Annotated in this window: 46 protein-coding genes, 1 tRNA gene and 4 pseudogenes (2 of these 51 only partly in view); 29 read left to right on the forward strand and 22 right to left on the reverse strand. The window is 35.4% G+C overall.

The window, feature by feature from the left end; translation table 11 throughout:
* Together STA7437_RS01230 and STA7437_RS01235 are read right to left on the reverse strand one after the other, a co-directional pair.
* Positions 1-722, reverse strand: the 5' portion of a protein-coding gene (locus tag STA7437_RS01230) for a DUF1822 family protein (protein ID WP_171815435.1). Its footprint begins 295 nt before the window's first position; only the first 722 of its 1,017 coding nucleotides appear in the window; the start codon lies at positions 720-722; the stop codon falls past the left edge of the window.
* Positions 723-750: 28 nt separating this feature from the next.
* The gene (locus STA7437_RS01235; RefSeq protein ID WP_015191550.1) at positions 751-1,689 is read right to left on the reverse strand and encodes a sigma-70 family RNA polymerase sigma factor; all 939 of its coding nucleotides are present in this window, start codon (positions 1,687-1,689) and stop codon (positions 751-753) included.
* A gap of 177 nt (positions 1,690-1,866) precedes the next feature.
* Here STA7437_RS01235 and STA7437_RS01240 point away from each other — a divergent pair, with 177 nt between their 5' ends.
* The 3 genes and pseudogenes from STA7437_RS01240 (at position 1,867) to STA7437_RS01250 (ending at position 5,395) form a co-directional block, all read left to right on the forward strand.
* Positions 1,867-3,354 (forward strand): TldD/PmbA family protein, encoded by a 1,488-nt coding sequence (locus tag STA7437_RS01240; protein ID WP_015191551.1) that lies wholly within the window; start codon positions 1,867-1,869, stop codon positions 3,352-3,354.
* Between the two features lie 142 nt (positions 3,355-3,496).
* A pseudogene (locus STA7437_RS01245) lies at positions 3,497-4,642 on the forward strand (Fic family protein).
* A gap of 327 nt (positions 4,643-4,969) precedes the next feature.
* A complete protein-coding gene (locus STA7437_RS01250; RefSeq protein WP_015191552.1) occupies positions 4,970-5,395 on the forward strand; it encodes a DUF29 family protein in 426 nt (141 codons plus the stop codon).
* A gap of 126 nt (positions 5,396-5,521) precedes the next feature.
* On the opposite strand, the gene htpG is transcribed toward STA7437_RS01250, so the two are convergent.
* Positions 5,522-7,498 carry a molecular chaperone HtpG gene (gene htpG, locus STA7437_RS01255; protein ID WP_015191553.1) on the reverse strand — a complete coding sequence of 659 codons (1,977 nt, stop codon included), beginning with the start codon at positions 7,496-7,498 and terminating at the stop codon, positions 5,522-5,524.
* A gap of 689 nt (positions 7,499-8,187) precedes the next feature.
* Between htpG and STA7437_RS01260 the strand changes: the two genes are divergently transcribed.
* Positions 8,188-9,267 (forward strand): TIGR00341 family protein, encoded by a 1,080-nt coding sequence (locus STA7437_RS01260; protein WP_015191554.1) that lies wholly within the window; start codon positions 8,188-8,190, stop codon positions 9,265-9,267.
* A gap of 54 nt (positions 9,268-9,321) precedes the next feature.
* Here the strand turns inward: STA7437_RS01260 and STA7437_RS01265 are convergent, their stop codons facing one another.
* Both STA7437_RS01265 and STA7437_RS01270 read right to left on the reverse strand, forming a co-directional pair.
* Positions 9,322-10,617, reverse strand: coding sequence for a hypothetical protein (locus STA7437_RS01265; protein ID WP_015191555.1), 1,296 nt, complete (start codon positions 10,615-10,617; stop codon positions 9,322-9,324).
* A 171-nt stretch (positions 10,618-10,788) separates the two neighbouring features.
* Positions 10,789-11,751 carry a ribonuclease Z gene (locus STA7437_RS01270; protein WP_015191556.1) on the reverse strand — a complete coding sequence of 321 codons (963 nt, stop codon included), beginning with the start codon at positions 11,749-11,751 and terminating at the stop codon, positions 10,789-10,791.
* Between the two features lie 199 nt (positions 11,752-11,950).
* On the opposite strand from STA7437_RS01270, the gene STA7437_RS01275 reads away from it, so the two are divergent.
* A complete protein-coding gene (locus tag STA7437_RS01275) occupies positions 11,951-13,102 on the forward strand; it encodes a SpoIID/LytB domain-containing protein (RefSeq protein WP_015191557.1) in 1,152 nt (383 codons plus the stop codon).
* A 125-nt stretch (positions 13,103-13,227) separates the two neighbouring features.
* Complete coding sequence (locus STA7437_RS01280; RefSeq protein ID WP_015191558.1) at positions 13,228-14,373, forward strand: glycosyltransferase; 1,146 nt, start codon at positions 13,228-13,230, stop codon at positions 14,371-14,373.
* 353 nt (positions 14,374-14,726) lie between these two features.
* Here STA7437_RS01280 and STA7437_RS01285 read toward each other — a convergent pair whose 3' ends face one another.
* Positions 14,727-16,124: an RNA-guided endonuclease InsQ/TnpB family protein gene (locus STA7437_RS01285; protein WP_015191559.1), complete on the reverse strand. Its 1,398-nt coding sequence runs from the start codon at positions 16,122-16,124 to the stop codon at positions 14,727-14,729.
* Positions 16,125-16,164: 40 nt separating this feature from the next.
* Between STA7437_RS01285 and STA7437_RS27610 the strand changes: the two are divergent.
* Positions 16,165-16,272, forward strand: a pseudogene (locus tag STA7437_RS27610) (transposase); the annotation flags it as partial.
* 279 nt (positions 16,273-16,551) lie between these two features.
* On the opposite strand, the pseudogene STA7437_RS25300 reads toward STA7437_RS27610, so the two are convergent.
* Both STA7437_RS25300 and STA7437_RS01290 read right to left on the reverse strand, forming a co-directional pair.
* Positions 16,552-16,943, reverse strand: a pseudogene (locus tag STA7437_RS25300) (transposase); the annotation flags it as partial.
* A gap of 187 nt (positions 16,944-17,130) precedes the next feature.
* Positions 17,131-18,441: a J domain-containing protein gene (locus STA7437_RS01290; protein ID WP_015191561.1), complete on the reverse strand. Its 1,311-nt coding sequence runs from the start codon at positions 18,439-18,441 to the stop codon at positions 17,131-17,133.
* 404 nt (positions 18,442-18,845) lie between these two features.
* Here STA7437_RS01290 and STA7437_RS01295 point away from each other — a divergent pair, with 404 nt between their 5' ends.
* The 4 genes from STA7437_RS01295 (at position 18,846) to STA7437_RS01310 (ending at position 23,586) form a co-directional block, all read left to right on the forward strand.
* Complete coding sequence (locus STA7437_RS01295; RefSeq protein ID WP_015191562.1) at positions 18,846-20,216, forward strand: MFS transporter; 1,371 nt, start codon at positions 18,846-18,848, stop codon at positions 20,214-20,216.
* Between the two features lie 18 nt (positions 20,217-20,234).
* Positions 20,235-21,482 carry a glycosyltransferase gene (locus STA7437_RS01300; RefSeq protein WP_015191563.1) on the forward strand — a complete coding sequence of 416 codons (1,248 nt, stop codon included), beginning with the start codon at positions 20,235-20,237 and terminating at the stop codon, positions 21,480-21,482.
* Positions 21,483-21,794: 312 nt separating this feature from the next.
* The gene (tpiA, locus tag STA7437_RS01305) at positions 21,795-22,520 is read left to right on the forward strand and encodes a triose-phosphate isomerase (protein ID WP_015191564.1); all 726 of its coding nucleotides are present in this window, start codon (positions 21,795-21,797) and stop codon (positions 22,518-22,520) included.
* A gap of 820 nt (positions 22,521-23,340) precedes the next feature.
* Positions 23,341-23,586: a helix-turn-helix transcriptional regulator gene (locus STA7437_RS01310; RefSeq protein WP_015191565.1), complete on the forward strand. Its 246-nt coding sequence runs from the start codon at positions 23,341-23,343 to the stop codon at positions 23,584-23,586.
* Positions 23,587-23,646: 60 nt separating this feature from the next.
* Here the strand turns inward: STA7437_RS01310 and STA7437_RS01315 are convergent, their stop codons facing one another.
* Complete coding sequence (locus STA7437_RS01315; protein ID WP_015191566.1) at positions 23,647-25,017, reverse strand: TldD/PmbA family protein; 1,371 nt, start codon at positions 25,015-25,017, stop codon at positions 23,647-23,649.
* A 145-nt stretch (positions 25,018-25,162) separates the two neighbouring features.
* Between STA7437_RS01315 and STA7437_RS01320 the strand changes: the two genes are divergently transcribed.
* Positions 25,163-25,777, forward strand: coding sequence for a chromophore lyase CpcT/CpeT (locus STA7437_RS01320; RefSeq protein ID WP_015191567.1), 615 nt, complete (start codon positions 25,163-25,165; stop codon positions 25,775-25,777).
* Positions 25,778-25,854: 77 nt separating this feature from the next.
* Here the strand turns inward: STA7437_RS01320 and STA7437_RS01325 are convergent, their stop codons facing one another.
* Positions 25,855-25,998: a chlorophyll a/b-binding protein gene (locus tag STA7437_RS01325; protein WP_015191568.1), complete on the reverse strand. Its 144-nt coding sequence runs from the start codon at positions 25,996-25,998 to the stop codon at positions 25,855-25,857.
* A 234-nt stretch (positions 25,999-26,232) separates the two neighbouring features.
* Between STA7437_RS01325 and STA7437_RS01330 the strand changes: the two genes are divergently transcribed.
* Positions 26,233-28,632: an endonuclease MutS2 gene (locus tag STA7437_RS01330; protein ID WP_015191569.1), complete on the forward strand. Its 2,400-nt coding sequence runs from the start codon at positions 26,233-26,235 to the stop codon at positions 28,630-28,632.
* Between the two features lie 83 nt (positions 28,633-28,715).
* On the opposite strand, the gene STA7437_RS01335 is transcribed toward STA7437_RS01330, so the two are convergent.
* Entirely contained in the window at positions 28,716-29,498 is a 783-nt protein-coding gene (locus tag STA7437_RS01335) for a hypothetical protein (protein ID WP_015191570.1), read from the reverse strand.
* A 537-nt stretch (positions 29,499-30,035) separates the two neighbouring features.
* Here STA7437_RS01335 and STA7437_RS01340 point away from each other — a divergent pair.
* From STA7437_RS01340 to STA7437_RS01350, 3 genes are read left to right on the forward strand one after another with little or no spacing between them, the layout of a single operon-like run.
* Positions 30,036-30,989 carry an energy transducer TonB gene (locus STA7437_RS01340; protein WP_015191571.1) on the forward strand — a complete coding sequence of 318 codons (954 nt, stop codon included), beginning with the start codon at positions 30,036-30,038 and terminating at the stop codon, positions 30,987-30,989.
* A gap of 35 nt (positions 30,990-31,024) precedes the next feature.
* The gene (locus tag STA7437_RS01345; protein ID WP_015191572.1) at positions 31,025-32,050 is read left to right on the forward strand and encodes a mechanosensitive ion channel family protein; all 1,026 of its coding nucleotides are present in this window, start codon (positions 31,025-31,027) and stop codon (positions 32,048-32,050) included.
* Complete coding sequence (locus tag STA7437_RS01350; protein ID WP_015191573.1) at positions 32,047-33,381, forward strand: DUF2254 domain-containing protein; 1,335 nt, start codon at positions 32,047-32,049, stop codon at positions 33,379-33,381. The genes STA7437_RS01345 and STA7437_RS01350 overlap by 4 nt, the downstream gene beginning before the upstream one ends.
* A 47-nt stretch (positions 33,382-33,428) precedes the next feature.
* Here STA7437_RS01350 and STA7437_RS01355 read toward each other — a convergent pair whose 3' ends face one another.
* The gene (locus tag STA7437_RS01355; protein WP_015191574.1) at positions 33,429-35,111 is read right to left on the reverse strand and encodes a DUF1565 domain-containing protein; all 1,683 of its coding nucleotides are present in this window, start codon (positions 35,109-35,111) and stop codon (positions 33,429-33,431) included.
* Positions 35,112-35,247: 136 nt separating this feature from the next.
* Between STA7437_RS01355 and STA7437_RS01360 the strand changes: the two genes are divergently transcribed.
* From STA7437_RS01360 to STA7437_RS01370, 4 genes and pseudogenes are all read left to right on the forward strand, one after another.
* Entirely contained in the window at positions 35,248-35,970 is a 723-nt protein-coding gene (locus tag STA7437_RS01360) for a 2-phosphosulfolactate phosphatase family protein (RefSeq protein ID WP_015191575.1), read from the forward strand.
* A 188-nt stretch (positions 35,971-36,158) separates the two neighbouring features.
* Positions 36,159-36,341 (forward strand): annotated as a pseudogene (locus tag STA7437_RS25305) (arsenical-resistance protein); the annotation flags it as partial.
* Positions 36,335-36,661 carry an arsenate reductase, glutathione/glutaredoxin type gene (gene arsC, locus STA7437_RS01365; protein WP_051036017.1) on the forward strand — a complete coding sequence of 109 codons (327 nt, stop codon included), beginning with the start codon at positions 36,335-36,337 and terminating at the stop codon, positions 36,659-36,661. The pseudogene STA7437_RS25305 and the gene arsC, both read left to right, overlap by 7 nt.
* A 16-nt stretch (positions 36,662-36,677) precedes the next feature.
* Positions 36,678-36,911 carry a restriction endonuclease subunit S domain-containing protein gene (locus STA7437_RS01370; protein ID WP_015191576.1) on the forward strand — a complete coding sequence of 78 codons (234 nt, stop codon included), beginning with the start codon at positions 36,678-36,680 and terminating at the stop codon, positions 36,909-36,911.
* Between the two features lie 57 nt (positions 36,912-36,968).
* Here STA7437_RS01370 and trxA read toward each other — a convergent pair whose 3' ends face one another.
* Together trxA and purB are read right to left on the reverse strand one after the other, a co-directional pair.
* Complete coding sequence (gene trxA, locus STA7437_RS01375) at positions 36,969-37,286, reverse strand: thioredoxin (RefSeq protein WP_015191577.1); 318 nt, start codon at positions 37,284-37,286, stop codon at positions 36,969-36,971.
* Between the two features lie 244 nt (positions 37,287-37,530).
* Positions 37,531-38,826 (reverse strand): adenylosuccinate lyase, encoded by a 1,296-nt coding sequence (purB, locus tag STA7437_RS01380; protein WP_015191578.1) that lies wholly within the window; start codon positions 38,824-38,826, stop codon positions 37,531-37,533.
* Between the two features lie 248 nt (positions 38,827-39,074).
* Here purB and STA7437_RS01385 point away from each other — a divergent pair, with 248 nt between their 5' ends.
* Both STA7437_RS01385 and STA7437_RS01390 read left to right on the forward strand, forming a co-directional pair.
* Positions 39,075-40,469 (forward strand): MBL fold metallo-hydrolase, encoded by a 1,395-nt coding sequence (locus tag STA7437_RS01385; protein WP_015191579.1) that lies wholly within the window; start codon positions 39,075-39,077, stop codon positions 40,467-40,469.
* 267 nt (positions 40,470-40,736) lie between these two features.
* Positions 40,737-41,864, forward strand: a complete 1,128-nt coding sequence (locus STA7437_RS01390) for an iron-containing alcohol dehydrogenase family protein (RefSeq protein ID WP_041619662.1) — start codon at positions 40,737-40,739, stop codon at positions 41,862-41,864.
* A gap of 192 nt (positions 41,865-42,056) precedes the next feature.
* Here the strand turns inward: STA7437_RS01390 and STA7437_RS01395 are convergent, their stop codons facing one another.
* The 4 genes from STA7437_RS01395 to STA7437_RS24580 all read right to left on the reverse strand — a co-directional run bounded on the left by STA7437_RS01395 (position 42,057) and on the right by STA7437_RS24580 (position 46,448).
* Positions 42,057-42,434: a nuclear transport factor 2 family protein gene (locus tag STA7437_RS01395; protein ID WP_015191581.1), complete on the reverse strand. Its 378-nt coding sequence runs from the start codon at positions 42,432-42,434 to the stop codon at positions 42,057-42,059.
* A 70-nt stretch (positions 42,435-42,504) separates the two neighbouring features.
* The gene (locus STA7437_RS01400; RefSeq protein ID WP_041619663.1) at positions 42,505-44,775 is read right to left on the reverse strand and encodes a response regulator; all 2,271 of its coding nucleotides are present in this window, start codon (positions 44,773-44,775) and stop codon (positions 42,505-42,507) included.
* Positions 44,776-45,437: 662 nt separating this feature from the next.
* Positions 45,438-45,959 (reverse strand): DUF937 domain-containing protein, encoded by a 522-nt coding sequence (locus STA7437_RS01405; RefSeq protein WP_015191583.1) that lies wholly within the window; start codon positions 45,957-45,959, stop codon positions 45,438-45,440.
* A 93-nt stretch (positions 45,960-46,052) separates the two neighbouring features.
* Complete coding sequence (locus STA7437_RS24580; RefSeq protein WP_150109025.1) at positions 46,053-46,448, reverse strand: hypothetical protein; 396 nt, start codon at positions 46,446-46,448, stop codon at positions 46,053-46,055.
* 437 nt (positions 46,449-46,885) lie between these two features.
* Here STA7437_RS24580 and surE point away from each other — a divergent pair, with 437 nt between their 5' ends.
* From surE to STA7437_RS01425, 3 genes are all read left to right on the forward strand, one after another.
* The gene (gene surE, locus STA7437_RS01415) at positions 46,886-47,590 is read left to right on the forward strand and encodes a 5'/3'-nucleotidase SurE (protein ID WP_015191585.1); all 705 of its coding nucleotides are present in this window, start codon (positions 46,886-46,888) and stop codon (positions 47,588-47,590) included.
* 314 nt (positions 47,591-47,904) lie between these two features.
* Positions 47,905-49,047: a Ycf66 family protein gene (locus STA7437_RS24585; RefSeq protein WP_015191586.1), complete on the forward strand. Its 1,143-nt coding sequence runs from the start codon at positions 47,905-47,907 to the stop codon at positions 49,045-49,047.
* 178 nt (positions 49,048-49,225) lie between these two features.
* Positions 49,226-49,918 carry a hypothetical protein gene (locus STA7437_RS01425; protein WP_015191587.1) on the forward strand — a complete coding sequence of 231 codons (693 nt, stop codon included), beginning with the start codon at positions 49,226-49,228 and terminating at the stop codon, positions 49,916-49,918.
* A 297-nt stretch (positions 49,919-50,215) separates the two neighbouring features.
* On the opposite strand, the gene STA7437_RS01430 is transcribed toward STA7437_RS01425, so the two are convergent.
* On the reverse strand, positions 50,216-50,413 hold the full coding sequence (locus STA7437_RS01430; protein WP_015191588.1) for a hypothetical protein: 198 nt from the start codon (positions 50,411-50,413) through the stop codon (positions 50,216-50,218).
* Positions 50,414-50,617: 204 nt separating this feature from the next.
* On the opposite strand from STA7437_RS01430, the gene STA7437_RS01435 reads away from it, so the two are divergent.
* Entirely contained in the window at positions 50,618-51,247 is a 630-nt protein-coding gene (locus STA7437_RS01435) for a YqiA/YcfP family alpha/beta fold hydrolase (protein ID WP_015191589.1), read from the forward strand.
* A 695-nt stretch (positions 51,248-51,942) separates the two neighbouring features.
* Positions 51,943-54,897: a DNA polymerase I gene (polA, locus tag STA7437_RS01440; RefSeq protein ID WP_015191590.1), complete on the forward strand. Its 2,955-nt coding sequence runs from the start codon at positions 51,943-51,945 to the stop codon at positions 54,895-54,897.
* Positions 54,898-55,281: 384 nt separating this feature from the next.
* Here polA and STA7437_RS26400 read toward each other — a convergent pair whose 3' ends face one another.
* Positions 55,282-55,422: a hypothetical protein gene (locus STA7437_RS26400; RefSeq protein WP_171815436.1), complete on the reverse strand. Its 141-nt coding sequence runs from the start codon at positions 55,420-55,422 to the stop codon at positions 55,282-55,284.
* Positions 55,423-55,499: 77 nt separating this feature from the next.
* Here STA7437_RS26400 and STA7437_RS01445 point away from each other — a divergent pair, with 77 nt between their 5' ends.
* Both STA7437_RS01445 and murQ read left to right on the forward strand, forming a co-directional pair.
* Complete coding sequence (locus tag STA7437_RS01445) at positions 55,500-55,889, forward strand: DUF3110 domain-containing protein (RefSeq protein ID WP_015191592.1); 390 nt, start codon at positions 55,500-55,502, stop codon at positions 55,887-55,889.
* A gap of 83 nt (positions 55,890-55,972) precedes the next feature.
* Positions 55,973-56,881, forward strand: coding sequence for an N-acetylmuramic acid 6-phosphate etherase (gene murQ / locus STA7437_RS01450; RefSeq protein ID WP_015191593.1), 909 nt, complete (start codon positions 55,973-55,975; stop codon positions 56,879-56,881).
* 196 nt (positions 56,882-57,077) lie between these two features.
* Here murQ and STA7437_RS01455 read toward each other — a convergent pair.
* Positions 57,078-57,158, reverse strand: a tRNA-Leu gene (locus STA7437_RS01455).
* 59 nt (positions 57,159-57,217) lie between these two features.
* Positions 57,218-57,671: the end of a glycoside hydrolase family 10 protein gene (locus STA7437_RS01460; protein WP_015191594.1), read on the reverse strand. 1,028 nt of this gene lie beyond the right edge of the window; 454 of the gene's 1,482 nt are visible here — the last part of the coding sequence; its start codon lies off the right edge, out of view; it ends in the stop codon at positions 57,218-57,220.

Consider the following 57,671-nt stretch of genomic DNA (forward strand, 5'->3'; position numbering starts at 1 on the left):
AATGGACTCAACTCTAAAATTTTAAAACGACTAACTCCCGATAAAAGAGGTTCTTTTGGTGGTTGGAGTTGATCGATACTTCTAAATGCCATAACTTTTGTTGGTATTAATAACTCTTCCAACGGTTGCCAACCAGTTTCCAATCTTCCTTCTAACCATTTACCCAAATTAATTGGTTGATTTGTTTCAGTTTTAGGCTTCGCTACTATAGTTGAAGAAGATAATTTAGATAGCGTTCCTGAATGATTAACTCGTCTAAGTTGGCTCAAATGGTATGGTAGACAATCAATAGATTTTAATTGATTGAGAGTTATTCTATTATTTTGAACTTCAGTTACAAATCCTAGTAAAGTAGCCTGTCTAAGAGATTCGTGAAATTGTATGATAATGTAACCGCTTCTGTCGGAACTAACTTCAGCCGGAATTTCTACCCATTGCTGATTTGGTAAGACAAAACGGCACTCTATCTTACCATAATTAACTAAATCTAAATCAGCTATATTCATTAAACTTTGGAGCAAAGGATTCCAACTATCGCTGGTTTCTAAACTAGTTTCCCAGCCCAAATAATTTAAATAGTTGTGTACGGCATAAACCGCCAAAGTATTTAAATAAACTTGCTTGGTTTTTTGAGAATTTGATTGATAACTACTAAACTGCTTTGCATAAGTATGAGCAGTTACAGACAAAGAAATTTGAATTTTCAACGAATCTGTCATCATCTTTAACATTTTCTAAATCCAATTTAATTCAACTTTGAAATTCTTGTTTTAATAGAGGGGCAAGTTTTTGGCAAGAACGTTGATAAAAACGACTTAAAGTAGAAACTGTCAACTGAAAATTTTCTGCTATTTCTTCCCAACTATATCCATTAAATCTAGCTAAAGCGATCGCTCTAAAATTTGCATCGGGTCGATTTCTAATATGTATTTGGCTAAAAACTTGATTAACATCTTCTTCAATGTATCTATAAAGCAATTCGGATAATAATGGTGTTATTTCTGGCTGATTAATAGTTTCTAAATCTTTTAAATTTGGTAATTCTATACTTTGAGAATCATTAAATTTACGACGACATTCAATAATCGCTTTTTCTAAACGAAAATTGACCCAATTCATAAATTTGCCTTTGCCTCTTTCTGGGTCATAAAGCTCTATATGTAAACAAACGTACGTAAAAGTAATAACTACTGCCTCTTCATAAAGTAATTGATAAAATTTGGGAGCAAAAGTTTCTTGATAAGGTCGGCATAATTTACCTGATAACTGAATTGCCCTAATTAGTTCAGTTAAAGCATAACTTCTTAACTCGCTTTGAGGAGGAGCTTTTTGAGCTTCTAACCCTAATTGTTTAAGTCTTTCATCAGTTAAAATTGCTTTAAATGTTTGTTTTTGTAAGTTATTTTTCCAGTTACTAACATTAATTTTATCTAATTTTCCTTGCCATCCGTCTTGAGTTATACTTTGAAAAATCTGCTGTTTAGCTTGGTCATAAATTTCTTGATAGATACCCCATATATTTCCATTAAACTGCCGACAAATAGGACGAGAACGCAAAATTAATTCGACTATTCTAGCAATTAATAATTGCTGTTGAGAGAATAGTTTCTTTGAATTTTGTAATTCAAACAGAAGTTGTTTAAGTAGCTCGTCACTACTAGAAAATTGATCACTCTCAAAACTTATCATTTGAGAAAACTTTGCCCACCTTTAAAAAATTGATTAGCTAAATCAGAAACACTTCTTATTTTTCACTCTGCTGAACTGAGGCAAATTTATGCTTTTTTTACAAAATTTTACAATTAGGCAGTAAATGAGAAATTGCTACCATAAAAAAAATGAATCAATAACTAACTAAAGTCTGAAATGGTACAAACTCCTCAAAAAAAAACAACCAAAGAATTAGCAACATTAGCAATAGATTTAATTCGCCAATCTGGTTGTGAATATGGTGAGATTAGAATTTGTAGTTATCGTCATCAAAGCTTGACAGCAAGAGATCTTTCATTAAGTCATCTTGCGGACGATGTTAGTTCGGGGTTTGGAGTACGAGTTTTGTTAAATGGTTCATGGGGATTTGCTGCGTCTCCTCGTCAAAATCCTGAAGAAATTACGAGAATTGTTGATTTAGCTGTAGAAATTGCTCGTGGAAGTCGTTTAACTCAACAAGAACCAGTTCGATTAGTTCCAGTGGCAGCTTATCAAGACCAATATACCACCCCGATCGCTCTCGATCCTTTTGAGATTTCGATTGCAGAAAAAGCAGAGTTATTATTAACTATTAACGATCGCCTTTTAAAGTATAGTGAGAGTGGCATCAAAAAAGCTTATTCTTTCCTGCGTTTTACCAAAGAAGATAAAATTTTTGCCTCGACAGAGGGTTCTTTAATCGAACAAACTATTTATCGTAGTTATCCTGGTTTTGGTTGTACTGCGATCGCTGCTGGTGATGCCCAAGGGCGTAATTACGAACGTCCTCCCCTCAACATTGGTTACGAACATATAGACAAAGAAGATTTATTAAACAATATAGATCGAGTTGCCCAAGAAGCGGTCGCCAAAGTTCATGCCCCAGAATTAACTACCGATACTCGTACCACTCTGATTTTAAAACCAACTAATCTCTTTCTAACTATTCATGAATCGGTAGGACATCCAACTGAATTAGACCGTGTTTACGGTTATGAAGCGAATTTTGCTGGAACTAGCTTTGCTACTACGGATCAATTAGGAAAGCTTCAATATGCTGCGCCTTGGGTCAATTTTATTGCCGACCGCACCCAACCAAACGGACGCGCTACAATGGCTTATGATGATGAAGGTGTACCTGCACAACAATGGTACGTAGTCAAAGATGGCATTCTCAATGATTATTTAACTGACAGAGAAACTGCCTACAGATTAGGACGTGGTAGTAGTAATGGTAGTGCTTATGCAGATAATTGGTCTAGCGTACCAATAGTGAGAATTCCCAATTTAGGCTTAGAACCAGGAAAACCAGGAGATAGTCACACTGCTACTTTAGCAGAAATGATTGCCGATACCGAATCAGGAATTTTAATTGATGGCATTGGCAGTTATTCCATCGATCAACAACGGCGTAACTTTCAATTTGGTGGTGATGCTTTCTGGAAAATCGAACAAGGCAAAATCGTTGGGATGTTAAAAAATGTCACTTACCACAGCATGACTACTGACTTTTGGAATAGTATTGACGCGATCGCGCCAGCTTCAGAATGGCAACAATGTGGCACTAATATGTGTGGTAAAGGCGAACCGATGCAAATTGCCCAAATGACTCATGGATGCGTTCCTGTCAGAGTCAAAGATATTCACGTCGGCAGAAGTTCTTAGATTGTTGCTCCTTTGAGGGCTGGCTCTAATTCATAATTGACAAATCTTATTTCAAAAAATAGCATATATGTAAAATAAGATTTAATATTCTCAATCTTATTTCATAGCAGTGAAATAAAATAACTAGCCATCTAATCTTATGATGCGATCTGGTCAATTAGTAAAACAGCTTGAAGGCTACACCGCTTTTATTCCTGCACCATTACCACCAAACCCTCCAATTAAAATGGATGTAGAACTTACCCGTTTACTTTCTCAAGCGGATCGTTCACTAGGAAGATTAGATTGAGCTACATCTATTTTGCCCAATCCCGATTTGTTTGTTGCTATGTACGTTCGTCAAGAAGCCGTACTTAGTTCTCAAATAGAAGGTACTCAAAGCACACTTGAAGATGTACTACAATATGAAATCGATGCTAAAGGACAAGAACGCCCTAAAGATGTCGAAGAAGTAGTTAACTATGTTCATGCATTGCAATATGGCTTAGAACGTCTTCAAGAGTTACCTTTGTGTCTACGCTTGATTAGAGAAATTCATGCTAAATTACTCGATGGGGTTAGAGGAAGCGATCGCACTCCAGGAGAATTTCGTAAAACTCAGAATTGGATAGGTTCTCCAGGTTGCACTTTAGCTACAGCAACGTTTATTCCACCACCTGTTTTGGAAATGCACAAGGCTCTTGATAATCTAGAAAAATTTTTACATGATCGCAATTCTTTTCCTGCTTTAATTCACTGTGGTTTAGCCCATGCCCAATTTGAAACAATTCATCCCTTTTTAGATGGAAATGGGCGTGTTGGAAGGTTATTAATTACCTTTTTACTTTGCCAAAGAGAGATTTTACAAAAACCTTTACTATATCTTAGTCATTATCTTAAGTTTCATCGTGCCGAATACTATGACAGATTAATGGCAGTACGCACTGATGGTAATTGGGAAGGATGGTTAAAGTTTTTTCTCAAAGGAATTTGGGAAGTTAGTGAATCAGCAACTACTACAGCTCGATCTATTCTTACTCTACGGGAACAACATCGAGAATTAATTGGTAAACAAATTAACAATAGTGGCTATGGATTGCGTTTGCTAGACTTATTATTTGAAAAACCAATGATTAATATTCCTTTGGTAGAAGAGTATTTAGAATGCTCCTATGGAACTGCTAATAAAACTGTTAAACAATTGGAACAATTAGGTTTACTTAATGAAATTACAGGTTGGCAGCGTAATCGTCTTTATCGATACGATCCTTATTTAGCTCTTTTTGCCAATGACCATCGATTAAATTAATAGAATGCTAATTCTTTCAAAGAGAAAAATTTTTTTATGAGATCGCTTTTATCTAGTTAATTCAGATTATTATTTTCGGACTTTGACCGAGTAAAACGATAGTAAAACCCATTTATTGATTGCTACCAACCCAATAACGCAAAATGATTTGATACCAATTCTCGCGCTAAATCCATAACAGATTTATTATTATAATTAACTTCTAAAAACATTTTTATCTTTGTTTAGAATCAAAATTTAGTCTTGCTATTTGTGACTTTTTTCTACTTTTTTACTTAGGCTAAAATTAAATTAAATTAAATAAAGTTTTATATCGCCCAAAAAACCATGTACGAATTATTTGAATTGCGCAAATGTATTGAAGCACAAGACTATCAAAAAGCCTTACAGATTGTTGATGAACTCGAAGAAATGTCTCTGGAAGATAAACTCAATAAAATATCTAGCTATTTACTTATTTTACTAACACACTTAATTAAAGAACAAGCTGAAGGTAAATTGACAAATTCTTGGCGATACTCAATTAATAATTCTGTTTTTCAAATTAATAAAATAAATAAACGTCGGAAAGCGGGTGGCTACTATGCCAAAAAAACAGAAGTAGTTGAGATGATTGAAGAAGTTTTCGATCTTGCTGTAGAAAAAGCCTCTCTAGAAGCTTTTGGTGGTAGTTATAATCCAGAACAACTACAAAAGTTAATCGACCGCGATTCTATTACAGCAAAAGCAATTAGTTTGATCGAGGTATCATAAGCGATCGCTATAGATTTACATACAGTATTTTAGATTGAGTTAGAGTTAATAATAATCAATAAAGATAAAAATAGCCCACAACTTATAGCTATGGGCATTAAATAATTTAGTTAAAAGCAAACAAGCTTATTTTTGGGTTAATTTGGTTAAAACTTGATTGGAACGTTCTACAAAAGCTTTCATTCCTTCTGCATCAAAAGCTTTTTGCGCCATTAATGCCAAATCATAAACGTGTTGACACATCAGATTAACCATTTCTGCCGTGGGAGATTCTCCACTACCTTGAATAATTGCACCTTGATTGAGTTCAAGGATATTTTGAATCAAAGGATGGCTAGTATTGATTAACAAGACATGATCTTCAGGAAAACCCATACTACGATCTTGCATCAAAGCAGTCATTTCTTGAAGTCTCCGCATCGCTTCGGGTAATAATACCATTGCTGGTGGTGTACCTTGAGGATCATCGGATTTAATTGCTTGAGTTTTGATATTAACTCTGGGTTTATTGAGTGCCTTCTCAAAGATTTCTTTGATTACTTCGTTACGAGTTTTGTTGGTTTTGGGGTCGACAATTTCCTGTGCTTTATCATCTTCAACTAGAGTTTGATCTAGTTCGGAGTCAACACGGGAGAATTGAACGTCAGAATATTCTCTTTCTAAGAAAGGAATAAAGTAATTAGTATCGATAAAGGAATCTAAGAAAAGAACTTCTAAACCTTGTTTTTTGTAAAGTTCTACATAAGTTCCTTGAGTTGAAGGATCGCTACAGTAGAAGACGCGCTTTTCTTGTTTGGCTTGGTTGCGGTCAAGATATTCTTTAAGAGTGGTGTAGGGTTGAGTAGAAGTAGTTTTACTTTCTTCTGTACTTACTTCTTCCCAAGCATCACCAGATTCTTTTTGTACTTCTACTTGGGGAGTATCTGCGGTAGCTGGAGTAGGTTGATAGGTAGTGCGGTAAATGATTAAATCTTCGACTTGTTGTTTGAATTTCTCATTTTTGAGAGAACCATATTTAACAAAAGTTCCTACATCTTCCCAACAACGAATATATTCATCGCGGTTTTCATTGTAAAGAGATTTTAAGCGATCGCCGATCTTTTTGGCAATAAAGTCAGCAATACGTCGAACAGTGCGATCATTAGTTAAGGCACTCCGAGAAACATTGAGAGGAATATCGGGACTATCAATTACACCCCGCAGAGGCATTAAAAATTCAGGAATAATTTCTTCACAATGATCGCTAACAAAGACTTGGTTGCAGAAGAGTTTAATTTGTCCTTTGGAAAAATCTACATCAGGTTTTAGTTTAGGGAAATAGAGAATGCCGTTGAGAAGGAAAGGATAATCAGTATTAAGATGAACCCAGAGTAAAGGATCTTCTTGGAAAGGATAAAGATAACGATAAAACTCTAAATAATCCTCTTTACTTAAATTTTGAGGTGATTCTTTCCACAGTGCTTGCTGTTTATTGATTTGTTCCCCGTCTAGTTTAATTTTTACGGGTATGAAATCACAGTAAGTCTTGATTAACTGTCTAACTCTAGCTGGTTCGGCGTATTCTTTTTCTTCTTCTTGCAGAGTTAAAGTAATCGTAGTTCCAACTGTTGTACGTTCACCTTGAGATAACTCAAATTCTGGAGAACCATCACAACTCCAATGTACTGCTTCCGCACCTTCTTTGTAGGAAAGAGTATCAATTTCTACTTTTTGAGCCACCATGAAGGAAGAGTAAAAACCTAAACCAAAGTGACCAATTAGATCGTTAGCACTTTTTTCATATTTGGTAATAAAATCTTCGGCACTAGAAAAAGCAACTTGATTAATATATTTTTTTACCTCATCGGCAGTCATGCCAATGCCATTATCAGAAACAGAAAGAGTTCGTTTGCTTTGGTCTAATCTAATAGTAATTTCTGGTTCTTCAATTTCGCCTTGGACTTCTCCTGCTAAGGATGCCATTTTCAGCTTAGAGATAGCATCAACAGAGTTTGAGATTAATTCCCGTAAAAAGATTTCATGATCGGTATAGAGAGACTTTTTAATAATGGGGAAGATATTCTCGGTATGGATCGTAATATTGCCTTTTTCCAATACTGCCATAGGTTTTATCTGTCTAAGGTTTTATTTATTGATTTTGACTCATCATTTTTTGAAAACGACTTTGGGATTATACGCCAAAACTGATGTGGATTTCCCTACCTGCCATACTTTTCAGAAACGATTATACGAAAATATCGCTGTTTTCAATTGATGAAGTTCAGTTTACCATCTTGGTTTATGTTTGATTGCCTAGCAATTGCTGATGAACCATTGTCTTGGTGTATTTGCCTAAGTCAAAAAAATAGTAAAATCTTTTTTTATTTATAGTTAATCGCTAAATAACTGAATTAATTATCAAAAAAAAGACAACTTATTGATTTTGTTGCTTACTACTTCAACTATCATTGGTAGCGTGATCGCAATTACTTTACTACTCAAAAAAGTTTTTAGCACAATACTCATCATTTAATTGTTTTGTAATTTTTGACAATTTAAGTTTCTAAACATAATTAATTGAACATTTTTTTGTCTATTTTAAATAGCTATATCTCCTACCTGTTAACTATTTTTGGTTTCCTTTTTCCAGGATTAACTATGTAATTTCTTTTGTGTAATTGTTTATAAACATATTTAATTTTAGGTAATCACTCTTTTGATAGAAAACATATCTATCTAATGATAGATTTTGAGAATAATTATTAGGTTGTTTACTTGATTAATTGATTAATGATTTATTTTTAGGATTAAATATGCTATTTAAAATTAATTTTAACTATTTCCAGCAAATAAAACTGTTAGTCAAATCAAAATTTTCTCCTCAAATAGCCAGTATCAAAAAGTTTTGGTATACCGAGAGTGGTGAGTGGCATTGGCTTAAAGAAAAACCGATGCCTATTGCTAGTTTAAATCGTTCTATATGGCGAATTTCTGTCCCTTCTTTTAGTTTTCATTTTATGTTGGGACTGTCTAGTGTGATTGCCACATTAGGTTTATTAGCGGATAGTGTAGCCGTTATTATTGGGGCGATGATTATTGCTCCTTTAATGGGCCCAATTTTAGGAATTGCTTATTCAGCTACAGTTGGTAATCGACGATTGTTAAGGCGTTCAATGTTAACTTTGTCTACAGGAATAATTCTGACTATTATTACTGCTTGGTTAACTACTTTAATTGTCGGTTTAAGAACAGTTAGTCCCGAAATTCTCTCTCGAACAAATCCTACTTTACTAGATCTCAGTATTGCTTTAGCTGCTGGTTCTGCTGGTGCTTTTGCTAATTCTCGACGCAGAATTGCTGATGCTTTACCAGGAGTGGCAATTGCAGTTGCTTTAGTTCCTCCTTTAAGTGTAGTGGGAATTGGTTTAGCTTTTGCTCAAAAGACTTTGTCTTTAGGAGCATTTTTACTGTTTGTTACCAACCTAGTTGGGATTATTTTTAGTGGTAGTTTAGTATTTTTATTTCAATCTTATGGCAATCTTAAAAGAGCTAAAAAGGGATTATTTTTTTCAATCTTTGTGTTGAGTATATTAGGATTACCTCTTAGTTTTTCTTTAAGAGAATTATTGGTTAAAGAAAGCGTTCGTAGTAAGGTTAGTCAATTAGTTAGAAATCAAACTTTAACTTTTGCTAATTCTGATATCAATTCGCTGCAAGTCGAGTCCTTTTCCAATCGCATCAATATTCAAATGCAAATTGCAGCCGATGAAGATTCAATTACTCAAAATCAAATTGAATTAGTTAGAGATTTTTTAGCGCAAGAACTTCAAAAGCCTGTGGAATTAAAAGTAGTTATAGTTCCTGTTAATATTTTACAAGCACCAGTCCAATAAATTACAGCAGTTTTTGTGTATGTGTTCTATTGAACTGAAAAACGCAGTAAATTTTTAAGAATCAGATTCTAATCTTTTTTGCCATTCTTGATCAATTTTGTCACTGTTCAGCAGATTTTGATCTAATAAATCCGTTTCTGTAGTATAGGTAATATCGCGATCGCTAATAATTTCTTGTTTGGCAAATTGACGAGCAAATAGCATTTTTTGTTGTAATTTTTGCTGGGCTGCTAATAAAAATTCTGCTCTTTGTTGACGTACTTGATTACGTTTTTCAATCTTTTGATTACGTCCTTGAATCCAAAAATAACGAATCAAAGGAATAGTTAAAAAAGCAATACCATAACCTAACAATAACCAGTAAATCGAACCAGCAAAAGCGACTACTCCTCCTAATTGTGCTGCAATAGTACCATCTCGCAGTAGAGAACCCAATACCAAAGCCAACACTAAATTAACTGTACCCAAGCCAATTGAAAGCATTACCTGTCCGCTAGAAGCTTGAGTAAAACGCCATAACTGTTCCTTCAAATAAGCCGAAATAGGTTGGGGTTTTCTTTCAGTAGCTGTAACTTGCAATTCGGGAAAGTAATAAATAATTTCCCCTTGAGGAGACACTTCAGGATAACCATTAAAACGACTTAAAACTGGTAACATATAGTCCTCATCAGCATCAACTCGATCTAAATAAGGAGCAATTTGTTCGGCTATCACTGCACCACCGTGATTACGAATTACCTGTCCGATGGCAGCATAACGTTTCTCTTCTAAATCTGCATTAGGATTACCATCACCAAAGATAAAAGAAAATACTGCTTCCAAAAAATTCATTTGGTAATTAGCAGTACTTTTTCTGCGCTGACGACGACGATAATTATAATCAGGGTCAAAAAACCAGAACAAATCTGGACCAATCCAAAAGCGAGGTAGGAAAAAATAGCCACCACCATAACTATCTCTTCCTCCACCATCATTATCATCGCGACTAGAACTAATCGAAATGATTACTACTGCGATCGCAACTAACATCAACAAAATTGAAGCGATCAAAACAATCCCAAAGGAAATACGAATTATATAAAATAAAACACGCCAAACTCGTTCCCACCACTGCTGTAATCTTAATTTCCAATACTTATTCCGTAAAATAGTCCGAAAATTGCGAGGAAATAAATAAGCTATTTCTCCTGACTCAGCTACTTGAAGATGTCCCCCTGCATCACTAGCCAAAGCCAATAATCCTTGTTGCGCTAAATTAACATCTAAACCAGCTAAAGATGCCACATCACCTACCGTAACACGGTAATTAAGTTGTTCGACTGACTTAACAATCTGTGGATTGGGAGTCATAAAAATTATCTATTCAGAATTAAGATATTTTGAGCGATCAATAGAGCTTTCGTTTCGATCTTATCTTTTTTTCACCAAGCAGGTAGGAACACTAATAACTGGTAACTGTTAACTGGTAACTGGTAACTGATAACTGGTAACTGATAACTGATAACTGGTAACTGGTCACTGTCAACTAACTAACTTCAAACTTTTCGATTCAGATCTTCTTCTAGGAACTTCGTAAGTAAAGAAATCATACGCCAATTTAGTATTGGGAAAAATTGCTCTAGCTTCCTGCTTCAAATCATCTAACTGTAAATTATTACCAGGAGCATAGCGAGGACTAAAATGAGTCATAATTAACTGCTTTACTCCTGCCAAAAGAGCAACCTGTGCAGCCATAGTAGAAGTAGAATGTAATCTTTCAAAAGCCATTTCTGCATCTTGATGAGCAAAAGTAGCTTCATGAATTAAAACATCTGCATCGGTTGCCAACTCTACTGCTGCGTCACAAAATACTGTATCAGTACAATAAACTACTTTGCGCCCGATTTCAGGTTCACCACAAAGTTCTTTGCCATTAATCTGACGACCATCAGCAAGCGTAACTGTTTCTCCTTGTTTAAGTTTCCCATAAATAGGCCCTGGAGGAATCTCAAGTGCTTTGGCTTTTTCTACATCAAATCTACCAGGACGATCTTTTTCTGCAATGCGATAACCATAAGCTGGCACACGATGTTTTAACAAAGTACAACTCACACTAAATTCTTCATCTTCATAAACCAAACCAGGTTGAATGATATGTACCTGTAAACGCGAACCAAAATTGATATAAGAATATTTACTACAAGCTTTTAAATAATCTTCTAAGCCAGCAGGACCAAAAATTTCTATATTTTGAGCATTTCCTGCTAATCCACAACTAGCAATTAAACCCATTAAACCAAAAATATGATCGCCGTGCATATGAGTAATAAAAATGCGTCGAATTTGAGAAGTTTTGATCTCGCTGCGTAACAGTTGATGTTGCGTTCCTTCACCACAGTCAAATAACCAGACTTCTGCTCTTTGGGGTAAGCGTAAAGCCACACTAGATACATTGCGCGCTCTGGTAGGTACTCCAGAACTTGTTCCCAAAAAAGTAATTTCCACAGTATTTTTTTTCTTTACTTTATCCCAATCTAATAAAACATCTTAGCAGCATTTTATTTTTGCTTGATTTATCGAATATTTTCGGTTGACGTTTTAAGTTTAGATAGTCAACACTGGTGAATTGATTTGATAGATAGAGTAAGATTTTGTTTAAATTTATCTCAAACCAGATTTTATCGTAGGGAGAAATAACTATTCTATGAGTCGGCAAAATTACTCAACCCTAATCAAATGCTTGCTCAAGCAATCTATCTTAAATCAGAAACACCATTGGTGGTTATCTGCTGTAATTTGGATTTGTTTAATCTTTCCTAGTCAAGCACTCGAATTGAGAGTGGCAATCAAAAAAAATGTCGCTGATCTTAAAGTAGGTAGTTCTACTAGTGCCATTGTTAAAGATGGTGCAGGAAAACCAATTGGTGAACTAAATCCAATGGCTGCCTTGGCTGCTCAACCTCAAGGAAATGGAATTGGACTAGATCGTCTGAATGCAGGTGAAATCATTATCGAACCAAGTCAAAAAGATGGTTTAGTTTGGATAGGCGATCGCTGGTATCGGGGACGAACTCATCTAGTGCGTCAGGGAGATACTCTTACCGCTATTAATTATGTCGATTTAGAAGACTATTTATATAGTGTTGTCGGTGCTGAAGCCGTCGCTACTTGGCCTTTAGAGGCTCTTAAAGCTCAAGCTGTAGCTGCTCGTTCCTATGCTCTTTACAAAAGTTCTACTGAAAGAAGTAGTCTTTACGACCTTGATACTACAATCGGTACTCAGGTTTATAAAGGATTGGATACCGAATACACCACTACTCATCAGGCTGTCAACGGTACAGCAGGACAAGTAATGACCTACAATGGCAAAGTAATTTTAGCAGCTTTCCATTCTTCTTCTGGTGGTCATACCGAAAACGTTGAAGATGTTTGGACTTCTCCTCTTCCTTATCTACGCGCAGTAGTTGACTACGATCAGCAATCTCCAGTTTTTCAGTGGGATAAAGTTGTCTCAGCCCAACAAATGAATAATTTAATTGCAGGAGTGGGTACAATTAAAACTATGGTTCCCGAAGAAACTACCCCTCATGGAAGAGTTGTTAATATGAAAGTAGTAGGCGATCGCGGAACAACCGTAGTTACTGGTGCCGAATTGCGTAAAGTTTTAGATTTACGTAGTACTTTGTTCCGTGTTACAGGTGACGGTGCTAACTTCCGAATTTATGGCAGAGGCTTCGGTCATGGTTTAGGATTGAGTCAATGGGGAGCTTATTATCTTGCCAAACAAGGTGTTAAATATGCTCAAATCCTTTCCCACTATTATCAACAGGCTAATTTATCTCAAATCAACCGTTAGTTTGGTTGCTTTTTAGCTCAAATTAAAATCATCCTTGCTCAATGTCATTCATAATTCAAGATAATATATCTTAATCATAATTATCAACCCTGAGCAGGTCTACTGAAAAGTTGAATTCGTTAACTATGTTAACTAAGTTGAATAGTGATGCTAAACAGTCATCTCGAATATTGTTATTTTCCCAAAGAGGATTAAGGTATCAAGCTGCGAATTGTTGCTTGTACGAATTTGAAGATTTGATTGCTGATTTTGACCGAGTAGATTTGTTTGTTCCCAGTAACGAATATGCTTTTTCTCGTAAACTGCACCGAATTATCAAATATGTCACCAAATCTGACTCTTGTGCTACAAAAATTAGTCCTTTTCCCAATCAATCTACTTTAGATCAAGAATACGATCTACTATTTGCGGTTTTAGATAATCCCTGGCAAATCTATTTACTTGATTCAATCAAAAACTGGCGGGACAAATGTAAATACGTAGCTTGTTATATCGGTGAACTTTGGCAACCCGAACTTGATAATTGGCGATTGTTACAAGAACCATTTCAATATTGCGATCGCATTTTTCTGGGTGTTGAACATACAGTAAAACCATTATCTCAACTAGTCAATATTCCTTGTAGTTATCTAGCACCAGGAGTAGACACGGTTTTATTTTCTCCCTATCCCTTTTTACCATACCGTAGTCTTGATGTTTGTTATGTCGGTCGTCGCGTACCCACAATTCATCAAACGCTTTTAGAGTTAACTACCAAGAAAAACTTTTTTTATTATTACGATACTGCCAAAAAATTACAGCTAGAAGTTGAAAATCATCAAGATCATCGTCGTTTACTCGCTAATCTTTTAAAAAGAAGTCGATATACTATTTGTACTTATGCAAAGTTTAATCGTCCTGAAGAAACAGGTGGTAATCAAGAAATCGGCTATCGTTTTTTTGAAAGTGCAGCAGCAGGAACAGTGATGTTGGGTATTCCGCCTAAAACTGCTACCTTTGAAAAATATTTTGGTTGGTCTGATAGCATCATTGAAATCGATCTCAATACCCGTGATATTGATAACATTATTACTGAATTAGATACACAGCCAGAAAGATTAATTCGTATTAGTCGAGATAGTGTAACCAATTCTTTACAAAAACACGATTGGGTTTATCGTTGGCGAGAAATATTAACTGCTTTTGGACTCGAACTTACTCCTGCAATGTTAGACCGAGAAAAATATCTTCAACAACTAGTTGATAGTATTCAAGCACAAGCCTTGGTTTAAATTGATTAGTTATAGCACCTACTAAAAACCTAAACATTCTTAGTCATATTTAGGCTTGAGGCTCGGTGAATCCTCAAATATACGATTTGATTGTCTACTGGCATGGCAGAGAGACAAGCTCATCTCATCAATATCACTACTAACAAGAATCTCCGAGGGTTTTTGTCCAATCAAAAAGTTCTGAACGTCTAACTCTGTTAGATTTAAGATATCGTGCAACACGATTCCAACTCGTCCAAGGATACCTAGTTTGATCCTCTGGTTGTAGTTGCTGCGGACATATTCACGCCAAATTAAAACTTAAGGACAGAGAGTGGACTTTTGACATCTCCTAGTTTTGAAAAACTAGGATTCTAAGCGTTGCTCCGAGATAGTCTTAAGACCATCTCGGAGCGCTTACGATATAATTTTTTTAAGTTACTAAATAAATCATACCGCTTCGGAACTATCAACGATTCCCTACCGACCTCGACTAAACTTATGCCTAGCTGTATCGCTACCTTTTTAATTATATTAATTGCACCTAACGCATCCGCACATATAATTCCGAATTTACTTCTATAATTACCTCTTGTAATTCTTCTAACTGAAAATCGATATTGTTCGGGTTTTTCACCAAATTTGAATAAACAATCTTCAGCTAAATAATCACTTTTAGACGTATAAGCTTCTTCGGTTTCAATAAACTTTATCCCAATAGCTTCCGCTAACTCCTTAATTCTTTTTTTTAATCTTGCTGTTGGAATAGCCACAAAATTCTGGTTATTAATTTTTCCTAAATTGGAATTTTGCTTAATCTCTTTTCCCCATCCAAATACTATATTTCCGATTTTATTCACTAAGCAATAATTAATAATAAATCTAGCTGCTTTGTTAACAACATCTCGCCTTTGACAATTACGTTTATGTGTTAAATTAGCTAAAAAACTATCCCAAGAGAAATTAGATTTGCCTTTTTTATATTTAGCTACTAATTTATTGTATTTTTGATTGATTGATTTAATCTTTTTGCCACATAGAATAAAACTTTTTCCTAATGTCGAAACACCAGTTAACCAATTATTTACTCCTGGGTCTAAACCAATTGCCTGGGAATAATCTAAGTCATTAGCTTGTTTTTTATCTGATTTATAAACATATTCAGCCCAAAGTTTTCCATTACTTGGCGTAATTCTAACTTCTACTAATTGTTCTGGTTTAAAGTCAACTCCACTAGGAATAATTAACTTTTTAATTTCTAAATTTGGTCTTGCTTCATTACTAATTGCTAATGAACAATAACCTTCATATTTATTGTATGTAACAGCTTGACTGGGAAATGTTACCTGGTTTAGACCTCCAGATTTACGATAATTAGGAAGTTTAGGTTTAATGTCGATTTCTTTTTGCCAATATTTTTTAAGCAGTTGATTATAACTTTGAATTGATTCAACAACGGATTTAATACATTGTTGAGCTTGTTGCCCACCAAGTCCAATATAGTTGTGATTAAACTTAAAATCCTTACAAAGTTGAGCATAGCTAACAGAAACATACCTATCCTTAAATTCAGAACGATAGAAATCATTCTTATCAAAAAATTCTCTTCTAGGACATCGAGCAAAATGAGCCTGTCGAACAGAAAATAAAGTGGAGTTTGACAAATTATTAGACAGATGACAAGCCCAAATTAGATAGGATTCAGTTTCATCAGAAACATTACCCGAAAGAAGAATTTTTTGAGTTTGATAGTTAGGTTTTAAGTCCTCCATAAATACTCTAGATTAATTTGTTGTATTTTAGTATACAAAGTTAAGTAAATTGCCGTGTTTATGGAGTCCAAGCTACTTTGTGGCATCAACGGGACAAGTAAGTACAGAGACAGTAAAGAGGTACATACAAAATCAGCGTTCAGCTTAGGGAGACAGGGGGTTAAAACCCCTAACTTATTTTCATCCTATGGCTAAAGCCGATAGGCTCTCAATTGGAAGATTTTATGGTAGTATAGCAATACTGGGTTAGGTTAGGACAAAGTAAGCTAGTATTAGGATTAAAGCGATCGCTAAAAAAGAAGAAGAAAATGCCTGCTCCCTATAGCTACGATTTGAGAAAAAAAGCGGTAAATGCAGTAAAAAGAGGAGAGAAGAAAATAGTTATTTGTTAAGTTATTTGACCTCTTTTACCGTAAAATTATTTCTCTAATGTATCATAGATTCCATAAGCGTTTACTGATACAATACCACGATCTATTTTTCCAATACTTACCCAAGTATTGTCGAGCCACATAATCTGTTTTTGTTCCCTTCTTTGTATCTCCTGTTTCATCAATTACTACTGTAATTGCTTGTTGTTTTAATGCTTCAAGAGTTTGATTTAATCTTCGGGCTTTTAATTCTTCTACTGACCAAGGTGAATTAGCAATAAAATGATGTAATGATTGAGGTGAAGATATTCCGACAAATGAACGCTATTTCTGGTAAGGATTTCTTTTTAATTGGTGAGATAATTCCTTGATGTAAATATTTGAAGCATTCGTAACTTCTGACTTCAACAAATAAATCATTATAAGCCTGACAATATCGATCAATGATAGAAACTGTGGGTTAAGCATCTCTCTTTAAATGTTTGAGAATCTGTAATTCTATATCGATTGTCTCATCTAGCTTGTAGCTATCTGGAGTTTTGGTTTTCTTATTTTAATTCTCGGAGAGTGACATAAGAAGGATAACTGCCAGTTTGAAACAGCCCTATATCATAAAACACGTAGGAAATTATATTTTAAGTTGCTCTTACTAGAGTAGTAAAAGCAAAATAAACTAATGAACCACTGATAATTAACATTGAAGGAACAATTAAAGCAGCTTTTGCTTCGGAAATATTCCAAATTTGGGTACATCCAGCATAAAAAGTTAGAATACTATAACAAAAACCATAAATCAACAGAATTATTATTAATAAATTTAAGGATAGAGGTACAATAAAACCAAGTATTAAAGTCATTAAACCAAGCGGAATCAAAGCAGCCCCAACAATAAATATATCTCCTTCTATACCACCACTACCTCGACAAAAATTCCGCATTAAATTGGCAATTATAATTAAACTAAAAAAAGGAATTGAACCGAGCAGTAATAGTTCTAACCAAGGAAAATTAGTTTCTGCCCAAATCATATAAATACCATTGAGAAAAAATAAATTTGTTAAGGCAGCATAAATAATTCCTACTTCCATTGCTTGCTGTTTTTCCAAACGCGCAAAAGCAGGTAATAATCCTCCTCCTGGATTAAATAAATAAATTACTAAGCTTGTTAAAACATTACTTAATAAATTACCAGACCAGCCAAATAAATCGTTAATTTGCCAATTTTTTGGATTTAAAGCTTGAATATTCTTTTTAGTTAAACGATAAGCACTATGATTGCCTTGAAGACGAAATAGTTCTGCTGCCGTATGCAAATCTTCAACTGCTGGTATACTATCTTTTAAATCTCGATAGGCTATACCCCGATAATAATAAGCTTGAGCATAACTTTTTTCATGATAAATTGCTTGAGTATAAGAAGCGATCGCTGATTGAGTATAACCGAGACGATATCTCGCTCTTCCTTGATAGTAATGAGCTTTACCAACAGTCATATCGATTTCTAAAACACGGGAACAATCTTCAAGTACGCCTTGATTGTCTCCAAGTTTATACCGCATTTCGCAACGCTTGAGATACGCCTCTACAAAATTAGTATCAAGCTCGATCGCTTTAGTATAATAATCTATAGCTCTTTGATATTCTCTTTGTTGAGATTTTTGTACGCCTTTAAAATAGTAGTCTTGAGAAGTTGAAGCAGAATTTTTGATTCTACTGGTTTGATTGGTAAAAGCACGCTCACGATCATAGCGACGGCGTTTAGTTGTATCGGAAAGAACATTGTATGCTTGAGAAATCAGTTTAAATTTTTCTGCTGCTACCAAGTCATTAGGATTAAGATCAGGATGATATTGGCGTGCAAGACGACGAAAAGATGCTTTAATATCTTGAATAGACGCATCAGAAGAAACTTGAAGAATAAAGTAGTAATCTTCAGTTTTTGCCATTGATTTACCCTATTTTGATAACTAAACCTCCAAAAACAACCTCAATCTCTTCCATAAAAGTAACAGATTGGGCAACTATTGTAACTTTACTTCATCTTAATTGAAGGGGTTTGCTCTACAAAAATTATTACTATAATTTCTTACTTTTAGAGGTTTTTTAGTTAAATTGGTGGTTCTATCGTTACAATAATCTTTATTTTCTAAACAATTGTACCGAGTTATAAGTTTGAGCAACTATAGTGATGAAGTTTGTTTTTTTTCTTGTTTAAGTTGAGGAGGCCGATCAAACAATAATTTTTTTTTGAGAAGTGATTTTGAATAATTCTAATTAACTGCTTAAAATCTGAGCGGAAATTATTTAATTGTTAACCAGCTAATTAAAACTTGGTCTTTTATTTATTTGTATGCAAACTTTTTTAATTATTTGGATTGGACAAGTTGTTTCTTTATTCGGTTCTAAATTGACAGAATTTGCGTTAGGATTTTGGATTTTAGAACAAACTTATCAAGAAACTGGAACAATCTCTCAATTTGCTCTCACAATTCTTTTGATTTATTTGCCAAAAGTAATCATTTCTCCTGTGGCAGGAGTGTTGATAGACCGTTGGAATCGACGCTATGCAATGATTTTAAGCGATTCTGTATCAGGAATAATTACTTTAGTAGTAATGTTGCTGGTTTTCACGGGAAAACTACAAGTTTGGCATATTTATGTAGCAGTCACAATTAATTCTGCGTTTGGCGCATTTCAATTACCTGCTTATCTAGCTGCGATCGCTCAACTTGTTCCTAAAGAAAATTTCAGTCGTGCTAATGGCATGGTACAAGCTTCTAGTGGGGCAGCTAAAATTGCTGCTCCTTTTGTTGCTGGTTTGTTAATGAAAATGTTTGGCATTGAAGCGGTGCTATTTATTGATCTAACTACTTTTGTCGTAGCTTTAATTACATTATTAGGCGTTAGGTTTCCTAATCATAAACGAGCTAGTCATAGAAAGACCAAGATTATCGAACAAATTGTCAACGAAACTTTATCAGCTTGGAATTACATTGTCGCCCGAACAAGCTTACTTAAGCTACTCAGTTTTATTGCGATTAGCTACTTTACAACAGGAATGTTAGAAGTAGTTTTGTGGCCTTTATTATATAAACCAGACTCAACCACTGAATTAGGTTCGGTTCTTTCAATTGGTGGTTTTGGAATGTTGTTGGGTAGTATTTTAATGACGGTTTGGAATGGCCCTAAATATTTGGTCAAAACTATTATTATTTTTGTTGGTATTCAAGGAATAATTATTTTATTAAGTGGTTTAAAAATTTCAATAATAGTAGTAGGAATTGGTGTTTTTTGCTATTTATTTTCCTTACCGATTATTGTTAGTTGTAATCAAACCATTTGGCAACGTAAAATTCCCCCACGCTTGCAAGGAAGAATTTTTGCTCTACAACAAACTATTGAAAGATCTCTGGCTATTTGTGCTTACCTTTTAGCTGGACCTTTAGTAGACCGAGTACTAAATCCTTTAATGAATGAAAATGGCTTTTTAGCTCATAGTATTGGCAAAATTATTGGTACAGGATTAGGACAAGGAATTGCTTTACTATTAATTTTACTCGGGTTAGTTAATCTAGTTGCTGCTGCGATCGCTTGGCGACAACCACGCTTACAAAAATTAGAAAAGGAACTACCAGACTTGGGGAAGTCAAATTTTAAATTTGAACAATTTGATTTAACAGAACACCATAATTCTGAATATCATTTGCACAAATCAAATTAATTTTTTTTGTTCATTGCCATGAAAATTGCTATTATTACCTCTGGTTTTCTTCCTGTAATTGATGGAGTAACTGTTAGTGGCTGGAATCGCATCCAAAAATTAAGTGAATGGGGACATCAGGTATTATTATTTTGTCCCGATTATAGTGCGATCGCTTCAATTTATCCTAATTGGCAAGATTTTACAGGTAATATTTTACCTGGAGTCAGAGTAGTCAACTTAAAAAGTACTCCTTTTTTTGTCGAATTTGAACGTAATGTAGCTTTCTATTCCTATTCAAAATTACAGGATGAACTAGAAAAATTTAAACCAGACATTATTCATGTTGATGAACCAGAACGTTTATTTGTTGGTTTCTGGAGGATAGCAGGTAAAGATTATGCTAAAAAACATTACATTCCCTGTATTAGTTTTTTCAGAACCAACTTTCTTGAATATTTAGAAGACTTTTTTCCTTTGCCAACGGCCTTACTCAACTTTCTTAAATATATAGTTAGAAAATTAATTCTTTTTGTTTACAACTCCTACGATTTAACTCTGGTAACAAGTAAAATTACTGAGCCAAAAATTAAAGACATTGGCATTAAAAATATTTGCTATAGCAATTTGCTTGGTTTTGATTCTTCTAAATATAATCTTCAATTACGTCAAACAAATTTTTTTAAAACTAACTATAATCTTCCTGAACTAGACAATAAAATAAAACTAGTATTTTTAGGAAGATTAACACCTGATAAAGGTTGGAGTTTTACTCTTAAAACATTCCCAAAACTTTTTCAAACTATTGATAAAAATAAAATTGCTATTCTGATTATTGGTGATGGAGAAATGAAGACAGAAATTTGTCAGACAATCAGTCAATTTACTCCTCACTTTTATTGTTTTGGTAGAGTCGTTCCAGAAGAAATTCCTTTACTGTTAGTCAATAGTGATTTTCACGTTACAACTTCAGAAAAAGAAACCAGAGGACTAACTGTTCTTGAAGCTTTTGCTGCTAATATTCCAGTTTTAGCTCCTCGTGCTGGCGGAGTAGTAGAAAATATTCAAGATGGAATTAATGGATTTTTATTTACTCCCCAAGACCAAGATGATTTTATTCATAAGTTAAAAATATTAGTAGAAAATCAATCTTTACGTCAGCAAATGGGAATTCAAGGCAGAAAATCAGTGATTGGTAAATATAGCTGGGAACAGGCTGTAACAAATTTATTAAATATTTGGGAAGAGCAAATTATTCGCTATCAAAATATTATTGTTGATGGTTGACGATTATTAGTAAAGTAAAAAGCGCTTCGGCGTCAGAAACGTGAAACGAAGGATCAAAGGGCGGAATGCCCCGCTTGCAAGCCCCGATGGATTCCCCACACTTGAATTAAATTCAAGTGTACCGAGCGGTAAAAAACTGATAACTGGTGTACAGACGTTCCATGGAACGTCTCTACTGGTAACTGTCATAACCTAGCTTTAACCTACATAAAGCCTTAAACTTAATTTTGCAGAGTACAAAACAAAAGATTGCCAAACTATGACAATCTCCAAAATATCTGCATTTGATGTTGAACGTAAAATAGATAAGTCGTGCGAAAAATCATTCTTGCTGGGAACTGGAAAATGTACAAGACTCAAGCAGAGTCTGTTGAATTTGTGCAAAAATTTAAACCTGAAATAGAAGATACTGCTGAAGGAAGAGAAATTGTTTTATGCACTCCCTTTACCTCTCTAACGGCAATGTCCAAAATTTTACACGGCAGTAAAATTCGTTTAGGTGCGCAAAATATTCATTGGGAAGATCAAGGAGCGTACACTGGAGAAATTGCAGGTAATATGCTCACAGAAATTGGAGTTAATTATGTAATTATTGGTCATAGCGAACGCCGTCAATATTTTGGAGAAACAGATGAGACTGTTAATTTACGTCTCAAAGCTGCACAACGTCATGGAATGATACCAATTCTTTGTGTTGGTGAAACCAAACAACAACGAGATGCAAGACAAACTGAAAATGTTATTATCAATCAACTTCAACAAGATTTAGTTGATATCGATCAAAATAACTTAGTCATAGCTTATGAACCTATTTGGGCGATTGGTACAGGAGATACTTGCGAGTCTGTTGAAGCTAATCGAGTGATTGGGATTATTCGTAAGCAACTAACTAATCAAAATGTTCCGATTCAGTACGGTGGTTCTGTTAAACCAAATAATATTGATGAAATTATGGCACAACCAGAAATTGATGGTGTACTCGTAGGAGGTGCTAGTTTAGAAGCTGATAGTTTTGCTCGGATTGTTAATTATCAGTAGTTAAAGCTTGATGGCAACCTTTTTGGTTGCCTGGAAAAAGCAATTGTGCCAGGAGTCAAAGCTAATAGTTAAGAAAAAGTTTTGTCTCAATGAAATAATTGTATCTATTTTTTTTATTATCAAAACTTAATTGTTATTTTTTCTATTGCTGATTATTTTTGCTCAAAGTTCTCTAACTAACTTAATAAGGTTAGTTTTTTTTTGCTAATTAACTAAGTTTTATATTTATCAAAAAAAACAATTATTTTTTAGTTTAAAAATAGTAAATTAAATTCTAAAGTTTCATCAAAATAAAAAAAATATCTTTTTGGTATTTAATTATTTTTCAAAAAATAAAAAAATAAATTGTTTTAGTTTATTTTTTTGTTTTATATCTATTATTTACAATATTCCTTGTGTTTAGAGTGGTTTTTAAAAGTAGATTCTTTAACATAAATTATTATTTTTGTTTTTTAAAAATCTTAGCACTTTTGAGCTTATAGTTGATTTAATTATTAGGACATGAATAAAAAACAATTAACTGAACAAAACTTGATCTATTCACTTTGAGAAAAAAAAATAAATTAAAACTAATAATCTTTAATTCTTGTTTTTATAAAATCTTTACTCAATATTTACATAAATGTTAATTTTTATAATTGACAGAGTTTCTTAAGCAAGTTAACTTCTTATATAAAGCTAATTTTTATGAATCAAAAACTTACTTATTGTCTCACGAAAACAATTTGCTTTTTATAGCATTGGTAATCTAAGAGTTTACCTATTTTACACTTATTTTTTCTACCAAAAAGACTGTTCTATTTAAGCTATTAAACATATCATGACAAGACCAAAACAAGGTCAATTAGAATCAACCAAATCTCCTTTTCGACAACTAAGACTAGCAGCAAGACTATCTCAAGAGAAATTAGCTAGCCAAATTGGTGTAGCTGTTTCTACTATTCGTCGCTGGGAAAAAGGACAAGCAGAACCGACAATGACTGTGGCACAAATGAAAGCATTTTGCCAAGCAGTCAACAAAAACTTAGACGAGTTGCCAAATTCTTTTTTACCACCATCAGATTAGTTATTTTCTGATATTTGTAAACGGAATTGATTAAAGCAAACTTTTATCTAAGATTTTGAATTAAATACTATCGGTAACACTACTAAAATGAAAATTTGTTATTTTACAGCCAGGTATGACGTTGCTTCCGCAGCGTTGTACCTTACCGACAGCTTCTAAATTAGCAAGCATCTCTGGTAGGCTTTGATTAAAACGCAAATTTTTAACGGGATAGACTAGTTGACCATTTTCAATCAAGAAAGTACCGTCTCTAGTCATACCCGTAACTTCTAAAGTTTTGGGATTAACAGAACGAACGTACCAGGCACGACTAACTAAGATGCCTTGTTTCGTTTGTGCAATTAAATCTGAGAGGCTTTGTGACGAACCTTTCATGACAAGAGGATAAAAAGCTCCTGTTGCTGTTTGTTGTTGTTGCTGCGCCCAATAACGACTATAGGAAAGAGTTTGAGGTATGCCATCTTTAATGATTTCTAGATAATTATTACTTAAGCCATCACCAAAAAAAGTACTTCCTTGTAATAAAGGGTGAGCAGAGTTACGCTGTACTTGAAGTAGAGGGCTAAAAATTCTTTCTCCTACTCGATTACCAAATTGACCTTTTTGATCGCTCCGCGCCTCCGCTCTGCCGAGATCGCGACAAGACATAAAAGAACGGCCTTCATCTGCTGCCCTAGCATCTAAATTCCAAATCACCCAAGGTAATAAACTCCCCATAGCTGCGGGTTCAAAAATTACTGTATAGTTTCCTGGTTTGATGGGACGAGGTTGCCGAGATGCGATCGCTTTTTGGATGACTTCTTCAGTTATACTTTCAAGTGGTAATTGTTCGATACTCCAGGCGGTACGATTATTCCAACTAGAACCATCTTCTTGACGAGCGGTAAAACTAAAATCGGCTTCAGTAGTGCGATCGCAAACTCTTAATCCTGCCGAATTACCAATCGCTTGTAAGGAGACTGCGCTACTAAGAGTACCTGAACCATTTACCCCTGCATTTTTGGCACGCAGACATATTTGTTGTAGCATTTCGCCTTTGGCAAGAGGAGATAAACTAGCTGTGGCAAGATCAAACGCAGGAGTTCTTGATTCATAATTCTGGGGAGGAAGTAGTGGCATCCATTCGGGATCTGCTGGTGCAAAACGAGCTAATTCTTCTGAACGACGTACAGTTTGTTTGATTGCCTCTGGATCAAGTTCGGTGGTAGAGGCAGAAGCACTACTTTTGCCAAAATAACTAATAATAGATAGTTTGAAGCGATTTTTGCGAATATTTTGACTAATTTGATTTTCGCAAAAGCGACTTAAAGCAGATTCGCTATTGCTGAGGCTAACAAACACCCCTTCAGCCTGAGATTGTTTGATGGTAGATTCGATTAATGCTAAAGCTTCTTCTTGAGTGATGAGAGTGTTGGTTGTAGCTAAAGTCATAATTAATTATTCAGTAAATAGTAATTAGCTTAAATGAGATCTAGTCAAGCTAATGGTTAATGGTTGATTGTTTTTCCCTAATAATTAGTAATTTAGTTCTTAGTATCAATCTAAACTAGATAAATAACTATCTTGAATTTATCAAATGACTTTTTCTGCTCAACTAATCGCTTTAGGACAATATCTTGCTGGAGAATTTGACAATCATCCTCAAGCTTTAGCTCAACCTGCGTGGTATGTTCATTTGCGTTTGTGGATACGACCAGTACCTTTATTTACTGAAGATAGTATTACTTTATTTGCCGAACAAGCTAGCGTAGTCAATCTTAACCAACCTTATCGCCCTCGTCTTCTACGTCTTAGGGAAAACGAAGCTTCTCCTCAACAACTGCGAGTAGAGTATTATATGTTCAAAGATATCGAATCGGTTAAGGATGCAGGGACAAATCCTCAGCTTTTGCAGCAAATAACTTTAGAACAAATTGAATTTTTACCAAATTGCACTCTCAACGTAGAATTTCAGCACAATTCAGCAAATAAATATCATTTTAAAACTTCTCCCCAGAGTGACTGTCCTTGTAGTTTTAATTATCAAGGTAAAAACTTCCAAGTATTTTTGGGTTTTGAAGTGACTCCTGAAACTTTATTAACTTACGACAAAGGTATCGATCCTCAAACAGGTAAAGGAATTTGGGGTGCTTTACTTGGTGCTTACCAATTTACTAAAATCCAAGACTTTGCTGATGAATTATTAATTTAATAAAAACAAAGTAGGGAGAATTTATGAATCCTCCCTACTTATTCAAAAGATATTATCAATAAAACAATATGCTCAAATTACATTAAACCTAATTGAGCCAAAATTCCTTTACCAGTCATTAATTCAGTTGCGATCGTGATTATAAATCCTAACATCGCTAAACGACCATTCCAGTTTTCAGCAAAAGAAGTAAAACCAAATTTATTTTCTTGCTTTTCCATGATTATGAACCTTATGATTGCAGAAGTGTAAATTAGTCAAGTATTTGTGATTTATTGTAACTATCACCGTCAAAAATTGCAACATTTCTTTATACTGTGATTGAGGAGCTTTTTTTGTATTATTTAATATAGGACAAAAATAATTCAGCAAAACTCACGCTTAACTTAGCCTCTTAACTTTGAGCATAATTAAATTAATCATCCATCAGAACGTAGTAGCTAAATTTATCAACCTTGATTAAGACAGAAACTTTAGAGTTATTAGAATGGCATCGTTTGTGTCAACATCTTTCTACTTTTGCAGCTACCAAATTAGGAACAGTGGCAGCTAGGGGATTACAATTACCAACTACCAAAACAGAAAGTCTTCAATTATTAGCCCAGACTAAGGAAGTTTATAGTTTAGAACAGCAGTTAGATTCTAGCTGGTCGTTTAAAGGGATTGAAGATATTGGAGAATCCTTAGAAAGAGCGAAAATCGGCGGACTTTTATCTGCTCAAGAATTACTAGATTTGGCTACCACTTTGGCAGGAGTCCGAAGATTACGCAGAACTATTGATGCTAAGACAGAAGATTTACCAACTTTAACTCAATTAGTCACCGAACTACGGACTTATCCAGAACTAGAACAAGAAATCCATCATTGTATCGACGATCGCGGTGAAGTAACTGACCGAGCTAATCCCAAATTAGCAGAGATTCGTAGTCAAATAAAAAGATTACGCGACAAAATCTATAAAATTCTCCAAAATATAGTTCAAAAACAGGGAGGAGCAGTTCAAGAAGCGGTAATTACCCAACGCGATGGTCGTTTTGTGATTCCTGTTAAAGCACCGCAAAAAGATTCTATTCCTGGCATCGTCCACGATATTTCTAGTACTGGTTCTACTTTATATGTTGAACCCAATGCAGTAGTTCAGTTAGGGAATCAACTCAGACAAGCAGAAAGACAAGAAAAAAGAGAAGAAGAAGCGGTTTTAAGAGCTTTAACCGAAAAAGTCGCAGCAGTACAAGAAGACTTAGAACAATTACTTGCGATCGCAACAGTCTTGGATTTGGCGACGGCAAGGGCGCGTTATAGTTGGTGGTTGGGGGCAAATCCTCCTCGGTTTGTTGATGTTAATCAAGGAGAAACTGTAACCTTACGTCAGTTGAGACATCCTTTGTTAGTCTGGCAACAACAGCACGAACAAGGTACAGAGGTTGTCCCGATTGATGTGCAAATTCAGCCTCAGATTCGGGTAGTAGCCATTACAGGACCTAATACAGGAGGTAAAACAGTCACCCTCAAGACGATAGGTTTAGCTGCCCTGATGGCCAAAGCGGGTTTGTTTATTCCTGCCAAAGAACCTGTAGAAATACCTTGGTTTGAGCAAGTTTTAGCTGATATTGGAGACGAACAATCTTTACAACAAAGTTTATCCACTTTTTCGGGTCATATTCGTCGAATTAGTCGCATTATTGAAACGTCAAGCCTACAAGATTCCCTGATTTTATTTGATGAAATTGGGGCAGGTACAGATCCCGCCGAAGGTAGTGCTTTAGCGATCGCAATTCTGAAATATTTAGCAGAAAAAGCTTTGTTAACTATAGCAACTACTCATTATGGAGAATTAAAAGCTCTTAAATATCAAGATGAGCGATTTGAAAATGCTTCAGTAGAATTTAACGATCAAACTTTAAAACCTACTTATCGTTTATTGTGGGGAATTCCTGGACGTTCTAATGCCCTAACGATTGCCCATCGACTAGGATTAAAATCAGAAATTATTGAGGATGCCCAACAGCGAGTTGGAGTTAGTGCTTCCCAAGAGCTTAATTTGGTAATTTCTGCTTTAGAAGCCGAAAGAAGAGAACAAGAAAACAAAGCCAAAGAAGCTACTAAATTATTAGAACAAACCGAACGTTTTTATACGGAAGTATCAGCCAAAGCCTCTTCTCTCCAAGAAAGAGAAAGAGAATTAAAAATATCTCAAGAAAAAGCAGTTCAACAAGCAATTCTCGCAGCTAAAGGTGAAATTGCTCAAGTAATTCGGCGTTTACAACAAGGAGAACAAACTGCCCAAAAAGCCCAAAAAGCTACAGAGGAACTCAATCAAATTGCCGAAAGGGAATTAGCCAAAACTAAACAACCCAAACGAACCAAACCAGGTTACAAACCGAAAGTAGGAGAAAGAATTAAAATTCCTAGCCTCGGACAAACAGGAGAAGTATTAAGTATTGACGAGGAGGAAAAACAATTAACTGTTCGTTTTGGGTTGATGAAAATGACAGTAGCCGTTGACGAGATCGAATCCTTAGATGGACAAAAAGTTGAAACAGCAGTTAAAGCTAAAACTGCATCATCAACTAAAACCAAACCAGCAGCGGCCAAACCACCCGTAGCAGTGAGAACTTCCAAAAATACCATTGATTTAAGAGGTAGTAGAGTTGCCAACGCGGAAGCAGATTTAGAAAATGCGATCGCTTCTGCTACAGAATCAGGAGTACTATGGATTATTCATGGTAAAGGTACAGGGCGTTTACGGGAAGGAATTCATGAATTTCTCAAACGACATCCTCAAATAGAGAGGTTTGAACTAGCACCACAAAATGAAGGAGGTTCAGGAGTTACAGTTGTCTATTTAAAATAAATTTTTAGCAGTTTGCCTCAAAGTAAACAAAGTTCAAGTAAATTCCGCCTGTTTAGGGTAGAGTAACTTGAACTATTGGTTGATTAAAGTTGACTAGTAACAGAATTAACACAAATTCCATTAACTATTTGAGTAGTTTTTTCAATGTTGAAAATAACCTGCAAACCATTAGTAGTATTAATTATAGCTTCAGCCACATTGTCGCTATTGTAGCTAAAATCATAACCATTACTTACCGCATATTTGCCAATAACTTCAGGAGAAGTTCCAATAAATTCTTGCCAACCAGAAAAAGAAGGACGAAGATCGTTTTTGTCGTTAGTACAAATTTGACTAAGTTGTTCGGTATTAGTGTCCTCATTATTTTCATTTAGATTCAAATTATTTGACCACGAATTTTGAGCTATTGTAGATGAAGACTGAATTTCTGGTTCAAAGATAATTTCATTATTATTCTGCATCACTGACGAATAATAACCATCACTATTAATGCCCACCAAATAAACAGTATGACCATCTACCGCTTGATAATAATCACCACCAAACACTAATGTAGCAGGCAACAAAATTTGATAACGAGGATTAAGCTTCGACTGTCTGTAATAAAAAAAATTATCTTCTAAACGACAAATATTGATATAAAAATTTTGGGTTTCAAAAGAATAGATTTCTTGATAATCACGTCCTATTTTTTGACAAATAGGTCGATTACTAACTAATAATAAAGAATCCTGCTTTTGATTCAAAGAGTCAGAAAAAGTATTTGTTGTTTTTGGCGTAACTTTACTAACTGCTCTTTGCCATTGCATTCCTGTAATCGTTATAGCAATAGCAATAGCCCAAGTTATATTGTACAACTTGCTCATTTTTTCAGGTGGGGTTGACTTTTGACCACGATAGAAAATCACTGCTATGTTTGTTAACTCCTCATCTTATCTAGTAGGGCAGCGGTGTATTTGTGATTGAAATCAGACTAGCGATTTGAGAAAGCTAAAAAAAACTCTAAAAATAAGCTAGTCTTGGTTTAATTAGCGTCTTAATTTTCTAGTTTAAAATTTAGTAGTAAAAAGTCAGAAAAATTAATACTTAAATTTTGTTTAAAGTTATACGCTCAAAATTTATCTTAAGTGTGTACATCTCGATAATTAACCGTTAACAACACTTTTTGATTCAACAAATACTAAAGACATCAAGACAAATTCCGCTTAAATTAGATAATTTTTCTTAATTCATCCTATAAGTCAGTAGGCAAATTTATCGTTATTAACGGAATATTTTCGGTTAGAGCAATACTAATCAAGATTAGGATCAAACAAAAACTGTCACGACGATTCATGAACCTCTCCATGTCAGAGAAGTTTGTTAAAGTATAGTACGAGCAATATTACTGAGTTTTCTTCATCATGACTGGCAAACCAACGAGTCGAGCCTATGACCTAATTCGCTCTGATTCTTTATGGCCATATTTGTTGATTTCTTTGTTAATTCATGGGTTAGCAGTAGTGGGTATTACTCATTTAGAGCGATCGCATCTAGTCTCCCTAAAACCACAACCTATTACTAAGCAACAACAGGAAAATACACCGCTTGAATTTATCGTTGTTCCTCCTGAAAAACCCAAGGATAAACCTCCAGAAACTCAACGTCGGGCAGTAAATAATTCTGTGGCAAAAGGCAAAGTCACCTCACAATTGCCTCCCTCGACTGATCAGAAAGGAAATACAGCGATCGATTCAAGTTCTCAATCTTCGTCAAAAGTTGCTTCCTCCCCAGCAGAAACAAAACCTCCTGAAACTGTCAAACCCCAACCACAACCAGTCAAACCAACCACAACCCCAACTTCAAAAGAACAACCATCACCCCAAAAAACTGAAGCAAATTCTGATGTAGCAACTCGTTTACCTCCTCAACCCAAACCTGTACCTCCTACCCCGCAACCAACTGATTCGGGTGCAGCAAGTTTACTTGGGCAAACTTATCAAAAATCTTTTCAAGATGATTTTGGGAGTTCTTTTTTCAATCTTCAAGCCAATGCTAGCGAAGAAGCACCCTATGCTCAATTAGAGGCTCAACAAGACGATCTTGCTCCATATTTTGATGAAATTAGGCGACGAGTAAAACGAAACTGGCAACCTTTCTCTCCAGGACAACAGCAGTATACAGTGCTTAACTTTGCTATTCAACGCAACGGTCAAATTACAGGACTAAAAGTAGTACAAACCTCTGGCAACGAACAAGTAGATCAAGATGCCCTCAAAGCAGTACAACAATCTGCTCCTTTTGACGCCTTGCCTCAAAGTTTTAAACGCGATCGCTTGGAGATTCAATTTAGTTTTAATATTTACATTCATAATTGATTAAAAATTTTCATTAAAAATTGCTATAAAGTCTGATGAGTTACCAAGAATCAATTGCAGCAGCATGGGCAAAAATTGAAGGATTAATTGATGGTTTTATTGTTTTACTGCCTAATCTTGTTTTAGCAGTGATTGTTTTCATCGCGTTTTTTTTTCTTGCCAGATGGCTAAAGATGCTTGTTAAACGCCTCACCCGCAGACATCGACAAGCGAGAAATTTGGGAATGGTTTTGGGAAGGTTAGCCCAAGGAACTGTTATCCTGATCGGTTTATTTGTCGCTTTATCGATTATTATTCCAACATTTAGAGCAGGAGATTTAATTCAACTGCTTGGTATTAGTGGTGTTGCCATTGGTTTTGCTTTCCGTGACATTTTGCAGAATTTTCTAGCAGGAATTTTAATTCTTTTAACCGAGCCTTTTAAGATTGACGATCAGATCGTTTTTAAAGAATATGAAGGAACGGTAGAAAATATCCAAACTCGTGCAACGATAATTAGAACCTATGATGGTCGTCGAATTGTCATTCCTAATTCAGAACTGTTTACTAATTCAGTTACCGTGAACACGGCTTTTGAGAGTCGTCGAATGGAATACGATGTCGGGATTGGCTACGGTGATAATATTGATGAGGCAAAACGATTAATTCTAGAAGCACTTGACAGTATAGATACTGTTCTGAGAGAGCCTGCGCCTGACGTACTAGTTATAGATTTGGCGGAAAGTACAGTTAATATTCGCACCCGATGGTGGATTAAACCACCACGACGTGCAGACGATCTTGAAGCACGCGATCAAGTTTTGGCAGCTATTAAAAATAAACTGACGGCTAACGGGATCGATCTACCTTTCCCAACCCAACAGATTTTATTCCACGATCAAACCGAAGAGACAGATGGCGATCGCTCTCGGCAAAGAGAAGGTTGGCCTGCTGACAACAAAGGAGTACCAAAGCCTCGTAGCATCAGCGATTCTCTGCTCAAACTCGCTCAAACACGGTCTTCGAGCAACGGTAATAGTGGCAAGGAAAAGCAAGTAAACTCAAACGATGTGCGACCATGAAAAACGTTAAACTCGGTAAGCTTTGGTATTCGCTCCACTCTAGTTATTGGTTTTTGCCAACCATTTTTGCCATTATCGCGATCGCATTGGCATTTACTATGTTGTGGCTTGATCGTGACGGCAATTATGGGCCTTTAGAAAAATGGGGTTGGATTTATACTGGTGGCGCGAATGGAGCGCGTGAGGTACTATCATCGGTGTCGAGTTCTACTATTGGCATTGCTGCTACTGCCTTTTCCATTACAATTGTGGCACTTCAGTTGGCAGCGTCTAATTTTGGGCCTAGGTTATTGCGTAACTTTATGCAGGATACCGGCAATCAAATTGTTTTGGGTACTTTTATCAGTACCTTTATTTATTCGTTATTGGTACTGCGAACTATTCGTGGAGATGGAGATGATTATGACTCCTTTGTACCGCAACTTTCTGTTACTGTGGGATTGCTTCTTGCTCTGGCTTCAATTGGGGTATTAATCTATTTTATTCATCATGCTTCTACTATCATTCAAGTGTCGCACGTCATTGTAGAAACGAGTACCGATTTAGACAGCGCAATTGATCGCCTGTTTCCAGAAAAAATTGGACAAAGTGCATCCGAGTTGAAACGACCAGTAGAAGAAATTCCCATCGATTTTGACTCCAATGTTTATCGGGTAAGAGCGCAGAGTAGTGGTTATTTGCAAGCGATCGATGATGAAGAACTAATCAAGCTTGCTTGTCAGTATAATTTACTATTACGCCTTAACTATCGTCCAGGTCAGTTTATCGTCAAAGGTAGTGAGATAATTTTGGTCTATCCTAGAGAAAAAGTTAATCGCAAGTTGCTTCAAGAGCTTAACGATGCTTTTATTTTGGGAAAAGAGCGAACCGAGCAACAAGATGTAGAGTTTCCCATTGAACAGTTAGTTGAAATTGCTCTACGTGCCATCTCTCCTGGTATTAACGATCCGTTTACTGCCATTCGTTGTATTGACCGTCTCAGTGCTGGATTATCGCGCCTTGCTCAAAGAGATTTTCCTTCTCCTTACCGTTATGATGACCATCAAAAACTTCGTGTGATTGCCGAACGAGTAACCTTTGCTGGGTTAGTTGGTACTGCTTTCAACCAGATTCGACAGTATGGCAAAAGTGATGTCGCCGTAATGATTCGTTTATTAGAAGCGATCGCAACAATTGCTCGTTACACGTCAATTCCTCAAGAACGCGAAATTCTTTTGCGTCATGCCGAGATGATTAAACGCAATAGTCAACAAGCTATATCTGAAGAATTAGACAAACAAGATCTTGAAGAGCGTTACCTAACGATTCAAAAAGAGCTTTTAGCAAAATGAATTCAACCATCTTGGTTCTTTCTAGACTATTGGCAATTAAGAGCTAATTATTGTAAAAGATAGCTTTTTAAGCCTAAATTTTGCAGCGACTCAAACGCACCTTCAGCTTTATCTTTATTACTAAATGCTCCTACTTGTAACATTGATTTACCTAAATAAACAGTAGTAAAAGCATCAGGAAAAAGCGATCGCACTTGAGACTGTTGACTACTATGATTAGCTTCTACTAAAACTCGATATTTAGCGGTTATGGGAGATGGTGAAGTAACTTGTTCATGTTCTGAACCGAATACGTCTGATAAAGTATTGACCTGATTACGAGGAAGATTAGTAATTGTGGAGGGTTGAGGAGGAAAATTGCTTTCTGAAATCGAATGATTAGTTGATGCAGTAAAAACCAGTTCCTTGTTAGGATTTGAGTCGGCAACAGAATTAGTATCTGAAGCTGAAGTAGGTAAAGCAGGAGGAGACGACACTATTGGAGAAGAATTAGAAGTAGGCGGTGGAGAATCAGGTACAGGTACAGGTTTGGGAGATGGTAGAGTTTCGTTACTGGTGAGACGAACTAAATTAGTATGAATTGGTGAAGAAGAAGGAAGTATTTGAGCAGTTTGATTTGATGTAGTAGTAGCAACCGATTGCTGAGGAGAAATAGCATTTAAAACTAAATCAGTTGATGGTTTGGTTGCTGTTGCCGTAACTTCTTGTAATCTATTCTGGGTAATAGTTCCACGAAAATCAATTTCGCCTTCTGTCTTTCCTTTTATTTCTGTTCCTACGGCTAAAAGAGGATTGTTAGTAGCATTTTGTAAATCTAGCTTGCCATTATTGCGAAACAGATTATTGCCTGGTTGAGCGGTAGTACCTAAATCTGCTTGAGCATTTGCGATCGCTACCAAGCCATATTCTTGAGAATTTTCGATCTTGTTATCGTGTAAAACCGCTTGAGAATTTCCTTCTAAAATTACCCCAATTCGATTGCCACTAAAACTATTTCCAATTAAAACAGGTGCAGCATTTTGAACCACACTGACTGCAAAACCCGTTGATTCAAACGTATTATTTTTAACTTGAGGTTTAGAAGTACCGTAAACCAATAAACCATTTCCCGCATTATTATGAAAATAGTTATTAGTAATTATTGGCGCACTATTACCATTAACAGATAAACCCGTATTTCCGTTACGAATAAAACTACTATTACTAACAGTTGGACTAGCTGATTCAATCCATAAACCATGTCCTCTAGAATGAGGATTTATAACTGTTACTCCTGTAATTTCTTTAGAGTTTTTAATTGCCGCGATCGTTACATATTGTCCTGCTGCGGTTGGACTAATAAAATAACCACTACCCTCAATAATTACATTGCTTCCTTGTCCTCCAGAAGCACCTCGTAAAGTAACATTAGTTTTAATAATTAAGGGAAATTTTTCCCCTGTTTCTTCATTATATGTTCCTGGTGCAAGAGCGATCGTAGTGTTAGGTAAAGCTTGTTGTAATGCTTGAGTAATAGTTTTTAATGGTGACGGCTGAGTACCTTCTCCACGATCATTTCCAGTCTGAGGATCGACATAAATAATATTTGTTTCCGAACTAACTTGTAGTTGAGAATTAACTGATTGAGCAAAAACAAGATTACCTAAAGGGAAAGAAAAGGCACAAGCTAACCATAAACTAAAAAAATAGGTTTTCCTGATAATATTAAGATTGCGTGGTTGGTAACTCATAGCCAATTTCCTTAAAAATTAGATCGTTTTTTTGCCTGATCTAAAGACTCAAACTAATTAGTTCAAGTTGCCTTTTAATCCTTGAAAAATAACGTATAATTGCGAAAGTTTAAATTAAATTATTAAGTGTAATTAAGTGAAACTGTTTGTTTATCATACTCCCGAACTAACTCCTACAGATTGTCTGCCTGATTGTGCAGTTGTGGTTGACGTTCTTCGTGCTACAACTACTATTGCTACCGCTTTAAACGCAGGCGCAGAAGCAGTACAAGCTTTTAAAGATCTAGACGAATTGATGAATAAATCGGCAGCATGGTTACCAGAAAAACGTCTGCGTGCTGGGGAAAGAGGTGGTCAAAAGGTAGAAAATTGCGATTTAGGCAATTCTCCCCTCGATTGCACTCCCAAACTAGTAGGCGGAAAAAGATTATTTATCAGCACTACTAATGGTACTCGCGCTCTTCAAAGAGTTGAACAAGCTCCTACTGTTATTACTGCTGCCATTGTCAATCGTCAAGCTGCGGTTAATTATTTGTTAAAAAATCAGCCAGAAACAGTTTGGATTGTTGGTTCGGGATGGGAAGGTAGTTATTCTTTAGAAGATACTGCTTGTGCAGGTGCGATCGCAATGTCTTTGCTCAACCAATCTTCAGATCTGGTTGGTAATGATGAAGTAATTGCTGCGATCGCACTTTATACCCAATGGCAAGATAATTTGTTAAAAATGTTTCATCAATGTAGTCACGGACAACGTTTATTAAAATTAGATGGTGACGAAGATTTGAAATATTGTGCCACTATTGATCTTTTAGATGTACTTCCAATTCAAAAAGAACCTGGTGTTTTTATTATCAATTGATGACAAATCGTGTCTATTTATAAAATCTTAGTTTTTGAGATATTTTTTTCAAGACTAGACACAATTGACATTAAAATTACTAAAAACCAGTCAAAGATCATGACTTTGTACCCACCTCTTGCTCAAAAAGGTGGGTGTAAACCCAAAATTGGCTATTAACTCAAGTCAGTTGAATTAATAGTAATAAACTTCGCTCCTTAGTGATGTTATTTGGTTTGAATTCTGGTGCAGCTTTAGCTACCGTTGTCGGAGTTTTAATCGAAGTACCAGTGATGTTGATGTTGGTAGAAGTTTGTAAACGCACTGCGAGTTGGTTTCCTAGAGAACCAGAAAAAGCTACTTTACGCGATCCTCGTTGTTTTAATTGTTAGAACAAAAAAAGGGAAAAGTTAGCGTGACTTCTTCAGGACTAGAATCAAGTCAAGTTAATCCTACGGCAATAGAAGTAATGTCAGAAATTGGGATTGATATCAGCGATCAAACTTCTGATCCTCTTAGTGATTTTCAAGCAGAAGATTATGACGCTGTCGTATCTCTTTGTGGTTGTGGTGTTAATTTACCACCAGAATGGGTAACCAGAGAAATTTTTCAAGATTGGCAATTAGACGATCCTGACGGACAACCAATTGAAACCTTTCGGCCTTCGCGAGGTAACGAGCGTTTAGCGGTGGGAGGATGTCAAAGGAGTTAGAATTGATTTTAAAACAATGATTTTGAACGAACGTCAATACGGCATTACTAAAACCAAAATCAAAGAATTTGAACAGGCTCAAGCTAAACTTATCAATAGTCCTGTTCCAGAAAATCGCAATGAGCAATTGCGTCACAAAGCTTATCTGGATACTATTAATAATCAACTTGAGGTATTGAGGCGGGAAATACAAGAATACGAAGAACTCAAAAAAGGTGATATCAAGATAAGAAATAGAAACAGGGCGTAAAATTAATTCACGCCACAGCCTCATAGAAACAACGGTTTGCCCTTACAGTACGTTAACCTACAACAAACTTTCTAAATAGGGAACTAATTGATTAGCTTGTACCACTCCTTCAATTTTTTCGACTGGTTGACCATTTTTAAACAGTACTAAAGTAGGTAGTGCCTGAATTTGATAATGGGATGCAAGTGCTGGATATTTATCTGTATCGATTTTCACTACTTGCAAGCGATCGCGTAAATGTCCGCCGACTTGTTCTAAAATCGGACTCATCATTTGACAAGGACCACACCAAGTAGCGTAAAAATCAACTAAAACAGGAACTTGAGAATTTTCAATTAATTCCTGAAAACTAGAAAATTTCTTTTTGACTGCCATGCTTTATAAACTGAATCCTCAGTTGATGACTTACAGCTTTATCATAACTAGAGTCATTAATCATTGGTTATTGCTTAATCAATAACTAATAACAAAGCGCGTCAGTAAGATGGTGTGTATTTAAATTTGATCATCCGTATTTTCTCCTGCCTTCTGGAGGGGCTGTGACTCGAATCGAATTCGAGTCCGAGAACAACCCCCGTCCTCCTGCCGTCTAATTTCTCTGAATCAAAAAATAAAAAGACTAAATTCCAAGTCGTTGATAAATCTCGTCTAGATTGCGAAGATGATGTTGAGGGTCAAAACAAGCACTAATTTCTTCAGCAGATAAGAATTGATTGACTGTCTCATCTTGACTAATTAACTTACGAAAATCTCCATCAATAGTATTCCAAGCTGTATGGGCGCATCCTTGCACAACTCGATAAGCTTCTTCTCGACTCATTCCTTTTTCTACTAAAGCGAGTAAGACTCTTTGGGAGAAAATTACCCCTCCATAAACATTCATATTTCGTTTCATATTGTCAGGATAAACCAGTAAATTTTTAACTAAACTAGTAGTTTCCTTGAGCATGAAATGAATTAAGATACAGCTATCAGGTAAGATTACTCGTTCTACTGCACTATGGGAAATATCTCGTTCGTGCCAAAGAGCAACATTTTCTAAAGCTGCCATAGCATTGCCTCGGATAATTCTTGCCATCCCTGTTAAACGTTCTGAACGAATGGGGTTACGTTTATGGGGCATTGCCGAAGAACCTTTTTGTTTTTTGGTAAAAAATTCTTCTACTTCTAAAACATCTGTCCGTTGTAAGTTGCGAATTTCGACAGCAAAACGTTCGATTGAAGCTCCTAGTAAAGCAAGTTGTTGAACGTATTCGGCATGACGATCGCGAGAAATGACTTGAGTTGAAGCAGTATCGGGTTCTAAACCTAATTTTTGACAGGCGATCGCTTCTACTTGAGGTTCGATATTCGCATAAGTACCAACTGCCCCCGAAATTTTACCCACGGCAATATCTTTTCTCAATCTCACCAAGCGATCGCGATTGCGTAATACTTCTGCTAACCATCCTGCTAGTTTAAAACCAAAAGTGATTGGTTCTGCATGAATACCATGAGAACGACCTACCATCACTGTATAACGGTGTTGTTGTGCTTGATAGCGAATCGCTTGAATCAGTTCTTCTAACTTTTCTAAAATTAAATTGAGACTAGCAACTAATTGTAAAGCTAAACCAGTATCTAAGACATCGGAACTGGTTAAACCCAAATGAATATATCTACCTGCGTCACCTACATATTCATTAACGTTAGTCAAAAAAGCAATCACATCGTGGCGAACTTCTGCTTCTATTTCTAAAACGCGGTTAGGATCAAAATTAGCTTTAGCTTTAATTTCTTCTACTGCTGCTTGAGGAATATAACCTAGTTCAGCTTGCGCGGAGCAGACTGCTATTTCTACTTGTAACCAGGTTTTAAATTTATAGTTATCAGTCCAAATTTCGCCCATTTCGGGCAGAGTATACCGTTCAATCACAGTCTGTGCCGAGAATACAACTGTCAATTTTACTACTATGTAGGCTTGATCTTAAATATTATTCAAATAATGTCTATTCTGTGTCTTGGTTGCACATTAACAAGGATAGTTTAATTAGGAATTGTAACTATTAACAGATGTTTAATTAGTACAAGTTATTTAAACTCAAATTATTAAGTTACTCATGAAAAAAAGATTATGTTGCTAAACATTAATCAACTAACTGAATTTGGGAAGCAAAAAATACTATGGCATTAATTTTAGAACAGATCAACATCGAAGGCATTGCTCAACTATCCTATCTAATAGGAGACGACCAAGCAGGGGTCGTTGCCGTAATCGATCCGCGTCGTGATGTAGATGTATATTTACAAAAGGCGCGAGCACTTGGTGTTAGAATTACTCAGATTATCGAAAGTCATATCCACGCGGACTTTGTTTCTGGTTCTCACGAACTCCAAGCCCGTATTGGCGCACCAATTTATGTAGGTAAAAGCGATGATTATAAGTTTGAAGCTCAACAGCTAACTGAGGGAGACGAACTACATCTTGGTAACGTTACTCTTCGGGTTCTTCATACTCCTGGACATACCCCCGAACATATTTCTTTGCTTGTTTTTGACTCTCAACAAGGGACAGAACCTTTTGGTATTTTTACTGGCGATACTTTATTTAATTTAGATGTAGGTAGACCAGACCTAGTTGGAGCAGGAACAGAAAAAGATTTAGCAGCCAAACTGTATCATTCTTTATTTGATAAAATTTTACCTTTGGGCGATCGCTTGGAAGTTTATCCTTGTCACGGTGCGGGTTCTTCTTGTGGTAAATCAATAGGTGACCGCAGACAAACTACGATCGGAAATGAGCGAGTTTTTAGCGATGCTTTTAAACAGCGAACTGAAGCAGAATTTGTCGAGTGGATTTTGAGCGATTTACCCGAACCACCTACTCATTATCGACGTTTGAAGAAGATTAACGCTCAAGGTGCGAAGGTAATGGGTTGTGTACCAACTTTACAACCCCTATCGGTAGAAGAATTTCAAGGAAAGATGGCAGAGCAAAACGTTGTTGTCATCGACACTCGTTCGATTCTAGCTTTTGGTGGTGGACATATCCCTGGTGCAATTAATATTTCTCTGCTTCCTGCTTTTCCTAATTGGGTTGGTTGGATGATTGACCCAGAAAAAGAAATTTTGCTAGTAATAGAAAGTCAACGGGATCTTTGCCTGATCACTGAACAGTTATTTCGTCTAGGTTACGATAACCTAGCTGGCTATTTGCATAATGGAATGACTAGTTGGCAAAATGCAGGATTGCCTCTACAGCGTATAGAAGAGTTAACAGTCCAAGAGTTGAGTCAACACACAAATGATTCAGAAATAACTATTTTGGACGTAAGAAGCGACAGTGAATATCAAAACGGCTTCATCCCTGGAGCAAAACACATTTATTTACCCCATCTAGAAGAACATTTGGAGAAGTTAGAGCCAAATCAAAAAATTGCCGTTTACTGTGGTACTGGCTATCGGGCTTCGATTGCAGCTAGTCTTTTACAAAAACATGGATTTGAGCGTGTAATTAATATTCCTGGCTCTTGGAAAGCTTGGAAAAATGCCAATCTGCCTGTTCAAAAACCTAGATAAGCTATTCATAATTTATCTCTAAGTTTTGATCTCAATTGTTGGTGCTGGGGTAGGTAATAAGCTTAGTACAAAAACCCTGTAAGGGCGAACTGGGTTTTGCTTCTACGATTTACAATTATGTCCTAATCTTGGTTTGTACTGCTATACAATTTCCTTTTGATTGAAGCAATCCGTACTTACATTGATGTTAAAAATCCGCCATAAGTTAAAAAAATTTAGTTAACAATGTAAAATAGCAGACTTATGACCGATATCGTAGCTATCAAGATGAGCAAAGCAACTACCAATCAAGTTAATCGTACCACTACAACTTATTTGCCTCTAGCTGTCGCCCCATCCCAAGTATTACGGGGAGAAAATTGTCTCAAAGAATCAGGAGAAGCGATCGCTCGTTTAGGAATTCGTCCTCTCATTGTCGGAGGCGATCGGACTTTAAAAATAATTCAACCCTATGTTGACTTTATTACCAAAAAACAGCAATTAATTACTTCTTCAGCAAGTTATAGTCCTGATTGTGCTGAGTCTTCTTTACAACAACTGCAAAGTGCTGTTACTTCCCATCAAGCCAATTTAATTATTGGCGTTGGTGGTGGTAAAGCCTTAGATACAGCCAAATTATTAGCTTATCAATGTAATCTACCTGTAGTTACTATTCCTACTTCGGCTGCTACTTGTGCAGCTTGGACAGCCTTATCTAATATTTATACCGAAGAGGGTGCTTTTCAATTTGATGTCGCCCTTGACCGCTGTCCCGATTTATTAATCTTAGATTATGGTTTGATTCGTACTGCACCCAAAAGAACTTTAGTAGCTGGAATTGGTGATGCTTTAGCTAAATGGTACGAAGCTTCGGTTAGTAGTGGTAGCTCTTCTGCAACCTTGACTATTGCTGCAGTACAACAAGCAAGAATTCTCCGTGATTTACTGTTTCAAAAATCACCTGCTGCGGTAGCTAATCCTGATAGTGATGATTGGCTTGAAGTAGTCGATGCTACTGTACTTTTGGCTGGCGTAATTGGTGGTTTAGGCGGTGCGAATTGTCGTACTGTCGCTGCTCATGCGATTCACAATGGTTTAACCCAACTTCGGTGCGCTCATCAAGCTTTACACGGTGAAAAAGTAGCTTATGGTATTTTGGTACAGTTGCGTTTAGAAGAAATGGTTCAAGGTAATCAATTAGCTGTTTCTACTCGACAACAATTAACTGAGTTTTATCGTGAAATTGGTTTGCCAAAGACTTTAGAAGATTTAGGCTTGAGTAATATTAGTTTAGCTCAACTTCGTCAGGCAGCCGAATATGCTTGTCTTCCTAATTCTGATCTTCACAGATTACCTTTTACTGTTTCTCCAGAAGAGTTAATGGCTGCAATGGTTTCTTTACCCAAAGATCATTGACAAGATTACAGCAGTTTTTGATCGATTGTATTCTATCAATCTCTGTAAGTAATAGGTTAGGTAAAATACAAAAAATCATTCTGAACATGAAATAGTTTGATTTAAGTTAAAGTTTTAGCTAATCAAACATCTAAATATTTGATCTGAGTTTTAAATTTTGCAATCAATTAATTGTAATATTAGTAGATGCAACTATGCCACGACGCTAGAATGGGCGACAACTACTTGCCACGAACCACTGGAAGTAGAAGCCCATACTCGTGTAAATCGCAAATCTGCTTCTGATGGAATACCAGCATAAGTTCCCACAATCTTAACTCGTGCCAAAACAATCACAACATATCCAACGAGCCGAATTGTTTGCTCTAATGGAGTAAGTGACTCAATTGCCAATTGTCCTGATTGGTGTCCTTCAAGATCATCTTTTTTGGTTACTAACTCACCGAGATGGGTTGTAAAAATTAGCTCTGGGGCGAGAAGCTCATTGAGTGCTGTTACATCCGACTGAAGCATTGCTTGTCGTAACCTTGCTTCATATTCAACAATTTCAGTTTCTAGAGAATTATTCATTTTTTAAACAACCATTAACAAATAAAAAAAAATGCGACACATTTAATAAGGGCAATTTGCTTTTTCGCTTTTACTGACAACAAAATTGATATAGAGCCTGGAGGGTATCGCCATGATTGGGATATTGAGCGATCGCAATTTTAAATTCAACTTGAAAACGTTCTCCATCAGGAGCAGTAAAAACTTGTTTACGTAGACTAGTAGCTAATTCAGCAGTGCGATCGCGCATTTCATGATAGTTTAGATTAATTGTACCCAGGACAAATTCACCCAAGCCGTAGTACCCTAAGACTTCAATTTGTCGAAAAACAGTTTGTAATAAATTACTCCAGCGTTGTAAGACTTGATTTCCCATTGTATGACCATATTTCAAATTAATTTGACGTAATTCATTTTCAGCTATACTTACAACTGCCAAACAACCAGATTGGTTATTTTGAAACAATGAAGTTAAGGCACGATTTGATTGGGGTTGATTCATTAAACCAGTGAGAGTATCTTTGGTAGAAAGATTTTGTAGCCAACGATTTCGTTCTAAACGATTGGTGATTCGAGCTAACAATTCTACGCCTACCAAAGGTTTCGTAATATAATCATCTGCACCCACTGCAAATACTTGTTGAATTGTCTCCGCATCTCGATGAGCAGTGAGAAAGAAAACAGGTAATTCTTGCCAATTAGGGTCATTACGAATTGCTTGACACAATTCAATGCCATTGATCTGAGGCATTTCTACATCTAAAATCAATAAATCAGGCTTAGTTTTTTGCATTAGCTCCCAAAAGCGTAAAGGCTGATCTAAAGTAGTAACTTGCATTCCCCAAGGTTCGAGTAAAGTCTCAATTGCGTTGAGAAAAATGGGGTCATCATCTACGACTAGAATTTGAGTAGTGGGATTCTCTTGGTAAGAATAATGAGGTTGGCGACTATGTTGTAGAAGTTGAGTTACTGTATCCCCAATTTCTTTAGCTGTAAAGGATTTGACCAAAAAACCACTAGCTCCTGCACGAGCAATAGCAATTCTTTGTGCTAGTTGATCCTCAGCCGAAATTACTAAAACTTTGACAGAAGGGGTACGTTTAGTTAATTCGGTAATGAAAGCAAGATTTTGAGCAGAGTCGCTGCTAGTTTCTAAATCTAAAACAACTAAATGAGGACAATTTTCTTGTAACCAAAGCCTTGCTGTTTCTAAATTATCTACTTGATGCCAACTTATTTCTCTAAGTGAATTTAGCTGCTGAAGTTCATTTTTTAATTCATTATTAACGATTAAAAGTAATTTTGGTTGATTAATGATAGTAGTAGTTGCAGTCGATTCTTCTAAAGCTAATAAATTACTTAAATCATCCACCAAAAAGATTAGTTGCTCTCTTTGAATAGCAGATAAAACTTCATTAGTTTGCAAAAGAGTTTCAATTTCACGGGCTAATTGAGTTCCTGTTTCTCTGGCAAACATTCCTAAAACACCAGCCAATTTATGGGCTGCTTGGGCTGCTGAATGATGTAAATCTGGTGATAATCGAGCTTTACTTGCTTCAGTTGCTGCTAAATTTAAAATTTTTAATCTTTTGCTCATCAAGCCTTGGTATTGTTGCCACATCTGCTCCATTTTTTGATTAAATTCTTGTTCAACAGAGCTTGAAAGAGTTTGATTAGTTTGAGATTGTTCAAGTTTGGGACTAAAACGATAACCAATTCCGTAAACGTTTTCAATCCAATCTACTACACCTGCTTGTTTAAGTTTCTTGCGTAATCCCTTAATATGAGCTTTGACACTTTCTTCCAAAGGCGGATCGTCAAAAGTCCAAATGCGGTCGAGAATTTGCGATCGACTAAAAACTCTAGCCCGATTACGTAAAAATAATTCTAGTAAGTTATATTCTTTAGGGGTTAATTTAATTGGTTTGTCTTGATAGCTGACTTGACAACTACTAGGATCTAAGCGCAAACCTTCAACCTCTAAAACCGCAGTAGGAATTACTTCTCCTCTTCTGGATAAGGCTCTAATTCTGGCGTGGAGTTCATCAACATCCAAAGGTTTGATTAAATAATCATCTGCGCCTGCATCTAAACCCCGAATCCTTTCTTGATTAGCATCTTTTGCAGTCATCAATAAAACAGGAGTAGAATAACCTTTGCTACGTAACTTTTGACATAAACTAATGCCATCTAGTTCGGGTAGTCCTACATCCATCACAATTAGTTCGTATTCACCACTTTGAATATATTCCCATCCCAGTAAACCATCTTGAGCAACATCAACTACATAGTTATGACTTGTAAGAGATTGCCACAACACATTGCTTAAAATCTCATCATCTTCAACTAGTAAAATTCGCATAGTTAAATTTTGTTTGGCTTTTCTTTGCCTACAGATCATGAAAAAAACTAGGGAAGAAGTAGAGAATTTGGAAGTTTATTCTCTAGTCTTTCTCCCTGTTCTTTTAGATTAGAAAATTTTGACAAACTTGAAACAGGTTTTGCTGTAAAAGAGCAATGTATCGATCGCGTATCTCTATATTTTATTGATGAACAAGCAACCCTAATGACTCAATTTCAGATCAAGTTGTTTATTTGTAGCAGAATCTTAGCATACTTTATTTAAAGCGATCGCTCTTAATATTTCAGTACTCTAGATTTAAAGTTAAGAATAATTAAGTTAAGATTTGTTAGAAAATTTTATTGAGAATAACTAATGAGTTTATTTAGCTTTACAGATATGATATTTTAGTCAACATTGATATTTGACAAGTAGGTGATAGATTGGTCTGTTTGTGCTTAAATAGAAATTTACTTTTCTTAATAATCTTATAAATCAATCACAGTAAAAGCGATCGCTATTAAGTAGTTTTGAGATTTAATCTAACTTAATATAAATGCTTTTTGAGTTATTGACTAAGTATTTATTCTGATTGACAATTTTTTTTAATGGATTATTTAACAAAAAAAGCTGGAGTTATTCAGTTCAACTCCAACTATCAATAGATTTTGAATTTTGATTACTTAGCGACCTAAAAAACGAGATGCCATAGAGATCGCATCAGCGATATCGACATCTCCATCTCTATCTCCATCTAAAAAACTATCAAGAACTGAATTATTTGCCTGAGAACGAGTGGTATTATTGCCAGTTTTCAAGAAATTTAAGACTAAAGGAACAAGAATAGGTAATAAACTTTGTATGGCTTGAGGATTTAAACCTGTTCTATTACTAATTTGTTGCGTCATATTTTGCAACTGTGAATTATTAAACAAAGCTTGTAATACTTGGTAGTTAGCTTGTGTACCAGCAAATTGATTGATTAGCTGTTGTACTTGACCCTCTCCACCGTTGCTACGTTGATTTTGAAGAGCAGAACGAGTAAAGCTACCAACAATAGACATAGCTGATTGGATCGCCGAAGGATTAGTGTTATAGTTTCCACTAAGTTTTTGTACGGTATCTAAAATGCTGGCTAATTGATTGGGATTTGCTTCTTGCTCAGGATTATTGATTGCACCAAGAATCTGATTAAATAAGCTCATGTTGATTAATTTCTTAATAACTACAGTGTTATTTATTTAGAACCTATCACAAAATATCCCAATAAATCCTATTTTAATGTTTAAATCGGAGATTTAATTAGTTTCTGGTTCAATTTGTAAGCTATCTTGGTTCGATTGTTCCAAATGAATATCCCATTTAGGAGGATTACTATGGGGATTATATTCATAAGTGGCTAAACATTGTTTTTGTTGATTAAAGATGCGGAGATTATAACCATATTCTCTAACAACAGTACCAAATTGATTAATTAAACGATATCTTTCTAAATAATCTAATAAAGTCCATAATTGCCAATTGACTATGAGATTAATTTGTTTGGTTTGAGGAGAAGCTAACCAATGATTAATTAATCTTCCATTAAAAGGGTCAAATTGCTCTCTTGCCCACCAGAGACTGGGTATAGCAAATCCTGCTACCAAATTTCTAGACTGACTAGAGCTAGTTTCAGGAGAGGATTTATTTGACATTTTTTTGTCTATGAAGTGATTACTATTTTTAGTTTGATTCCAAGTACAATTATTTAGTGTGACTGAATCCTGATTAAAATTAGGTTGAGCAAAAACAGAATTATTAATAAATAAAAATAAAAATGTCAAGCATCCAATATTTTTTTTATTTTTGAGCATTTAACTATAAAAATAATTATTAATTAGTTTAATTATAGTAAGAAATTTAATTTGTTAAACACGATAATGTTACTTAGAGAATATTGAAGTGATTCCTAAACTATTAAAAGGATTAAGAGTAAACTAGAAAACTAAATATTTGATTATTGTTCAACCAAGTTGAGTTGGATTTGTTAGAAAAAAGCTTTGATTTGTATCTAGTAGAAGTATTTTTATTTGAACCAAACCAAATTTGTCATTAAGATATCAAAGCTGTTTTATTTAATCAATCAGTTACGATGACAATTATCCTCACTAATGATGATGGAATTGATGCACCTGGTATTCGAGCCTTGAAACAAGCTGTCAGCGATCACTACGTGCCTTGCCAAAGGCAAGATCGCTCTATTATTGTTGCTCCAAAAGATCATTATTCTGGTTGCGGACATCAAGTTACTACGCATCGACCAATTCAAATAGAATGTCGTTCAGAACAAGAATATGCTGTCGATGGAACTCCTGCTGATTGTACTAGGATTGCCTTAACTAAAATCGCTCCCGAAACAAAATGGGTGTTTTCTGGAATTAATGCGGGTGGTAATTTAGGGATAGATGTTTATATTTCAGGCACAGTAGCTGCGGTTAGAGAAGCTGCTATACACGGTATTCCTGGGATTGCTATTTCTCATTGGATTAAAAGACCATTAATAATTGATTGGAACAAAGCAAGTTTATGGACTGCTGAGGTTTTACAAGAATTATTGAATCGTCCTGTTCCTCCTCATAGTTTTTGGAATGTTAATTTACCTCATCTCGAACCAAATCAACCTAAACCAGAAATAGTTTTTTGTCAACCAAGTATCGATCCTTTACCACTTAAGTTTAGAACGGAAGGAGATTTACACTATTACGAAGGTGAATATTCCCAACGCGATCGCACTTCGGGAACAGATGTTGATGTTTGTTTTTCGGGAAATATTGCTGTCACTTTGATCACACTCTAATTTTTAGATCACAAAATCCTCACATTTTTTTTTTAAGTTAATAATCAAGATTGCTTCCTAGAGACAACACTCTGCTTTATATCGTCAGTCAAATTTCAGAACCTTGCTCGGATCGTGATCAAAGACTGGCAGATCAAACAAATTCCCCCAGATCGGCATAATTTGGGGGTTATTTTTTTGGCAGAAATTCAAACCACTATCACCCTTGCAACATTACTTATCAATTTTTCGCCAGAAGACTTGATTAATATTGACACAGAGACAAGGTTTTTACAGCAAAATATATAGAGGGATACAGAAGGAGTAAATGAAAAATGCTGCCATACGTCCTAGCGATCGCAGTTGGCTTAAATAGTTTGATCTTATTTCTGACAGCTTTCTTGTTGCCAGATCTTCACCGCCAAGACGATTTTTTTTGGAGTGCAATCGGCTTATTTTACGCCCTAGTGCTATGGTTTTGTGCCACTAGCATGACAGGTGGATTATTATTAGGACAAGTCGCAGCCGTTGCCCTACTCACTTCCTATAATTGGCAAATTTTTAAATTAAGAAAAGCGATCGCTAATCCCGAACAACAAGCAAATCTTGATAGCTTTTCTGTAGTTAATTCAGTTAAAGGTTTATTTAGTGGTAAACGACAAGTTAAACCCCAACCACCTATCCCACCAGTAACAATTACAGAAAAAGAACCTACACTACCAAACCAAACATCCCTAACAACACCATCAAGTTCGGCAGAAGAAATAGAAGACACAATTCTTGAAGAAACCTCACAATCAACACCCCAAGATAGTGAAGCTATTTTGTCAGAAGAACCTTTTGCCGTAGAAACAACTTCTGAAGCAAATTCTCCCAAACTAGAATCTACTACACCATCACCCGTAGCAACCAAAAAATCAGGATTGTTCAGCAATTTATTCAACTTTGGCAAAAAGCAACCCGCTTCAAAAAGACCAACCACAAAAAATACTAGTTCTGTCGCTACAACTAAACTTGATGATCTTTTAGATCAAGAGGTTGAAGCAGAAACAACTACTACTGAAGTAAAAGTTACAATTGCCGAGACAACTTCTACTCCAGAATCAGAAACAACTAAAATAGAAACAATTTCGATTAAATCCTCTGAAGAAGGTTCACCCACAGTAGAAACAGAAGAAATTATTGTTGAAACTACCCCAATCGATGCATCATCAAAATCAACTTCTTCGACTCAAGCGGAAATAGTTGAGATTATTGATACGGAAATCGAACCAAATAACTTAGAAACCACCAATTGGGATGAAGAGGATGTCGACTCCAATCCAAATGATTTTGTAGAACCAATCACAGTAACTGAAGTTCAAGAATCACCACCGACAATTGATTCTAATCAAACTACCAAGTCTTTAGATAAGCAAAAAGATTTAAATATCGATGAGTTTTTGAAAGAAATGGAGCAAAAAAGAGAAAATTCCTGAATAAAACTCTTAAATTTCTTAATTTTCAATCTCAATCTCGCTTTTTTAGTTAAAGTTTTTCTATACTTCAAGACTAGAAAAAAAGTTGAGTGCAAACTTTTAATTAAGGTGTACTATTGTAAAGATTGACGAATAAAAAATAAAACTTTTGACTTAATCTTCACATTTGTATACCTAAATGAATTTTTTTCGTTTTTCCGAACCAATTTTGCGTCGCAAGCAACACGCCTTAGATTTTCAGGATCGTCAAGGATTATGGCATTTTAAACTAAATATTAAAGATAAAACTTTATTCTCGAATATTTATACCAGAATAGACCAAGTTTTTGTAATGTGGGGTTTAATTTCGGCAATTATCTTTATCACTGCCCAATTTGCGCCCATTGACTGGATCACTCAAGCAATTTTTTGGTCAATCTTAACAATTGTTGGTACGGTAGCAATGATTCCCCTAACTCATTTTTGGGTGAAAGTAGAACGTTTGAAATGGGTTTTGTATAGTTGGGTATTTTTAATGTTAGGCGGTGTCGTAATTACCGATTTAGGAATCTTGTTGGGTTGGGGACAAGTCTTAATGCACTTATGCCATCTTTGGTTAAGTTTAAGTGCAATTGGTTATTTTTGTACAGGTTGGGGATTGCGATCGCGTGCTTTTATAGTTGCAGGTTTATGGCATATTTTAGGTATAGTCATTTTACCTTACTGTCTTGGTTGGCAGTTTTTGGCAACAGGTTTAATTATGACAGCTAATCTTTTAGTATTTGCCGAAACTCAATGGGATATGCGTCTTCCGATTGATAATTATGCTTTCTTAACTGAAGAACAAAAAGAATTTAATCGTCAACAGTATCGATTACGTCAAGCTTCTTAATTTTTCAATATCATAGTTTTGGTTGATAGTTAATTGAGATCAAATATAATTCTAAAAACAGGCTTTTTGAGTAAAGATGTTAACCACAAGCAAAATTCCTGTCTCGTGCCTTTACCCAACTGTTAAAGATGTTATTTCAACAAGATTCAGTATTAGAAGTACGTAATGTAATAAATTTAAGAAGTGTTTAAAAAATAAAGATTAAAACCAAAAATAATTTAATTCTTGATCACTCATAATTGAGCCTTAAACAAGCAATTTTTTGACAATTCAGATTAAGAATGCTAGATTAAGCGATTAATCTTGATCACCATAAAGAAATAAAGTCATACCAGAAACTGGTTGATTATCATCAGCTTGAAGATAAGCTTCTATTTGAGCAGCACTATTAACTGTTTTTGTTTCAATATTCTCTTCTGTAGATTGAGAAAAATATTGTTGAAACCCAAGCCATAGTTGAGGTAATCGGTTGCAGTAGGTCAGAATTTGATTCATGATTTCTTAATCCTAACTTTATATCTTCTTGATATTATGATGACATAAGTAACCATAATTTTCTTCTTTTTTAAGTCAATCTTCTTAAGAAAATGTCTTTAGTTGCCTTGTTTTATTTGAAGCATCGCGTTTAAATTTCTTTAAGATGTTTAAGTAGAAATTGCATCTTAGTCCTAAACGTTTACAATTTCGATAAAATTTTTGATGGAATATATTTATCTTCATGGTTTTGCTTCTAGCCCTCAATCCCATAAAGCTCAATATTTACGCGATCGCTTTGCTACAATTGGAATTAATTTAAATCTTTTAGATCTCAATCAGGGAGATTTGTCTCATCTCACTTTGACGAGACAAATTCAACAAGTGGTTACAGCTTTTCCCACCTCCCATACTCCTATTACTATTATTGGTTCAAGTTTTGGCGGTTTAACGGCTGCGTGGTTGGGAGAAACTTATCCACAAGTACAACGTTTGATTCTACTTGCGCCAGCTTTTAATTTTTTGGCTCATTGGTTACCTAAACTCGGCAAAGCACAACGACAACAATGGCAACAGTCTGGTTATTTATCGACTTATCATTATGGAAAAGGGCGAATGCTGCCTCTTCATTATCAATTTGTGGTAGATCTTAGTAAGTATGATGATTCTCATCTGAAGCGCGCTTTACCTACTTTAATCATTCATGGTGTCAACGATGATGTAATTCCAATCGCAGCTAGTCGCAACTATGCTTCCCAACGTCCTTGGGTAAAATTAATTGAATTGGAAAGCGATCACAGTTTAACTAATGTAGAAGAAAAAATTTGGCAATCAATTCAAACTTTCGCGCTTTAAAAATTAACCCATAAAAATCAAAAAACGACTATGACATCTTTCTCGTCATATATCGCTCTTAGTGATGCAGAAGAAAAGCAGGTTATAATTGTTAAAAAATTCCCATATACTAGACTACTTACAATTTAAGGTTCAACCCGCTTTTCTCTACATTATGATTGTTAAACAAAGAATTCCCAATGAGGTATTCGGGATTGAATTCAAAACTAGACAGAGTAAACAGTTTGATTATATCTCTACTTAAGGTTTACAAAGTTTTCTCAATTACCCTTCTCTATCATCCAAAAACATTACCCTTTCTGGTTAAGATTTGGCTCATACATTCAAAAACTATTTATTATTTTCCAGGAAAATAGTTGAATGCGATACCACTTATTTCGTAATCTATTTTTTTCTGTAGGAAGGTATCGAGTAGATTCAGAGCGGGAGGTACAAGCTCTAATCTTTAGTTTGGGTAGAAGTGTGGTGTACTTCTTTGTACCTGTTATTAAATTAGCACTAGTCTCTGAATAAATAAAACCAGTTTTTACGAATATTTACAGTTATTTATTTGCTGCAACAGTTACTTTAAATAGCTACATCTTATTCACTCGTGAGTCTGATTTTTTAGAAATAAATCAAGCTTGATTACTGAAAAGTTCGATACCCTATAAATCTGTAAGCTATTTTTTTTAGCTCTATAAATCAACTAATTTATGTCTCAAGCTACTGCTACTTCTGTTGTCAACTCAAATTGTCCAGTATTTATTCTGATTGATGGTCATTCTTTGGCTTTTCGTTCCTATTATGCCTTTGCTAAATCTAAAAAAGGAGCGTTGCGAACTTCAACAGGAATTCCTACCAGTATTTGTTTTGGCTTTCTTAATTCTTTACTACAAGTGATCGAATCAGAACAACCTGAGTATTTAGCGATCGCTTTTGATTTAGGTGAGCCTACTTTTCGTAGTGTAGCAGACCCTACCTACAAAGCCAATCGTCAGGAAACACCAGAAGATTTTGTTCCCGATCTCAAAAATCTGCAAAAATTATTAGCTGCATTGAATGTAACTATTGCGGTTTCACCTGGTTATGAAGCTGATGATGTGCTAGGGACTTTGGCACACCAAGCATCACTTGCAGGATATCGTGTTAAAATTGTCACTGGCGATCGCGATTTGTTTCAATTAGTCAACGATCAAGAACAGATTAGTGTTTTATATTTAGAGCCTAAGCTAACTTATAGTGGTTCTGGTAGTTATCGAGAATTTGATACAGCAGCAGTAGTAGAAAAGTTAAGTATTACTCCGCAACAAGTAATTGACTACAAAGCTTTGTGTGGTGACAAGTCAGACAACATTCCAGGTATTACGGGAATTGGCGATAAAACTGCAATTAAATTATTGAATGAATATTCTACTTTAGAAGGTATTTATCAAAGTTTGAACCAACTCAAAGGTGCAGTCAAACAGAAAATTGCTACAGGAAAAGATAATGCTTTTCATTCGCGTTATTTAGCAACTATAGATACAAAAACTCCTTTGAAAATTACTTTAGAAGAATGTTTATTAAAAGGTTTTGATTATCAAGAAGTTATTCCTTTATTGAAAGAATTAGAACTAAAAAAAATAATTGATCGAATTGAACATTTACAAGAAAAACTGGGAGGAAAATTAAAGCTTCAGTCAGAAACAGTTGCAAGTGAACGGGAACAACTATCTTTATTTAATAGTGATGAATCTGGTTTCAGTCTTAATCAAGAAATCATTCAACAAAATAATAAATTTAAATCTGTAAATAATCCTGATTCACCATCTTTAGTTCAACCTCAAATTATTACAACCGCAGAACAATTAGAACAATTAATTAATACTTTAAAAAAATATACTAATCCTTCAGAACCTGTGGCTTGGGATACAGAAACAACTGCCTTAGAACCTCATCATGCGACTTTAGTTGGAATTGGTTGCTGTTGGGGAAATCAAACTACAGATATTGCTTATATTCCTGTCGGACATAAAGACGGAAAACAATTAGATTGTCAGCAAGTTTTAACTGCTTTAAAACCTATTTTAGAATCTTTAGATTATCCTAAAGCTTTTCAAAATACTAAATTTGATCGTTTAGTTTTACATTACCAGGGAATTAAGTTAGCTGGAGTTGTCTTTGATCCGATGTTAGCTAGTTATGTAATTAATCCTGAAACCAGTCATAACCTTACTGATTTATCGGAACGTTATTTAATAGGAATCGTTTCTAAAACCTATAAAAATTTAGGTATTCCTAAAGGACAAACTATTGCCGATTTATCAATTGATACTGTAGCTGAATATTGTGGGTTAGATGCTTATGCTACTTATCTGCTAGTAGAAAAACTTCAAGCTGAATTAATTAAATTTACAGAGTTACATAAACTACTGATAGAAGTAGAACAACCATTGGAAATAGTTTTAGCAGACATGGAAAAAATTGGCTTTAAAATCAATGTACCTTATCTGCAACAATTTTCCTTACAATTAGCCCAAAATTTACAAGAACTTGAACAAAAAGCTTATCAAGCAGCAGGAGAAATATTTAATTTAAATTCTCCTAAACAACTAAGTGAAATTTTATTTGAAAAACTAGGTTTAAATCGTAAAAAATCTAGTAAAACTAAAACTGGTTATTCAACTAATCAAGCTGTTCTAGAAAAATTACAAGGCGATCATCCGCTGATTGATTATATTTTAGAACAACGTACTTTATCAAAATTAAAATCAACTTATGTTGATGCCCTGCCTGCTTTAGTTCGTTCCGATACTCAAAGAGTTCATACAGATTTTAATCAAACTAATACTGCTACAGGTAGATTATCTTCTTCAAATCCTAATCTACAAAATATTCCTATTCGTACCGAATTTTCTCGGCAAATTCGTCAAGCTTTTATTCCCGAAAATGATTGGTTATTAGTAGCTGCTGATTATTCCCAAATTGAATTAAGAATTCTCGCTCATTTAAGTCAAGAACCAGTCTTAGTTGAAGCCTATCGTTCTAATCAAGATGTTCATAGTATCACAGCACAATTATTATTTGATAAATCACAAGTTACTGCCGAAGAACGACGTTTAGGAAAAATTATTAATTTTGGTGTTATTTATGGTATGGGCGCGCAAAGATTTGCTAGAGAATCCGGTTTTAGTACTGCCGTTGGTAAAGAATTTATTGACAAATATCGCGCTAAATATACAAAAGTTTTTGCTTATTTAGAAGGAGTTAAAAAAGAAGCGATCGCAAATGGTTTTGTCACAACTATTTTAGGTAGAAGACGTTATTTTAATTTTGGTAGTAAAAGTTTAACTAACCTTCAAGGTAGTCAACCCCAAGATATTAATTTGGCGGAACTAAAATATAATTATAACGATGCTCAATTATTAAGGGCTGCTGCTAACTCTCCCATTCAAGGTTCAAGTGCAGATATTATTAAAATCGCGATGGTTAAATTACACCAAATTCTTCAGCAATATCAAGCCAGATTATTATTACAAATTCACGATGAATTAGTTTTTGAAGTTCCTCCCCATGAATGGCAAGAGTTGCAAACTCAAATCAAAATAACAATGGAAAATGCAGTTAGTTTGAGTGTTCCTTTGCTAGTAGAAATTAATGCAGGAAAAAATTGGATGGAAGCTAAGTAAGTGGCGTTGCATCATTGCGGGATGATTCACGACTTTTTCCCCATTCAAAGTTTTTCATTATTATAGCGATCGCATATTATCAAAATGCCCTAAGAGTGCGTAGACAATATGTTTATCCCCAACTTGTGATATTTGAACCTTTACCGCGTTTTTTATCCACCTTAACGAAAATATTTTTGGCTTTGGCTAGTTTTTTAACTTTCCGAATAAACTCATTTTCTTTCATTATGTAAGATATTGCTTTGCTTCTGCGCTCAAAACATCATCCATCCAAGCATTAATGCTTTTATTAGCTTTTTTGGCAGCTAAATAAATCTGACGATGGTTTAATATGATATCAAAAAATGATATTTTAATTGAGTCTAGAGCGATCGCGATTAATTCTCAACTACCTACCGCACAAAAAGTAGCCCAATAATACAGGGAAGCAAAAGGGTAAGAATTATCGGGCATATGAAATAAAGCTACATCGATTTCAAACATCTGTGCGTAAGTTACGTTAATAAGATACGCTGATGATTTCATTATTCTGCATGAAAATCTTGAAGTAATAAAACAAAGTCAAATTATAATTCAAGACATGATCTACTCTACTGATAGGTATGCGTGTATACATTTTGCTCTTTAATGCTGGAACAGATAACGAAGGTGTTCATACGATTCAAGTTGGCGATCTCAATAAGATTTTAATGTTCGCCGAAGAAGATGATGCGGTTCGTTTTGCTTTAATGCTAGAAGCACAGGATTTTCCCGAAGCGACAGTCGAAGCAATTGATTCAGAAGAAGTAGAGGTTTTTTGTCGTAAAGCTGGATATGACTATGAAATTATTGAACCTGGTAACTTAGCTGTTCCTCCAGACAAAAATGTTGAAACAACTGATTGGGATCAGGAAGAGGAACAACAAAGTATTTCTAACGCAGAAGTAGAAGAATCGGAATTAGCTCAAAATGAATTGGACAGCATTCGCCGTCGTTTAGAAGGATTGTTGTGAAATCTGAATTCTAAATTATAAATTCCTCAATCTAGGTCACAGTTAAGCTAAATTCAGAGTCTTGCTCTTACTCTATTGTGCAGATGAAAAATTTACAGTCAAGAGGACATTTACTAACTGAACAGATTAATCCTGCCAGTGAAAATCTTGATAGTTTATCCTCTTTAGAAATTGTCGATTTATTTAATCGTGAAGATGCCAAAACCCTAGAAGCGATCGCTCTTGCCAGAATTCCTTTAGCAAAAGCAATAGATTTGATTAATGAGGCAATGACTCAAGGAGGAAGATTATTTTATGTAGGTGCAGGTACGAGCGGTAGATTAGGCGTTTTAGATGCTGCCGAATGTCCTCCTACTTTTTGTACTCCTCCAGAATTGGTTCACGGAATTATTGCTGGTGGCGCAGGTGCTTTAGTTAGAAGTTCAGAAGATTTGGAAGATCGACCAGAAGATGGAGCAAGTGCGATCGCTCATCATCAAATTGGTAATCTGGATGTAGTTGTTGGCATTACAGCGGGCGGGACTACTCCTTTTGTACATGGGGCATTAGCTGCTGCTCAAGAAAGAGGAGCAAAAACAGTTGCTATTAGTTGTGTTCCTCTTGAACAAGTAGAAATCAATGCTGATGTAGATATTAGACTGTTAGTAGGAGCAGAAATTTTAGCAGGTTCAACTAGACTCAAAGCTGGTACAGTTACCAAAATGGCATTAAATATCCTTTCGACAGGAGTAATGATTCGCCAGGGAAAAGTTTATGGCAATCGGATGGTAGATGTAGCGGTAACTAATCAAAAATTACGCGATCGCGCTTTACGCATTATTACAGATTTAACCGATTTAAATCAACCAGAAGCTGAAAATTTATTGCAACGCAGTGGTAATAAAGTCAAACTAGCTCTTTTGATGCACTGGACTGATTTAGATAGCGTTACAGGAGAAAATTTATTAGCCAAACATCAAGGCAATTTAAGAGCAGCTTTGCAAGAGCAATAATTTTCTAGGGTTGATGAAGTAGCTTGATTTTGAACCCCCTGTTGGGGAATAAACATATTCATTGACTACTTTGGGGACAAATAATGAGTTTATACAATTTGCCTTGGAGGAATAAGTGAGCGAATTTTGAGCGATAGCAGTAGTGTTGATGAGGTAAGAGTGAGGTAAACGTAGTCCCCAAAAATGTCTTGGTTGATGCGGACGGAGAGACTCGAACTCTCACGTCAAAGACACTAGAACCTAAATCTAGCGCGTCTACCAATTCCGCCACGTCCGCATATTTAGACTGTTTTCTATCATAGCAAAGACAGAAAATAAATCAACAATTTTGATAAATTACTGTAACTTACAAACCTGGCGTTGACGATCAATTTGTGGTTCTATCCAAGAATAAGCAAAATGACTAACAGAATTAATTTCAGGAAAAGCTGAACGCAAAGCCGACATTTGAACTTCTAAAGAAGGATGCTGCTTGTAGGTTTGACCCCAAGAACCAGCTAAAGCAGGGATGATTGTAGTCTCAGGAGATGCCATTTGTTTGACCGTTTTAACTTCATTGACAATACAACTAGCATCATCACAAATTGAATAAGCCATCGGATGCCATTCTAAAGAAGCAGGAAACTTATCCCAGGCTTGTAAGCGAGAATCAAATCCTCCTCGACCAACTAAACGATTGCCATCAGGAAAAAACACTGCCCCAGCAGGAAGATTACGCTGTTGAACGGGTGAAGCTGCAAAAGAAAGAAAATCAATAATTCCTTGAGCAGCATGAGCAACGCTAAAAAAC

The sequence above is a fragment of the Stanieria cyanosphaera PCC 7437 genome, assembly GCF_000317575.1.
GTDB lineage: Bacteria > Cyanobacteriota > Cyanobacteriia > Cyanobacteriales > Xenococcaceae > Stanieria > Stanieria cyanosphaera.

Excerpts from the sequence above, each read along its gene's own strand:
- STA7437_RS01235 (WP_015191550.1), bottom strand. The coding sequence starts at position 1,689 with ATGATAAGTTTTGAGAGTGATCAATTTTCTAGTAGTGACGAGCTACTT.
- STA7437_RS01240 (WP_015191551.1), top strand. The coding sequence starts at position 1,867 with ATGGTACAAACTCCTCAAAAAAAAACAACCAAAGAATTAGCAACATTA.
- STA7437_RS01250 (WP_015191552.1), top strand. The coding sequence starts at position 4,970 with ATGTACGAATTATTTGAATTGCGCAAATGTATTGAAGCACAAGACTAT.
- htpG (WP_015191553.1), bottom strand. The coding sequence starts at position 7,498 with ATGGCAGTATTGGAAAAAGGCAATATTACGATCCATACCGAGAATATC.
- STA7437_RS01260 (WP_015191554.1), top strand. The coding sequence starts at position 8,188 with ATGCTATTTAAAATTAATTTTAACTATTTCCAGCAAATAAAACTGTTA.
- STA7437_RS01265 (WP_015191555.1), bottom strand. The coding sequence starts at position 10,617 with ATGACTCCCAATCCACAGATTGTTAAGTCAGTCGAACAACTTAATTAC.
- STA7437_RS01275 (WP_015191557.1), top strand. The coding sequence starts at position 11,951 with ATGAGTCGGCAAAATTACTCAACCCTAATCAAATGCTTGCTCAAGCAA.
- STA7437_RS01280 (WP_015191558.1), top strand. The coding sequence starts at position 13,228 with ATGTTAACTAAGTTGAATAGTGATGCTAAACAGTCATCTCGAATATTG.
- STA7437_RS01285 (WP_015191559.1), bottom strand. The coding sequence starts at position 16,124 with ATGGAGGACTTAAAACCTAACTATCAAACTCAAAAAATTCTTCTTTCG.
- STA7437_RS01290 (WP_015191561.1), bottom strand. The coding sequence starts at position 18,441 with ATGGCAAAAACTGAAGATTACTACTTTATTCTTCAAGTTTCTTCTGAT.
- STA7437_RS01295 (WP_015191562.1), top strand. The coding sequence starts at position 18,846 with ATGCAAACTTTTTTAATTATTTGGATTGGACAAGTTGTTTCTTTATTC.
- STA7437_RS01300 (WP_015191563.1), top strand. The coding sequence starts at position 20,235 with ATGAAAATTGCTATTATTACCTCTGGTTTTCTTCCTGTAATTGATGGA.
- STA7437_RS01310 (WP_015191565.1), top strand. The coding sequence starts at position 23,341 with ATGACAAGACCAAAACAAGGTCAATTAGAATCAACCAAATCTCCTTTT.
- STA7437_RS01315 (WP_015191566.1), bottom strand. The coding sequence starts at position 25,017 with ATGACTTTAGCTACAACCAACACTCTCATCACTCAAGAAGAAGCTTTA.
- STA7437_RS01320 (WP_015191567.1), top strand. The coding sequence starts at position 25,163 with ATGACTTTTTCTGCTCAACTAATCGCTTTAGGACAATATCTTGCTGGA.
- STA7437_RS01325 (WP_015191568.1), bottom strand. The coding sequence starts at position 25,998 with ATGGAAAAGCAAGAAAATAAATTTGGTTTTACTTCTTTTGCTGAAAAC.
- STA7437_RS01335 (WP_015191570.1), bottom strand. The coding sequence starts at position 29,498 with ATGAGCAAGTTGTACAATATAACTTGGGCTATTGCTATTGCTATAACG.
- STA7437_RS01340 (WP_015191571.1), top strand. The coding sequence starts at position 30,036 with ATGACTGGCAAACCAACGAGTCGAGCCTATGACCTAATTCGCTCTGAT.
- STA7437_RS01345 (WP_015191572.1), top strand. The coding sequence starts at position 31,025 with ATGAGTTACCAAGAATCAATTGCAGCAGCATGGGCAAAAATTGAAGGA.
- STA7437_RS01350 (WP_015191573.1), top strand. The coding sequence starts at position 32,047 with ATGAAAAACGTTAAACTCGGTAAGCTTTGGTATTCGCTCCACTCTAGT.
- STA7437_RS01355 (WP_015191574.1), bottom strand. The coding sequence starts at position 35,111 with ATGAGTTACCAACCACGCAATCTTAATATTATCAGGAAAACCTATTTT.
- STA7437_RS01370 (WP_015191576.1), top strand. The coding sequence starts at position 36,678 with ATGATTTTGAACGAACGTCAATACGGCATTACTAAAACCAAAATCAAA.
- trxA (WP_015191577.1), bottom strand. The coding sequence starts at position 37,286 with ATGGCAGTCAAAAAGAAATTTTCTAGTTTTCAGGAATTAATTGAAAAT.
- STA7437_RS01385 (WP_015191579.1), top strand. The coding sequence starts at position 39,075 with ATGGCATTAATTTTAGAACAGATCAACATCGAAGGCATTGCTCAACTA.
- STA7437_RS01390 (WP_041619662.1), top strand. The coding sequence starts at position 40,737 with ATGAGCAAAGCAACTACCAATCAAGTTAATCGTACCACTACAACTTAT.
- STA7437_RS01395 (WP_015191581.1), bottom strand. The coding sequence starts at position 42,434 with ATGAATAATTCTCTAGAAACTGAAATTGTTGAATATGAAGCAAGGTTA.
- STA7437_RS01400 (WP_041619663.1), bottom strand. The coding sequence starts at position 44,775 with ATGCGAATTTTACTAGTTGAAGATGATGAGATTTTAAGCAATGTGTTG.
- STA7437_RS01405 (WP_015191583.1), bottom strand. The coding sequence starts at position 45,959 with ATGAGCTTATTTAATCAGATTCTTGGTGCAATCAATAATCCTGAGCAA.
- STA7437_RS24580 (WP_150109025.1), bottom strand. The coding sequence starts at position 46,448 with ATGTCAAATAAATCCTCTCCTGAAACTAGCTCTAGTCAGTCTAGAAAT.
- surE (WP_015191585.1), top strand. The coding sequence starts at position 46,886 with ATGACAATTATCCTCACTAATGATGATGGAATTGATGCACCTGGTATT.
- STA7437_RS24585 (WP_015191586.1), top strand. The coding sequence starts at position 47,905 with ATGCTGCCATACGTCCTAGCGATCGCAGTTGGCTTAAATAGTTTGATC.
- STA7437_RS01425 (WP_015191587.1), top strand. The coding sequence starts at position 49,226 with ATGAATTTTTTTCGTTTTTCCGAACCAATTTTGCGTCGCAAGCAACAC.
- STA7437_RS01430 (WP_015191588.1), bottom strand. The coding sequence starts at position 50,413 with ATGAATCAAATTCTGACCTACTGCAACCGATTACCTCAACTATGGCTT.
- STA7437_RS01435 (WP_015191589.1), top strand. The coding sequence starts at position 50,618 with ATGGAATATATTTATCTTCATGGTTTTGCTTCTAGCCCTCAATCCCAT.
- polA (WP_015191590.1), top strand. The coding sequence starts at position 51,943 with ATGTCTCAAGCTACTGCTACTTCTGTTGTCAACTCAAATTGTCCAGTA.
- STA7437_RS26400 (WP_171815436.1), bottom strand. The coding sequence starts at position 55,422 with ATGAAATCATCAGCGTATCTTATTAACGTAACTTACGCACAGATGTTT.
- STA7437_RS01445 (WP_015191592.1), top strand. The coding sequence starts at position 55,500 with ATGCGTGTATACATTTTGCTCTTTAATGCTGGAACAGATAACGAAGGT.
- murQ (WP_015191593.1), top strand. The coding sequence starts at position 55,973 with ATGAAAAATTTACAGTCAAGAGGACATTTACTAACTGAACAGATTAAT.